The organism is Okeania hirsuta (assembly GCF_003838195.1).
GTDB classification, from domain to species: Bacteria; Cyanobacteriota; Cyanobacteriia; order Cyanobacteriales; family Microcoleaceae; genus Okeania; species Okeania hirsuta.
In genome coordinates this window covers 1-57671 of the sequence record NZ_RCBY01000011.1, presented here as the reverse complement: position 1 = coordinate 57671, position 57671 = coordinate 1, and the positions used below count along the sequence as shown (strand labels likewise).

Sequence of the window (57671 nt, the reverse complement as noted above, 5' to 3'; positions counted from 1 at the left end):
GATAAAATCACTCTGTTGCAAAGTTTCCAGCAAATTTATAATCTAAACTATCCATGAGTACCCGTGTTATCCTTGTGCGCCATGGCCAAAGCACCTACAATGTTGAACGTCGAATTCAAGGCCGTCTTGATGTCTCAATTCTCACAGACATAGGCATAAATGCTGCCCGTCAGGTAGGTGAAGCTCTCAAAGGTCTAAAGTTTGATGCTATTTACGCTAGTCCTCTCAAAAGGGCCAAACAAACAGCAGAAATTATCCATTCCTGTTTAAATTCTCCCCCCCCATTACAAAGCAAAGAAAACTTAAGGGAAGTAGATTTACCATTATGGGAAGGAATGTTGCGCCAAGAAGTCAAGGATAAATTTGGAGAAGATTATCGTATCTGGAGTCAACTTCCCCATGAATTTTATATGGAAGTCTCAACACCAGAGGGGCAAATCAAGCATTTTCCTGTTCTATCTTTGTTTGACCAAGCTAAACAATTTTGGCAAGAAACTTTAAGTCAAAATAACGATAAAACTATTTTGGTTGTGGCTCACAATGGTATTAATCGCTGTCTTATCGCTACAGCTTTAGAAATACAACCATCTTTTTATCAATCCATACAACAGTCTAATTGTGGTATTAGCATTCTCAACTTTACTCCTCCTTTCCCTTCTTTTTCTGGAGAAGATAAATCCGGAGGTTCTGTTCAGTTAGAATCAATGAATCTTACTACTCACATTGGTGAGAAATTCCCTAAACCTAGAGAGAAACATCAAGGTCCTCGATTGTTATTGGTGCGCCACGGTGAGACAAACTGGAACCGAGATGGTAAATTTCAGGGACAAATTGATGTACCACTTAATGATAATGGTCGCCTTCAAGGTGGCCAAGCTGCCGAGTTTCTCAAAGATGTACATCTAGATTTTGCTGTGAGTAGTTCTATGTCACGTCCCAAGGAAACGGCAGAGATTATTTTGCAGCACCATCCAGATGTGGAGTTACAGTTAGATGATGGTTTATGGGAAATTAGTCACGGTCTCTGGGAGGGAAAATTTGAATCGGAAATTGAATCTGGTTTTCCTGGTCTGTTGAAGCAGTGGAAAGAATTTCCAGAAACGGTACAAATGCCAGAAGGTGAAAATTTACAGCAGGTTTGGGAACGAGCAATGATTGCTTGGCAAAAAATTATTCGGTCAGTTTCTGGTGTTGGTATTGTCGTTGCCCATGATGCGATAAATAAGGCAATTCTTTGTCAATTATTTGGTCTGGAACCTAAACATTTCTGGAATTTTAAGCAGGGAAATGGGGCAGTTAGCGTAATTGATTATCCTCAAGGGCCAGATGGACAAGCTGTTTTGGAGGCCATGAATATTACTTCTCATTTATCTGGCGGTATTTTGGACAAGACTGCGGCCGGGGCGTTGTAAGGGAAGGCAGAAGGCAGAAGGCAGAAGGCAGAAGGTAATCATATTTTTTCATCGGACTTATCCTCAGACTGTATTTTTGAGATTTGGGGTAAATACTATAGCGCCATATTATTTCTCTCTATCTGAAGAAGACAAAAAAAGCTTTGTCTATCAGAAGGCAAATTTTCACGCTATGAAGAATTGATGGGGATAATTCAATATTTGTCCAATCAAAAAAGGCGATCGCCTTTTTTGATTGGACTTTCTCAAACTATATTTCTCAGATGTGGAACCAAAACTAGGTAGTCTTGCTCGCGTAATGGTATACAGGAAAAAGTAATATCTGGTACGGGAGCAAGATACTCCCACTGCCGTGCCTCGTAAAAAATAATGACAATGCACGACCAATGAAAATTCACCACCGCCAAAAACTATAGCGCCATATTATTTCTCTCTATCTGGAGAAGGTAAAAGAAAACTTTATTTATCCTCGGTAAATTTTCACCCTATGGAGGATAGATGAAAATAATTTAATATTTACCTGGCACTGGAAGACTATCGCCTTTTTTCATCGGACTTCCTCAGAGTAATTTCTCAGATGTGGAGCCAAAACTATAGCGCCATATTATTTCTCTCTATCTGGAGAAGGTAAAAGAAAACTTTATTTATCCTCGGTAAATTTTCACCCTATGGAGGATAGATGAAAATAATTTAATATTTGTCTGGCACTGGAGGGTAATAATTTTTTTTCATCGGACTTCCTCAGATGTGGAGCCAAAACTATAGCGCCATATTATTTCTCTCTATCTGGAGAAGGCAAAGTCAAGCTTTGTATATCAGAAGGCAAATTTTCACGCTATGGAATATTGATGGGAATAATTCAATCCCGACACTGGAAGGCGATCGCCTTTTTCATCGGACTTTCTCAGACTATATTTGTCAGATGTAGAGCCAAAACTATAGCGCCATACTATTTAGTCAAAGGAAAACCTCTTGTAGATTCTTTTAATCACTCTTATCATTCAAAAACATTCTTTTTTCACCCTTGGTACAGCACCTACCACCTTCCTCAGATGAACAGCAAATTATTTCAACAAATCCGAATATTAGACCCAGTTTCCAATACAGACAGAATTGCTGATGTATTAATCATCGATAGTAAAATCGCAGCAGTTGAGACACAAATTTCTGAATTTCCCACTAAAACAGAAATTCAAAATTCCCATGGACTAATTTTAGGCCCTGGTTTAGTAGACTTATATTCTCATAGTGGCGAACCAGGGTTTGAGGAACGAGAAACTATTGAGTCTTTAATTCAAGCTGCTACAGCAGGGGGTTTTACTAGATTAGCTATTTTGCCTGATACTTTTCCACCTGTAGATAATCCTGCTGGTTTGGCTAGGTTGCAAAATTTAGCCAAAAATTATGCTTCTACTCCCATCATTTATTATTGGGGTGCTATTACCCAAGGTTTACAAGGGGAGCAAATGACCGAGTTGGGAGAGTTGGCAACAACAGGAGTTGTGGGGTTTGCCGATGGTTTACCTCTACAAAATCTTGGTTTGTTACGACGAATCTTGGAATATCTCAAACCTCTGAATAAACCTCTAGCTTTATGTTGCAATAATTCTAGGTTGGCGGGTAAAGGGGTAATGCGAGAGGGGTATGATTCTATTCGCTTGGGTTTGCCTGGAGTTCCCACTATGGCTGAAACTTCTGCTTTAGCTGCTGTGTTGGAATTAGTAGATGCTATTGGTACTCCTGTCCATATTATGCGGGTTTCCACTGCTCGGAGTGTGGAATTGATTAGAGTAGCTAAAAATAGGGGTTTGCCTATTACTGCTAGTACAACTTGGATGCACTTGTTGTTGGATACTCAGGCAATGGAGGGTAAGTCTCCTTTTGAGACGGAGTTTTTTCCTTATGACACTAATTTACGTTTGGAACCTCCTTTAGGAAATTCTAGCGATCGCTTGGCTTTGGTTCAAGGTATTAAGGATGGGGTTTTGGATGCTATTGCTATTGAGCATGCTCCTTTTTGTTATGAGGAGAAAACGGTTACTTTTTATGAAGCACCCCCAGGAACTATAGGATTAGAAATAGCATTACCTTTATTATGGCAGAATTTTGTCCAAACAGGAAAGTTGTCGGCTTTAGATTTATGGAGGGTATTAAGTACGGCTCCTAGCAAATGTTTAGGATTAAGTCCTGGAGAGGTAAGACCTCAAAAGTCAGCAGAAGTTACCCTATTTGGGCCTCAAGAAACTTGGGTAGTAGAAAAGCAAACTTTGAAATCTCGTTCTATTAATACGCCTTGGTTGGGAAAACAAATTCAAGGTCGTGTTCTCGAAGTTTAGTTTTAAAGGATTTGACTTTTTCTGAAGTACCCATACTAAATGTAGAGTGATATTCCACGGGAGTTATCTAAGATATGAGTTCTAAAAACTACATAATACTTAGAACAATATTTATTACCATCACTTGAGCGAAAATCAGTCCTAATAATGGACAATGCACCAATTCACAGAAAAACGCTGATTAAGGAATTAGTCAATGGCCAAGGACATGAAGTTATATTTCTCCCTAAATACTCTCCAGGTTTAAATTATATAGAACACGACTTTGGCGCATTAAAGAAGAAAAGAATGTACGAAGGAAAAGATAAATCCATTGATGATATCATTCGAGATTATTGTGCCTCTTAGTGTCCCAGTCTTATTCGGAATGACTATAGCTGCCGCTAGGCTCCGCCAACGCTCATCAAGTCTTTCTCTAATTCCTAGAACTCATACCTGAATTATCAGGGAGTGTTGGCATATCCTAGTGGTGGCAACATTGCTCTCACCTGAACCCTTACATTATCATTTTCTTTGTGGGTTTAATACCCCACCGTCTACACGGTGTTCAAAATTACTTGGGGTGAGAATCCCCATGTAATTTTCCTCCTGTCTCCTGTCTCCTGTCTCCTGTCTCCTTCTTCAAATCATTTTTAGTTGCTTTTTTTAAGGCTTTTTTCTAACATTCAACACTTCTGGAAATAGCCCTGAACTCTATACATCTTTTGGTAAAACGTAAGGAAATTTATAGCTATGAGGATTTCTATAATATTGAACATATTTAATTGCGTTTAATATTATGCAAGGAATATCCAATAAAATATAGTAAATAGCTTTTATAAATAAATTTAGATTATGTCTGAATGTAAAAATTCTACTGTAAAAAATAATACTATTTTTATTTTTTGATACCATATAATGAAATCGTGGAAAATCAAGTTTTTTTAATTTAAAATGGAGGAAGTATTTTATCGGCAGCCAGAATCTATAAAGTGGGACGTTCTACAATATATCGGTGGCTAGCAAGAGTAGAATTAAAACCGACAAAAGTCACAATACGTCGGCGAAAACTAGATTTGCAGGCATTAGAACAAGATGTGAAAGAAAATCCAGATTTAAGATTGTGCGATCGCGCTCTTAAGTTTGGAGTTAATATTAGACTTGTCGCTTTATAAGGTAAAGTAAAGTTAATAGGGTGTTTGAGATGGGACAATGTTAGATCTGAATCGGGTGCTAAAAGAAGACCGCCTCAGTGCGGGCATTGACTGGACTAAACCGTAAGGCATTGGATGAATTATTACAAGCTTTTTGTGTCCAACTTGACTCGGAAGCGATACGGCGCTCCGCCACCCTCCGCGAACGCTCTTTTGCCAAAAACCTAGAGTTCGAGCTTTAGGAGGAGGGAGAAAAGCGCGGTTGTTAGAGGCCAAAGACAAGCTATTTTTTATCTTGTTCTACTTCAAGTGTTACCCTACCTTTGATGTGGCAGGAATATTGTTTGACTTACACCGCAGCCGAGCACACTATTGGATGTTAAGACTACAACCGTTGCCCTGAGAGTGCTTTAGGGAAAAAAATGGCCTTACCAGAACGTAAGTTACAAAGCATTGAAGAATTCATTGGCAGGTTTCCATCTGCCAAAGAAGTGATGATTGATGGTACGGAACGGCCAATCCAGCGTCCAAAAGACCAGCAAAAGCAGAAAAATCATGACTCAGGTAAAAAAAAGTGCCATAGGAGTCAACATCTGATCATGACAGACTCAGATAAAAGGGTCCTCGTCCTATCAAAAGCAAGAGAGGGCAAGGTTCATGGGCCTTCGGCAGTTGGACGCGCGAAAAATTGGTAGATTTTGTGCTTTTTGGAAGTGAAAATTCATGTAGATTTGGGTTTCCAGGGATTACAGAAGGAATTCGTCAACATCAAAATTCCCACGAAAAAACCTAAAGGAAAGGAATTAACTGAGGAACAAAAACTTTTCAATAGAGAGAAAAGTAGCGTTAGCGTCAAATGTGAACATACAATATCTGGCGTGAAGAGATATAATGCAGGGAGAGGATTGTATCGAAATCACATTAAAGATGCGCGACGATCGCTTCATGTTCACTGCGGCTGGACTCTGGAATTTCTACTTAATGGCAGGATAATTTAATCAGTGAAAACCAGAATTTTCCCATTTCACTTTAAGGTTTTATTTCGCGACAAGTCTATTAGTTCAATTGGTTATGCGCTGCATCAAATGAAAATCACACAAAAAAAAGAATTAAGGTATCGAGAAATAAATAGACTTGAAAGAATAAAATACTATAAATTACGAGGGAGAATTGATAAAAAAATATGGGATAGAAAGGCTTGTATATATTGATGAGAGTCGATTTGAGTCAGTCCAAGAATGTCTATTGTATTGATGGAAATAACTCTATTAATTTGCTTCGACTGAATAACTATAGTCCTAGAGTCTGAATTAGTTTTGAGTTTTCCTAGATATGACTTTTTCTGAAGCATTCATAATTACAGAAGTAAAAATAGCATTACCCTGACTATGAAATAATTTTGTAAAAATGAGGAGTTTGTCAGGTCTAGAGCTATTGAAATTTAATAACTTAACTCCTCCGACGGCAATTAAATGTTAATTTTAAATTCTAAAAATTTTTACCAAAAAATCAGCTCTCAACTCTCCTTTTTTAAGATGATGAAAAAATCAACTTCAGTATTTCAACAATAAGGCTTGAATGGTCAGCACTAATAAGTAAAATAACTTTCATTTGTACAATGGTAATTCATCTATTGTACCAAGACTATCGAGGGGCCAAAAGCGAAATATAGCTCGACCAATAATATTTTCATAAGGAACAAAACCCCAACATCGTCCATCATAACTATGATTACGATTATCCCCCATAACTAAATAAGAATTTGGAGGCACTGTCACAGGTTGAGAAAGAAACCTTTTATCAGGAGGACAAACATCTATTCTAGTTTGTTGATGATTAATTTTTCTTGCCTCAAGTTCTGCTGGATTCAAATCTGAAGCAACATAAGTTTCTTCTACTACCTGATCATTCAAATATACTCTTCCATCCTTCAATTCTACTCGATCTCCAGGCAATCCAACTATCCGTTTAATAAAAGCATCTTTGTACTGAGTTTTAAGTTCATTTGTTGGATTAAAAACCACAATATCTCCTCTTTCTGGATCTTTAAATTGATAACCCAATTTATCTATAATCAAACGGTCATTAATTTGTAAAGTTGGTAGCATCGAACCAGAAGGAATATAACGTGCTTCAGCAACAAATTGACGAATTCCTATAGCTAAAATCACGCTAAGTCCAATAGTTTTGATTGACTCAATCAAAGGATTTTCTTCATTGGAATTTTCTTTATGTTTTGATTTTTCTTCTTGATTCATCATTTATATCCATCGAATAATTAATTTTAAAATACTGGTTTTGTTTATGGGTTTTACAACTAGGTAATTAAGTTTTTTTGACTAGACTATCTTACATAAATATTAAAAAGATTCTAGAGTGTAAATCATCTAAGTTCACAATTATAAGACTACATTTTTAGGTTTTTGAGTTTATAGTCATTATTATAGCTATCCTATCAAACTGTAATATATTAGAATCAAAGTAACATTATAGCCTTTCTGCTCTATTTCCTGTTTCCATAATTACTACTCTGTACGGACGTTGTATGTAACTACCCCTTACTCCCTAAAACAATATAAATACAAAACCCAATCTTTAATCATGTCTACTATCTCTTCTTTGTTGATTCGTCGCGCCCGCATCCTTTTACCCAATGGGGAATTTTTGATTGGTGATGTGCAAACTCAAGGCCAAGAAATTATTCAAGTCGCTCCAGAAATCTCATTTTCTGAAGCTTCAGAAAAAATCATAGATGCTGAAGGCTTAACCCTATTACCTGGAGTCATCGACCCCCAGGTACATTTTCGGGAACCTGGATTGGAACATAAGGAAGATTTATTTACTGCTAGTCGAGCTTGTGTGAAAGGTGGTGTTACTTCTTTTCTGGAAATGCCTAATACTAAACCTTTGACTACGACTCAAACCGCATTGGATGATAAGTTACAACGGGCAGCTCAAAAATGTTTGGTTAATTTCGGTTTTTTTATTGGGGCAACGGCAGAAAATTTACCCGATTTATTAACTGCTAATCCTACTCCTGGGATTAAAATTTTTATGGGTTCTATGCACGGACCTTTATTAGTAGATACGGAGGAAAAGTTAGAGCCAATTTTTGCGAGGGGAAAAAGGTTAATAGCTGTTCATGCAGAAAATCAAGCTCGAATTGATGAAAGGAAAAAAGAGTTTGCTGGTATTTCTGACCCTGCTATTCATTCACAAATTCAGGATAATGAGACTGCTTTATTGGCAACTAAGATGGCTTTGAAGTTGTCGAAAAAATATCAGCGGAGGTTACATATTTTGCATACTTCGACTGGAGATGAAGCTGAATTATTGCGTCAGGATAAACCGAGTTGGGTGACTGCTGAAGTTACGCCTCAACATTTATTATTAAATACAAGTGCTTATGAAAAGATTGGTACTTTAGCTCAGATGAATCCTCCTTTAAAATCTGCTTGGGATAATGATATTTTATGGCAAGCTTTGTTAGATGGGGTAATTGATTTTATTGCCACAGATCATGCACCTCATACTTTGGAAGAAAAAGCAAAAGGTTATCCAAATACTCCTTCAGGAATGCCTGGGGTGGAAACTTCTTTACCTTTAATGTTAACTCAAGCTATTCAGGGAAAATGTTCTGTTGCTCAAGTTTCTAATTGGATGTCTACTGCCGTTGCTAAAGGTTATGGCATTCCGAAAAAGGGAGCGATCGCTCCTGGTTTTGATGCGGATTTAGTATTAGTTGATTTGGATAATTATCGCCCTGTTTTAAGAGAGGAATTAATGACAAAATGTGGGTGGAGTCCGTTTGAAGGATGGAGTTTAACTGGTTGGCCTGTTGTTACTATTGTTGGGGGAGAAATTGTGTTTAATCGTGGTGAATTTAATTCTAATGTTCGGGGTAAAGCTATAACATTTTCTGTAGCTACCTAATTAATTTTCATAACGACTTTTTTTGAAGTTTTGCTTGACTTTTAGTTGACTTGAAGGGCAAAAAAATTACTCCCCCACTCCCCTATTCCCCCGCTCCCCCACTCCTTAAAAAGACTTTTTCAGCAAACCATAACTAGCTCATTAATTTTTGAAGACGTTAATATCTATCTATCTGTCATCCAAACTATATTCTTAATCCCAAACCTTTATAAAGGAGTATTAGCTAATTTTAAGAGTCCCTGCAACTCAGAAAGTTTCGGGCTTTTTTTTGGCAGATATTCCTTAACTTTAGTATCATTTTGTAGTGGCTTAATTTCCTCAATGTATTTTTTCTCTAAACTATCTAATTCTGATAAAAGTACCTACCAGCTAAAACAGTAATTTAGTATATAATCATATGTAGAATTATCTTAGTAAGTTTTAGAACCTAAATTTTATCCAAATCCAAATCAAACTTACCAATAGAAATCAATTTAGCATGGCGTGCGCAGGGCGTTTGTTCACAAATATCTCCTACATTAGAAAAACTTAAATAAACTCGCAAAAAATTAGGAGGATAATAAACCAACTTCTCAGCCCATTCAATGGCGACAATACCCAAAGGTACTTCCAAAGCCTCCCAATAAATCTCCAAATTTAAAGCTTCAATCTCAGAACTTTCTAAACGATATAAATCAAAATGATAAAGAGGTATTCTGCCAGAAAAATACTCATTAATCAAAGTAAAAGTAGGGCTATCAATTGTTTCTTTGATTCCCAAACCAGCACCAAGACCTTGAACAAAAGTCGTCTTACCACTACCTAAATTTCCCTCCAATAAAATCACACTACCAGCAGGCAAAATTTTCCCTAAACTTTTACCAATATTGTGAGTTGCGACAGTATTTTGTAGTGAAAAAAAAACTTCTTTATTCATAACTATTTATTAAATTTAATACGCTCATACCACTCTAATAATACCTGCGCTAACATCATCGAATCGTGACGAACAAAACCAGTTTCTTCATCCTCATACATCACATTAGTCAAAAGAATTTTCCTTCCTAAATTTCTAACAGCTTCACGGTCAAGAAAAACAGGATGAGAATCTTCTTGAGCATAACGAACTAATGCTTGTGCTGAAGGACTTTTTCCCTGCACTAAAACAGTATCAAATAATCGTTTACCAGCAGCAACATCAATAGCACGAATATGGTCAGCCACAGTATATCCAGTAGTTTCTCCAGGCTGAGTCATAATATTACAAACATAAATACTAGGAATATTTCTAGAAGCGTTCGCGTTAGCGGTGCGGAGCATTATCGCCTCAGCAATTTCAGACACTAATAAATTAGGAATCACGCTAGTATATAAACTACCAGGGCCAATAATAATATAGTCAGCTTCTTCTATTGCCTGTAACACTTTGGGCAAAGCCAGAGGATGTTCAGGAGTACAGCCAATTTTGACAATTTTTCCCCTGGCCTCAGTAATATTAGACTCGCCTTCAATACGTCGCCCATCAGCTAATTCTGCCCACAAATTAACATCAGTAAGAGTAGCAGGTAAAACCTGACCCCTGATAGCCAAAACTTGAGAACTAGCAGCTACGGCCTGCTCCAAATCACCAGTCACTTCACTCATTGCCGTAAGAAAAAGATTGCCAAAACTATGTCCCACCAAACCATCACCAGCACGAAACCGATACTGAAACAACTCAGTTAATAACTTTTCCTCATTAGCCAAAGCTGCCAAACAATTACGAATATCCCCTGGTGGTAGTACCCCTATCTCTCGGCGCAACCTACCAGAAGACCCACCATCATCTGCCACCGTCACAACAGCAGTAATATTAGCACTGTAATCTTTGATACCCCTTAACAAAGTAGAAAGACCTGTACCCCCACCAATAGCAACTATCTTTGGACCTCGATTTAATCGTCGATGGGCAAGTAAGCGATCCACCAGTTTTTCCTCTCCCTCTGGTATTAACACCTGAGTAATGGAATTAATACTACGATTTTGACCCCAGAAGATAAAAAGTAATCCAGCAAAGATAATTATTGGCCCGGAAATATAACTAGGAACTATAGTCGTCACCCACCCCAAAAATTCTTTAAGTAGCCGTAGGGTGTAAAAAATTGGAGTCATTCCCGTCCATATTGATAGACCTAAGCTAGTCAGTAGTACGCCAGCAGCACTCAAGAGTAACCACCGCTTGATAAATAATCCTGGAGCTAGCCACTTAAACCATTGGCCAATTACCTGAGAGTTAGTCTGATCAGATTTTGCAATAAAAAAATTACTTTTGAGAAAGATGCGTAGGGTTTTCTTTACTAAACTAGTTGACATAGCAATATTAGCCTTAGCTTGATTAAGGACAAATTTGTACAAAAATACTATCTACAATAAAGAAGATTCTGGCAGTATTATGGCGCTTCAGAACTAAATTGTGTTGAGATGAAATGCCTTAAAGAAGTCAGAAGTCAGTAGGGGCGTTAGCGGAGCTATGCGTCAGCTAACGCCCGTACAGAAGTTGTTTTTGTAACGGGGATTTGAGCAACCCTCCAAAAACATTTCGCCTTAAAAGGCGGGGTTACGCGACCCAATGATTTTGTTAAGGAAGATAAACTAAGGAGATTTAATCAAATCAGTATATATATAGAACAGGCAACAGGCAATAGTGGAAAAAGTATTTCTCTGTCTTACTGTTCATTATCAGCATAAGTCAAACACCAGCTCGTTCCTTGCTATAACAGCAGCCACGATAAATATTTGCTACAAATAATAGAGCATCTTGGTATAGAATTACTCTATTTTTGTCAAAACTGATTTTTATTAGAGAGAGAAAATATATCATTAATTGTTAATTTTTTCTTACTTATTTCTTCTTCCCTCTGCTCTAGATAACTAATCACCTAGATAACTAAAACCTTCTTGCTTTTTCTTGACTTACAGTATTTGTAACATTATTTTTTGAAAATGGTATAACAGAAGGCAAAGTTTAGAAGAGAAAAGCTGACTAAATCTCAAAGTTTGAGACTTTTATTATGCCCCCTTGCTATACTGCCAACAAAATCTGTTATGGCGCTACGCATTAAGTTTAGGACATAAATAGAAGCTGAAACCCTTTTGTATTTCTCTGTTGCCTATTGCCTGTTGCCTGTTGCCTTGCGCGTAGCGCTATACTTGCTGCTTTTTTAAGACCAATACTTTATTGTGGACTGTTAAGTATAAACGATGAACCACGAACCTATAATCGAACTGAAAGGAGTTAGTAAATCATTCGGGTCTAATGTTGTTTTAGATCAAACAGACTTAACAATTTATCGCGGGGAAGCATTGGCAATCATTGGTCCATCTGGAACTGGTAAATCCACAGTTCTGAGAATTATTGCTGGTTTATTGACTCCTGATGCTGGAGAAGTTTATGTCCAGGGACAGCGACGAGTTAGATGGATGGATGATTTGAAAGATCCAATTACTATTGGTATGGTCTTTCAAAATGCTGCTCTGTTTGACTCCCTGACAGTAGAAGAAAATGTGGGTTTTCTTTTGTATCAACAGAGTAAGTTACCACATTCCCAGATTCAGGAGTTGGTGCAGCAGAAATTGGAAATGGTGGGGTTGGGTAATATTGGCGATCGCTATCCGGCAGAGTTATCTGGTGGAATGCGTAAACGAGTGAGTTTTGCTAGGGCAATTATGACTAATCCAGAAAATCCTCATGATGACCCAGAAATATTATTGTATGATGAACCAACTGCAGGTTTGGACCCCATCGCTTCTACTGTAATTGAAGATTTGGTACGTCACTTACAATCTGTAGATGGTGGTTGTAGCACCTATGTAATGGTTACTCATCAACATAGTACCATTCGTCGCACAGCAGACAGAATTGTATTTCTTTATCAGGGTAAGGTGCAGTGGATTGGTACTGTAAATGAAATTGATGTGGTGGACAATCCTTTGGTACAACAATTTTTTACAGGTAGTGTAGATGGGCCAATTCAGGTCTTGGATAGAGGTTTGACTAAGAGGCAAAAGCTACAAGTAGAAGATTAATGTCTGAAAAAGTAATGGATTAGATTATATCACTATTGGTTAATAGCTAAAATCTTTAAATCGTCACAGCTTATTGATAATTTTGGGGAAACTATGCGATCGCGAACAGCTAGAGAAGGTTCAGTTGGTTTATTAACTTTGCTAGGATTAGGTTTATTTGGTGTATTGGTGCTTTGGTTGAAGGGAGTAAACTTAGGCCAACGTAGTTATAAGGTCATAGTAGAATTTGAAAGTGCATCTGGTATGGAATTAGGCACATCAGTTAGATATCGAGGTATTAATGTAGGACAGGTAGTAGGAATTAAACCAGGGCCAAATGGAGTAGATATTAGTCTAGAAATTAAACCTGAAGATTTAATTATTCCTCGTGATGTGTTTATTCAAGCAAATACATCTTCATTTATTGGTACTGCAGTGATAGATATTACTCCTAGAGGTAGAATACCAGAATCAGAAATTTCTGCTGGTCCTTTATCCTCTAATTGTTCGGAAATAATTATCTGTAATAATGATCGTTTACAGGGGCAAGCAGGAGTAGAAATACAGCAATTATTAAGAGCAGGAATACGTTTAATCGATCTATACAGTGACCCAGAGTTATTTAGTAATGTTAAAATAATTGCTGAAAATACAGCTAATGCTTCTGAAGAGGCTTCTAAGTTAGCAAAACAACTGGCTGATTTATCAGAAACTATTAGAGGAGAAATGCAAGGTATAAGTCAATATTTAAGAGAAGATGTAGATGAAATAACAGGGATTCTTAGAGCAGAAGTGGGTGGTTTGACTCAAACCTTAGAGGGAGAAATAGGTGGTTTGACTAATACTTTGGAAGGGGAAATAGGTGGTTTGACTAATACTGTAGAGAGAGATTTGGATAGCCTGACTAAAACTGTAGAAAGAGAAGTAAATGAAATTTCCAATGGAATAGCAAATGTGACTAAAGCCATGGAAGAATCTACAGCAAAAGTTTCCGAGGCAGCGATAGCTTCAGCAAATTCTGTAGAGGAAGTAGCGAAGAAAGTTAGTTTAACAGCAGAGCAGGTTAATTCAATTGTTAATACAAATCGTTCTACTCTTATAGCAACTTTAGATAATATTGAAAAAACGACGGAAGAGTTAGCAGTGTTAATGGAAAGTTTAAGTCCGATAGTTAGCGATATAGAAAGAGGAGAATTGATTGGTAATTTAGAAATATTATCAGCAAATGCAGTAGAAACTTCTGCTAATCTACGAGATATTTCTACTGACTTAAATAGTTCTACAAATATAATTATGTTGCAACAAACATTAGATTCAGCTAGAGCAACATTTCAGAATGTGCAGAAAATGACATCAGATTTAGATGATTTAACTGGGGATGATAGATTTAGGAAAAGTCTTAAACAAATTATTAATGGATTAGGTGATTTATTCTCTTCAACAAAGCAGTTAGAGCAGCAAACTCGGATGGCAAAAAATATTGAAACTTTGTTAAAAGATAGTAGAAGTTCAGAGGTTAGTAAATTGACAGATTTGAGGGAATAGGGAATAGGGAATAGGGAACAGGGAATGAGAAACGCCGAAGTATAGCAGGCCATGGCATCCGCCCAGAAATTTCTTTCTGGGCTGCATAGCAGAAGTCATCTAAAGATGACTTAAAGATAGCTAATTTATTATGGCTAATTAGGGTTTGCTGATTAAATACCAAAGCATTGACTTATATTGGTTGTAGCATTTTTTTGTCTCAAAAAGTGTCATCTTTTCAGTGGCAAGAGCTGCAAAAAGCTAGTATTTTGGGATGATTATGGTAGAAAAATCAAGGGACAATTTTCCGACTACCTCTTCTACAATTCCCATTTCTCCTGTCTCCTGTCTCCTGTCTCCTGTCTCCTACCCTCATCCATAAGACTTTTTCAGCAAGCCCTAATTAATGAGACTTGATATAACTTCTGACTTCTGTGAAACGGTATAACCACCCTGATTTTTCGTTGCCTAGCTTTAGTTACAGCAGTCGAAGGAAAGGAGGCCGACATATCAAAAGCTTAAAACTCAGACAACGCCAGATTTTCCTTCTTCCTTCTTCCTTCTTCCTTCTGCTATAAATATCTATTCTTGCAAAGCAGCTAAAACTCGATCGTGAATTATCCCATTACTAACAACTACACCACGGTTATCAACCATCTTCGCTCCATCAGCAAAATTTAACGGTTTACCATAAAGATCGGAAACACGTCCTCCAGCTTCTTCCACAACGATCGCTCCGGCAGCATGATCCCAAATATTCTCCCGGTAGTTAGGAGACTTCGGTGAAGGCAAACGCAAATATAAAGCAGCTTGCCCAGATGCCACAATACCATACTTTGCTTGAGAGTCTACCCGTACAGAAGGCGCAGTAATACCCGCAGCTTTCGCTACTGCATTCTGACGGTCTTGGTCGCCGTGAGAAGTTTCCACACTTTCCACAAACCGGAGATTAGTAGTATCACCCGCTTTCACAACATGAATAGGAGTAAATTCACCTCCTGCTATTGGCATCATTGCTGCTCCTTCACCCCGAACCGCTACATACAACATCCCTGGTTGATTATTTTCTACTGGCATCGCTGGGCAAGCTAACACCCCTACCTTAACTTCTCCTGCTTCCACCAATGCCAACGCTACTGCATATTGGTCTTGACGTAAAAACCCTTTTGTGCCATCAATGGGGTCTAAAGTCCAATAACGAGGTCCGACTTTACCGTTACCTTGGTTAATCCATTGTACTATCTGTTCTGGAGTAGCATCTGCTATCTGTTCTTTTACATAATTTGTCACTTTTGTCAAATTTTCTGCCATCTCTGGAGTTTGTAATTCAGTGGCGTCTTCTTCTCCTACCACTGGATCGTCTGGAAAGGTCTCACCCAAGGCTTTGCAAATCAACGCTTGAGCGCCATAGTCAGCAACAGTTACCGGACTTTTATCACCTTTTTCCATTGCAGGTGGAATATTTCCACGAACCTGTTCGCAGAGTTTAGCTGCTGCTAGAGCAGCTTCAATTGCTATTTGTTTTTCGTGTTCGTAAGCCATGAGTAGTTTCAAATTAAGTACTATTTATAGCATATTTATAACATATATAGCGCTGTGCGCAGGCAACAGCTCATCTGGCAACAGGCAACAAGGGGAATAAAAAACCAATAATATAAGACTTTTAGCTATTGGACAGTTCCTGTAATTTGTAAATATCCCAGCGCACATTGCTATACCAGTGTTTGAATATTTAGAACTTGGTTTGGTGGTGGTGGATTGTAATTGTGGTCTATTGTCATTATTTTGGTCAAGGACAAAAACAGTGGGAGCAAGATGCTCCCATGAAGCGCCGTTGTTCATCCCCATCTACCATTACGCGAGCAGGACTACCCTTAGTTTTGGGCACTAAACTATATATCGCTATACATTAAGGTGTTTGACATGAATAGAAACTGAAACCCTTTTGTATTCCTGTGTTGCCTGTTGCCTGTTGCCTTACGCGTAGCGCGATAAGATTGACAAAAGTTTCTTGAACAAGTTCACTTAAATTATTAATGATAATTTATTTAACTATTAATGATGATGCACAATTTTATTCCACCAGAAAGATTTTTTCCCTATCTCACCTGGCAAGATATTGAAACAATGCCAAATAAAGAAAATGTAGTAATTATTCAACCAGTGGGTTCTATTGAACAACATGGCTTCCATTTACCTATAATTGTTGATTCGGCGATCGCTACTTTTATTACAGGTAAAGCTCTTGCTAAACTCGACTCCAATATTCCTGCATACGCCTTGCCTACTCAATATTACGGTAAATCTAACGAACATTGGCATTTTCCGGGTACTATTACTCTCACCGCCCAGACTTTGATGGCAGTATTAACAGAAATGGCTGAAAGTATCTATCGCTCTGGGTTCCGTAAATTGGTATTTTTGAATGCTCATGGCGGACAACCACAAGTTATCGAAATTGTGGCGCGAGACTTGCACCAGAAATATGAGGATTTTTTGCTATTTCCGCTTTTTGCTTGGCGCATACCTCACCCTAGCAAAGAATTGTTTACGCCAAAGGAAATGGAATTGGGAATTCATGCAGGAGATGGGGAAACCAGTATGATGTTGTCAATCTTGCCGGATATGGTAAAAATGGATAAGGCAGTAACAGAATATCCTCAAGATTTGCCAGAAGACAGTATGTTAAGTATGGAGGGGCAGTTGCCTTTTGCTTGGTTAACGCAGGAGTTAAGTTGTAGTGGGGTGTTGGGTGATGCCAAAGTGGCAACGAAAGAAAAAGGCGATCGCCTTATTGAGGCTTTTACGGATGGTTGGGTGCAGGTTATTCAGGACGTTTATAAATTTCGGCAACCAAAACAAATTGCTGAGGAGTCAGGAGGACTGAGTCAGGAGTCAGGAGAAAGAAAGGATTTGAATAGCATTAATTTTTAAATTCGTATTCAATAAAACACCTGTATTAAGATAAAGTAATTTTGTGATTACTGTCCGGATTTTATATGACAGCAGTTTTTGAGTTGATGAGGTACAAAGTTTTACGAGTTTAGGGAATAGGGAATAGTATTAAACTGTACCTCATGCTTTCTCAAAAGTGCTGTAATTATTAAGTGGAGACAAGCAAAACTTAGAAAGGGAGCAAGATGCTCCCACTGTCTATACCATTACAATGTACCACTACCAAAAAACGATAGTCTTCAAAAGCAATATGACGTAGATGGTGAAAAAGTATAGCTAATCTCCGAGAAGATTTAGTAATTATGTCAAAATTTCTTTCTTCCCTCTTCCCTGCTATATAGCACTACAAGAATTTGTTAGGACATTTGTCAATCCTAAAACCTTTTTACAATTTGCTATTCCCTGTTCCCTGTTCCCTGTTCCCTGTTCCCTATTCCCTAGCGCGTAGTGCTATAGCAACGATAACACAATTTCAGCCAACTTTTGTGCTGCTCCCGGTTGACCTCTAACACTTCTAAGGCGATCGCGCATTTCTGCTAATTTTTCTGGATGACTCAAAAAATCTAATACCAATTCTGCTACTGTTTCTGGTGTCAGTTTCCCTACTAACTCCGGCACAATTTCTTGTTTTGCCCAAATATTCGGCCAAGCAAACAGTTGTCCCTTGCGCAACACTAACCAATTAATTCCGGCAGCAAAAGCAGCTCCTACCCCCGGTAAATTTGCTAACAACCCAGGCAAACCATCCCAAGCTCTCATAATATCAAGTTGTTGGGTGGGTAATAATACAATCATCGGTATTGCCAACGAACCCAACTCAGCAGTATTAGCACCAACTGTGGTCAAGCAAAGACGGCATTGGGAAAGTAGATCGTAAGCAGGAGTGCGCGTTATTAATTCCACCTCTAGACCTGTAGGTGTCACCAATTTAGGATTTTCTGTCTCAGAGTTTGGAGGAATTAATAATTTTGCCTTAACACCACCCATTTTTTGAACTGCCGGATTTTTTCGAGAGTCGGCAAAACTGGCTAAAGTAGATAATTCCAGAGTAGGAGCAACTGGAATAATAAATCTCGTTTGCGGGCGTATTTTGTGAAGATGTTGAGCGATCGCTAAAGTTAAAGGTACGCCCAAAGATAACTTGGTAGGTTTCGACCCAGGCAATAACCCAATATACTCAACAATATTTTCCTCTGTTGTTGGTAAATCTATATTACTGGTTACCTCCGCCATCAAATCTCCCACTACTGTAAACTTATCGGCATATTTTGATGGTACTTCAGCAGCAACTTCTGGCTTCATTACGCCAAATTTATCTATCCAGCGCCACCATCTAGCATCCCACTCAGCATAAATAACAGTACGATAACCAAGGCGTTTTCCTACCGCAACAGTAAAAAATTGGTCGCCTCCTAAAAATAAAACTATTCCCTGGGGATGCCAATGCCAATTTTCCGCTGTTTTTCCCTGAAGCAAAAAACGCCAAAAATATTCTGCGGGTTGTACTCGGTCTATTTCTGGATAGGAAAGAGCTATCGCTGCTTCTTTCCCGGTAGCATGGGGACAAGGTGAGAGAATGACAGAAATTCTCATATCAGTATTTGCCTGTTGTCGTAACTGTTGTACAACAGGTCGCACCCAAGTAACTAATTCTCCCGGGCCATTTGAGAGGATGACAATATCAATTTTTTTCATAGGGGGGTATACTAAATCCGGTTTTAATAGTACAACAGGGCGGAAATACAGCTATGGACAATAATTCCTTTTAGTGCATTGGGATTTGGAAATATGATGCCACCATTTTTACGTCTATAATTCTCAATATTACAGCACATTCGATAATAGTGAGGTACTACTGGAATAGCTTTTATTCTGTGAAATCTATGGTATTATCATACCAGATGCAACATAGAATTCATTTGGGAGATTGAAGATATGCTGAGAAAAAATTACTTATCCCTGACATTTCTCGCTATTTTGACAACCCTGACTTTCTGGGTTCCTAAAGAAGCGCTTGCTATTTCTATAAAAGCTACTGCTACTGGGTCTTCTAACCCAACTCCTGTTATTGGAGGAGATCTACAGAATGGAGATTTTCTGATTCTACAGAATTCAGTTATCCCAAGTTTGCCTACAGGTGATGGAGTTGATGAAACAACAAACTGGTCATTTGATTTCTCAAATGACAGTAATCTAACACTTTTTCCAGTTTCTAGCCCTCTAGACTCGGCTCTCCTAACTTTGACTCTCTCTCCTATTAATTCTGGAGTTACAACAGATGTCACTGGAGTTGTTGGTGGAAAATCTATTAGTATACCTAGCATTCCTGGTATCCCTGCGGTGGGAACTACAGGTACAGTTTCTATAGATTTGCTAGACTTTGGGTTTACCTCTGCAGAGATTATCAATTCATTAGATTCTGTTACTAATACAATTCCCTGGTTTTATTATGATGATGCTGTCGTTTCTTTCGCGGAACTAGAGTTGACAGCAGAATCTGTCCCCGAACCCACAAATATTCTTGGTCTCTTGGTTACTGGTGCTATTGCTACAGGTATAGTACGGGAAAAAAACAAGAAAATTAATAGACTAACAGAGCGATCGCTGCTTCTTTTCCAGTAGCATGAGGACAAGGTGAGAGAATGACAGAAATTCTCATATCAATATTTGCCTGTTGTAGTAACTGTTGCACAACAGGTCGCACCCAGGTAGCTAATATACTTAGAGGTTGTCTGAGAAGTCTCATTTGCTACATAACGCGCCCCCGCGCATCCCCCATCCTTCAAAAGCGCAGCATCCTCTGGCTTCCCCCTTCCCAAGGGGGACGGGAGGGGGATTAATAAAGGGGGACTTTTAGCAGTTAATGGATTCTTGTTCCCCCCAGAATGGGGGGGGTAGGGGGGCAAAATTCAGTATTAAACAACTTTTCAGATATCCTCTTAACTTTAGATAAAACCAAATTATAGGAGAAAATCTAAGATGACAGAATTAATTGATGTGGTTAAAACTGGAGATATTTCTCAAGTCGAAACTTTGCTGAATGAAGGTACAGATATCGATGCTAAAGACTCGGAGGGTTCCACTCCTTTAATTGCTGCTGTGGAAGCTGGCCATATAGAAATAGTTAAAAAATTATTGGCTGCTGGCGCTGATGTCAACAATAATGATAATGATGGCTGGATGCCTTTGATGGGTGCTGCAGGTAGTGGCGATCGGAAAATTTTGCAAATTTTATTGGATGCTGGTGCTGATGTCAATGCTGCTACTAATTTTGGCTTGACTCCCTTGATGACAGCTGCTGGTAGTGGCCATATTAACGCCATTCAAATTTTGCTAGACCGGGGCGCAGATATCAAGGCTAAAGATAATAATAAATGGACTGCTTTGGTCTGGGCAAGTTCAGAAGGTCATCAAGAGGCAGTGGAATTGCTAAAGCAGGTACGCGATCGGGGAGTGTTGCGTTAGGTGGTAGGTATGGCAATAACCAGAGCGGTTAGGACTTATGCTGATGATGAATCTTAGACTAGGCAATGTTTTTTCCACTGTTGTCTGTTGCCTTTTCTCTGCTATATCTATATATAGAACCCCTGCTCTCCCTCCTTTCTCCATCTCTAAAAATTCTTTAAACTTTTCAACCGAATATGATATTATTGGTTACTCAACAACAAATCCTCAGCTAATGCCACTGCCCCCCACAAAGGTGCTTCATCACCCAATGCTGCTGGTAAAATCTCAAAATTGACTTCTGGTAAAGCAGTTTCTCTTGCTACTCGTTGTAAGGTTTCCCACAATAATTCACCTGCTTTCATCACCCCACCCCCTAAAATAAACCGTTCGGGGTTAACTAAATTAGCTACATTCCCAATACCTACTCCCAAACCCCAACCTGCTAATTCGATCGCCTTAATAGCAATTTTGTCTCCTTGCATAGCTGCTTGACTAACTTCCTGGGCAGTTATTGCTTCTAAATCATTATTTACCAAACTCCGCAAAATTTGCCCTTCTTGAGGTTGATATTGCAACTGTTCTCTTACCTGTTGGGCAATATAGGGACCTGATGCTAATCTTTCTACACAACCACGTTTACCACAAAGACAAATTGGACCTTCTGGATCGACTGTGACATGACCTATTTCTCCTGCCATACTCTGGACACCGCGCCATGGTTTGCCATTGAGAATCCAACCTCCACCTACACCTGTGCTTACAGTAATATAAAGTAAGTTGTCATATCCTTGACCAGCGCCAAAACGATGTTCTCCTAATGCTGCTACGTTGGCATCATTATCAACTATTGCGAGTGAGTTAAATTCGGTTTCTAAGATTTGCTTGAGGGGAATATTTTCCCAACCTTTTACATGATGGGATAGACGAACTGTACCTGTGGTTGCATCTACGGGACCGCCAAAACTGACTCCTATAGCAGCAGGTTTTTCGCCTTTGAGAAGGTTGTGAGAAATAGTTTGCATCATTTCAATATCTGTTTGAGCAGAAGCATGGGGAGGGGAAAAAGTTTTTTGATAGTCTTGCCAGTTTCTTTCGCCAGCATTTAATACTGCTGCTGCTAACTTTGTACCACCAAAATCAAGGGCTAAAATTTTATTTGTCATAAAATAAATCAGGTTTATTGAGGATATTTTTAAGTTCTTAAACTAGGGTTTGGAGAAAAGCTCCGGTTAAATTCATTTAATATCAAGTTTATATAATAAAGGTTTTATAGCAAAAATTCATCTACTTTGCCACAGTAAGTATTCAGCTAGCTCGCATTCAGCTTTTAGCTGTTTCATAAATAATGGATATACACTGCTCAGGTCAAGGTTAGTTGTTTTTTCAATACTTTGAATTCTCCTTAAACTTCTCAATACTAATTCCTGCTATAAAGGCAGTGAATTAATAGCTGATTGCTGAATGCTGACCGCTGAATGCTTACTTGCCACATTCTTCAGTCTTAAAATTATTTATTAAATATTTAAGTGAACTCGGTCTAAAATTTTAGTATTTTTAAAATATATGGGGTATAAGTTTCATCTTAATTTTTGTAGTTTACTCTGGGTTATTAAGTAATCTATAAATTTGTGGTTGATATAGCAGTGGAAGGAAAGGTCGCAGACAGATCGAGAGCTTAAAGCTAAGACAAAGCAATATTTTTCCGTCAGCTATCAGCTATCAGCTATCAGCTATCAGCTATCAGCTATTGCTTTTAATGAGTGATAAAAGCTTTATTGACTAAGAAACGAAAAATCTTACTATAACAGTCAGCTCTAAAGTCTATATTCATTTAAAACTCGTCCTTAAGCACAGGTTATTATTGCTGAGAGCTGACTGCTAATAGCTGAATGCTTACATTTTTCCTTCTTCCCTCTTCCCTCTTCCCTCTTCCCTCTTCCCTCTTCCTTTTTCCCTCTTTATTCTGCTATATTTTATTGTTGAAAATAAATAGCAACAAAAATTTAATAAAAAATTAATTACCCTCGTTTGTGTTTTTTTGTTATAGTTATTTTATAAGATTAATAATACTAATATCAGGAGATCATTAATATGGTAGAACAAACTAATCAAAATATACCAGAATCAGTGGTTCAAAATTTGCCTGTGGTAGCTAATCAAACCTGGCAACAAGCAACTCAAAATTTACCTCAACAAGTTAAACAAACTGTTATTCAAAATCGAGTTCCGATTGCAGTAGGTGTGGGTGCTATTGTATTAACTCCGATTATTTTACCTTTGTTAAAACCTGTAGCTAAAGCAACTATTAAAACTGGTGTTTCTTTCTTGGAAAAAACTAAAGGTGCTCTAGCAGAAACAGTAGAAATATTCGGGGATATTGTGGCGGAAGCTAAGGCAGAAGTAGCGGCAGAAGCACAACATAAATCTAACTTAAAAGCAGGTATATATTCTCAACAAGAATTGAATGCAAATAAGTCAGCAACTCCTTGAAGAAGGAGTCAGGAGACAGAAGACAGGAGACAGAATCAATTGCATAGGGATAGGAGGGCGATTAGCATTAAAGGCTCACTAGGGCAGAAAAATTAAGGGACTATTCTTCCTACTAACTCCTCCATAACTCCTATTTCTCCTGACTCCTGAACTCCTACCCTTACCAAAATACTTTTTCAGCAAACCCTATTTAAAGATTTTTGATAAAATTTGTCAGTTCTTTAAAGGCTTCGTTATCCCAGTTAATATAACCTGCTTGAACCGCTGCACCTAGACGTTTATCGGGATGTTCTTGAGTAGATAACCAGGCGTATATTTTAGCTTTAGAAATTTTATTAGATTTTCTTCCTGTACTTTTCTCCATGCACTGAAAGAAACTTTCAATACAGCTAATTTCATCAGTATCTATTGATTCTAAACATAAGTCTTCTAGCATTCCTTCAGAACTGTTGTTTGGAAGGATAAACTTTTCTATTTTTAAGTTCTCTATTTCTTTTAATTTATATTTTATGAGAGAATATTCAATACTTTTAGAGGCATAATCGAATGAATCATCAGCATCTCTAGTAATTCCTAAAGAACGCAAATTAGAAAATCCTGGTATTAAATGCAAAGTTTTTAAGTAATTATTAAGGTTATCTTTCCCTCCATAAGAATCAACTTGGATATCATTAATTTCTAAATATTCAATTAATTTAGAGAAAAACATTTCATCCTCTTTTCCTTCACCAATAATCAACTTTGACTTTTTGATTGTTTTTTGAATTTGACTCATTAACGCATCTCCAAGTTAAGCTCTAAAGAAGTCTCAATATTATCTTTGTCATAAGTTAAACTCTTGATAACATTAGTCTCTTTTTCTCTCTCTAGTCTGAAATAACGAAAGTCATATAATTCGGAGTTGGAAAATGCTTGATGAGCAGCATTAATACATTCATAACTATGAGTAGTAGCAAAAAGTTGAGTGTTAGATTTTCTAGTTGCTACAGCTATAGACTGCCAAACTTTTTCCATAACTGAGTGATGTATACCATTTTCAATTTCATCAATTAATACTGTTCCTTCTTTTGCATTCATAATCGATAAAATAATAGATAATAATCTTCCCATTCCTTCTCCCATTAATGAAACAGGAATTAAATAATCTGCTCCAATATCTCCATGAATCATCGGAATTCCTCCGGTTACCAAAACTGCTAAACGTTTTAATCTTGGTTCTATTATTTTTAAGATTTCTATAATTTCATTTTGTTTATTTATAGCTTCAAATTGACTGAATATTTCTGCATCATTTGTTGGCGATACTCTTAAACGACTACTGAGAAAAGCGCTAGGAGGAAAAACTTCTATTTCTTTAGCTTCTTGTTCTTCGTCTTGCTGAATTGCTATCTTTATTTCTGTTTGTTCTTCTCGATCTGGTGTTAAAAATATTGTAAAACCAAAGATTTGTTGACCATTTTTTTTAAATCCTAGTTTTAAATCCTTGAGAGTTTTTCTACTATTTGACCTTAAATTTAAAGGGAACAATCTTGGGCTTGATGCTTTATCTAAACTCAATTTTAGTTCGTTCTCTTCACCATTTTCGTTTACTATTTTAATTTTAATGGCTTTACTGACTTGTTTTTTGTAGAATAACCATTCACAAATTTCTTCTACATCAAAAGTTTGTTGCTGGACTACTCCTCTATTAAAGTTTAATTGAAACGGAATTTCTAGAGCATTTAAACTTTTTAACAAGAAAATTGCTTCTAGCAGAGCTGTTTTGCCAACATTATTGATACCTCCAATTAAATTAACTCGTTCGATATTATCAATACTAATTTCTTCAAAACATCTAAAATTTTTAACTGTAATACATTTAAACATAATTAATTTAACGCTTTCTTTTTTAACTGTTATAAAAGCTGTTTGGTATTTTTGTCAAAGTGGATAGTTTAGTCAAATTAGTCAAACATAATAGTTGGGAGATAATTTGGTTTTAAGTTGAATAAAAAGTCATGAATAGGTGCAAACCACTCCCAATAATAGAATTGTACCACACTTATTTTGGGAATGCAAGGCAGAAAAATTTGGCTTTGGCGATTTTTTTGAGCTTCACAGAATGATGATTTGAACTAAAATAATAATTTTCTCTATTTCTGAGTTGAGGGTAGACTTTTATATAAGAAAGTTGGATTCTATAGAGGTGAATTTGACTAATTATCAAAATCATAAGGGTCGTGTAACCCCGTCTTTTAAAGCGAAATATTTTTGGCTCGAAGCTCAAATACCCGTTACAAAAATAACTTCTGACTTGGTTAATCAACTCACCCCTAACTTAATAATTTTAATCTCAACGATTAGTTTGAGATTCTGCCAAATTATCGGCAAACTCTTCACTAATTCCGGCAAAAGTCTCCTGACTCTGTTCATACATAGAAAGACCACTTTTAATTGCACCCTTAACTACTTTTCTTGCAACTTTTGTGACAGTAGGAGCAACTAATGGACCAATCAAAAACGCACCTAGTCCTAATAATGCAAGGCGATCGTTTGTTTGACCATCTTCAACCATTTCTCGGAGGTGAAGAGTGACTACAGATTTTTTTAAGTGAACAAGTGACATAATTAATATAAGGAACAAGATAAGATGGGTTTTTTGTAGGGGCTGATTTAGTAAATAAAGTCTTGGAATTAACCAAAATATATATACAAATATCTACAAAAACTATTTCCCTACCATTCTATCAGAGAATCTTGAAAGAGGACTCCCGCTATAATTTCTAATTTAGCGGTGAAATGAATTTCAACAAATCTATTAATTGAGCGAAGCGCGAATCAATCCAGTATCAGTTATAATATAGTTATTAACATTTTATTTTTCAACCTTTGATTACTTTAACTTACCAGTACAAGCTCAACCAAACTCAGCAACAAGAAATAGAGATTAATCATATTCTTGATGTTTGTAAGAGTGTGTACAATTATGCTTTGAGAGAGCGAAAAGACTGGTCAAGTGCGAGAAAATCACCAATTAATAGCTGTTCAATTGTTTCCGAATATATTATTCCTGCTGATGCGCCTTATCCTAATTACAATCATCAAGCCAAAAATCTCACAATAGCTAAAAAAATTCATCCTAAATTAAAGTCAGTTAATGCTCAAGTTTTACAACAAACTTTAAAAATTTTGGATAGAGCTTTTTCTGACATGAAATCTCAAGGAAAAGGTTATCCAAGGTTTAAGAAAAAACTGAGAAGTTTTGTTTTTCCTGCAATGCTGAAAAATTGCTTAGGCAATAATAGAGTTAAACTACCTCAACTAGGTTGGATTAAAATCAGACAAAGTAGACCATATCCAGATGGTTTTCAAGCTAAACAAGCTAGGATAGTCAAAAAAGCTAGTGGCTATTATTTGATGATTATTTTTACTTCATCTGAGTTATTGCCAGATAATCCAGTAGGTAAAAAGTCATTAGGAATAGATGCAGGTATAGAAAGTTTTGTAGCTACTTCAACTGGAAAATTAATCAAATCTCCTAAGTTTTTATTCAGCCAACTACGCGAGCTTAAATTGCTGCAAAGAAGACTTAATAAAAAAAAGAAGGGGTCAAATAATTGGTTAAAACTTCAGAAAAAGATAGCTAAAATACATGAGAAAATAGCCAATACTAGACGGGACTGGCATTTCAAATTAGCTCATGAACTTTGTGATAATACAGACAATATTTTCGTTGAAGATATTAACTTTAATTCTTGGTCTAGAGGTATTGTCAGAAAACAATCTAATGACAGTGGCATCGGTCAATTTATCAATGAAATACTTCCTTATATCTGCTGGAAAAGAGGCAAATATTATGGAAAAGTTGACAAGAATTATACTTCTCAAGAATGCCCTAAATGTGGGCAGATTGAAAAGAAAAAACTCTCTGATAGAAAACATAATTGCAGCAACTGTGGTTATGAAATAAATCGTGATATAGCTGCTGCAAAAGTAATCAGAAATAGAGGTTTAATAGCCGTGGGGCACGCGGTTAAAGAAAAAGCTTGTGGAGATGGTCTGACGGGGGTACAACTCAGTTTATTTGATTTGTTGCCTAGTTAAGAATCTGCGAGACAAGAATCTCCCGTTATAATCACCAGATTTAACGGTGAGAGTGTCAATATGTACCACTTTCTAACTGATGCTGCACCAGGGGACGCAAACTATTTAAACCAGCAGCGATCGCACTGCCATTGTGGACAACCGTAGCAATGAGAGGATGTAGTCCCACTGTCGAGGCCAACCCTAAAGCCACCAAATTTGGCCCTACTACCATAACAGTATTTTGTTCGATGAGATGCTTAGTCTGCTTGGCAATAGCGATCGCCTCCAACAAACTAGATAAATTATTATTCATCAACACCACATCTGCTGTTTCCCTCGCTACATCCGAACCATTTTCAAAAGAAACAGACACATCTGCATAAGCTAAAGCCACAGAATCATTTAACCCATCTCCCACAAAAGCCACAGTTTTTCCGGTGCGACGCAATTCTCGAACAATAGCAGCTTTTTGGTCAGGAAAAGCCTCAGCATGAACTTGAGACTCTGGGATTTTCAACTCTGTGGCCACCATCTTCGCCCTAACTTCGTTGTCCCCAGTCAGTAAATGTACTTCCATACCATACTCTTGTTGCAATCTCATAATCAGAGGCATACTTTCCGGACGCACTGGGTCTTTATATTGAATTGCCCCCTGAAACTCGCCATTGCAGGCCACATAAATCAAAGATAACCACTCAGAAACTGGGCATTCTTGGTCGGGATGGGCGCAACTTTCCTGAAAACAAGGATGATTTTCATAGAAGCAGTCCAAATCTACTCCTGCTTGAGTCAAAAATTTAGCACTGCCGACCAAAACATCCTGACCATTAATATCTACCTGAATACCCAGTCCTACTTTATAGTCCCACTCACCCCGTGGATAAATATTCACACCTTGTTCCTGAGCGTAACGGGCGATCGCCTCTGCCACTGGATGAGTAATACGTTGTTCCGCAGAAGCTGCTAAAGCCAAAACTTCTGTAGCACTCATTCGTCCTGATACTGTTTCTACTCCCACCACAGCAATATTACCTTGAGTCAAAGTACCAGTTTTGTCAAAAACAATAGTATCAATTTCCGCTAACATTTCCAGAGTACGACCACTCCTAACCAAAATACCGTGTCTGGTAGTATGGTTTAGCGCTCCCAAAAATGCGGTGGGGACTGATACTCGAATTCCTGTGACAAAGTCTAGGGTGAGAATAGATGCAGCTCTACTGGGGTCGCGAGTTGTGGCTAAGACAATGCCAGCTAATATCAACGACGGCAAAATTAATTTGTCTGCCATTTGAGAGGCATAGTTTGCCATTCTGGTGTCATGTACTGGAGCTTTTTGTAATAGTTCGATACTAGCAGCAGCGCGAGTTTGTTTGCCGACTCTTTCTGCTCGAATATAAATTTGACCGGAACGTACTAAAGTCGAAGCATAGACTAATATACCTGATTTTCCTACTACTGGCATTGACTCCCCGGTGAGTTGCTGTTGGTCAATGACTGCTTCACCTTGCAAGACTTCTCCATCTACTGGTATTTGTTCTCCTGGGTAAACTATGACTGTATCGCCTCGTTTGACTTGGTCGCTTGGTATTTGTTGTTCTTCTCCATCTCTTTCTACCCAGGCAAAACGTCCGATGGTGTCTAATAGGTCTGAAGTTTGGTGTTCGGTGGATCTGGCTGTTTGTTCGCGTATCACATCCCCCAATTCGTGGAGAGTTAATACTAATGCGGGGGTTAATACTTTGCCTTGGATGGCACCGAGGGTTAGGGAGAGGAAGTCGAGACAGTCTATATTCAGGCAATGTTCGATTAATAAGCTCTGGAACGCTCGTTTGACAACTGGGAAGGCGGCAATGGCCAAGGCGCTAAAACTCAGTTGTGGGGAAATTGGTAATTTTAATGGTCCGCCGAGGAAAGCTAAGAGGGTTGCTAGACCTGGTATTACTAAACTTGACCATTCTCCTTCATTTTCGTCTTCTGTTTCTGGTGGTGTTTGGGAGTTAACTTTTTTTTTGACAACTGTTACGGTAGAGCGATTGACGTTTTCTATTAGAGATATAAGATGGTCTAGTATTTCTGCTTCTGATTTGCCTTTGGTCTGATAATTAATGGCGATCGAACTTGCTGCTTGGTTAATGCGAGTTTGTTTGACGTGGATATCTGATTCTAATAATGTTTGTACATTGTCAGTATAGTTTTTGTCTAGACTCAAGCGCATGACGCGAAGTCTGACTCTTCCGGGAATGCCATGAACTAATGATATTGTGGGAGTTTTGACTGTTACTGTTGATTTTGACCCTGATTGTTGTGATTTGATAGTTTGCATGGTTTTAGTTGATTTCTCTTGGTTCCGGGTGAGAATGTGGCTTCATTAATTGATCATTGATAATGGATAATTGATAATTACCTCTGGTTAAAACCGCTACGGAATTGAATATAAGGAATATTTTCTTTTTTTTCCCCTTAAAAGGGGAGTATTTTTACCAGAATTATTTAATTATTAATTATTCGGTAATATTATTGGTATAGCTGAAGGAAGAAGGAAAAACTTAAGTTGGAAAAATCTGGCGTTGTCTTAGTGATATGTTTGCACCCTTTGCTTCGACTGCTATAAGAGTTGTTCCAGCTAACGATACTTTGGCAAAAAATATGTTCAGAACAGCATCAAACCCTTATATAGTCTATATTTTACATTTTATCAACCTTTTTCCTGATATATCTAGGTTTAAGCCATTTTTAGCCTATTGATGTATTTCCCTTATCCCTAATAGCTTTGAAGGCATTTTCATTGTAAAAAATATCAAAGTACCGCTAAGTATCAACCTATGATTTTAAAGATTTAACCTACTGGGGAATTAGAGGGGGGATGACATCAAGGTCGAAGTTGGAAGTCAGTGTCAAATTGTCTTTTTCCAAAACCTTAAATGTACTTAATCAGTTTCTTATGGCGTTTCTGGGGACTCTGAATTTGCTTCTGGTTGGGGTATTTCCTCTTCATCAGGTTCAGCTTCTTGAATGATATTCATCAATAGCATTCCTAGTTCCCATTCTGACATTCCATCAGCTTGATACTGGATGGCAACTGAAGCTGCTGCTGTATTTATCCGCACTCCTAATACATGGGAGTCTGCTGTTAAAAGTTGTTCTAAACGTCTGACATAATTTGGGTCAGATGCTACTTTTGGTATTCGCAGTCGGATGCGACCGGGTACTGAATGCACGATGGTGTATGTTTGTGAATCATCACTAGCAACGGTTGTCACTGGTTGAGGAATAGTTGTTTGCTCAGTATCAATTACAGGTATAGTTACTGTTTGTTCTTTTAGTTGTTCAATTATTTGGCGCACAAAACCTGCAACTGTAAGGTTGACTATAAGTGCAGTAGCACCCCGTAGTTTAAATCTATTGGTAATTATGATTCCAACTAAGGGTGGTAGAATGTATTCGATTTCATTATGTGCTTGTAAAAATGCACCTAACTGGGGGAAAGTTGTTTCAGTTGGGTTGATCGTGTTTGTATAGCTTGAGGTTGTTGTCATGGTGAATATTCCTTTGGTGAAAGGGAACAGGGAGTGAGGGAGTGGATCACACTGATTATGGCACGGATACACGGATACGGAAGGGAGTGGGGGAGTATTTGGCGTTGGTGATTTGAGCTATGATATCGTGTCCGGGTAAGAGCGCGAACAAAAAACTTTCTCCTTCTACTACTCTTTCTTTCTCCTGACTCCTGACTCCTGACTCCTGACTCCTGACTCCTGACTCCTGACTTATTATTTATAACTATTCAACTGGACATGGTATTACTTGTTTTTAGTTGGTTCCATTTTGTCCGAATAGTTTCGACTCGTTCGCGGTTAACACCTAAATCTGATTCTCCTAGACGGGAAGCTGAACGTAGTTGAATAGCATTAGCTTCTTCATCTACATAAAATTCTACATCATCTACAAATCCCATTATCTTACTTGTAAACTCAGCATACAAGTAATTTTTATCCTCCTTAACAATATTTGTCCGAGACATAGATGCAATTATTTGTTTGAGGTTAGCGATCGCTGTTTCTGGATTATTAGAGTCATAGCTAAGAGAGACTATACCATGTTCTGCATCTTGACTGTAACTACTGACACAGTTTGGACTATTGGGACAAGGTGCTAGTCGTCCAGAATATACGCCTAGATTATTGGGTCTGGTGCCAGCAAATAAATTTAGTTTGTCAGAGGTGGCATTAACTCCGACAACAATGGCAACTGTTACTAACAAAAAGAGGGTAATGTATAACATTTTCAAAAATATATTAGGAGATTTTTTTTCTGTTGTTTCCATGGTCTATCGGAGAATAATTTGATTGAACTGGTTAATATGATTCTATCGTTAGATAATAACAATTATTCTATATCTAAACTAAAAATTTTATGACTGACGAAAAGCAAGCAATATTAACAGCAAATCAAGCCTTTTATCGAGCTTTTGAAAAACGGGACATCGAAACTATCAGTTCTATTTTGTCCAAGGGTATTGACACAGTTTGTATTCATCCAGGTCGTAATGCCATTCGTGGTTTTGAAAATATTCGGAATTCCTGGGATTTAATATTTAAAAATACTAATTATATGGAAATAGATCTTGATATTGTGACAATAGAAATTAATGGAGATATTGGTTATGTTATTTTGATTGAAAATTTGATGCAAGTGATTGGAGGTAGGAAAAGTAAAGCTCAGTGTATAGCAACAAATATTTTTGAGCGGATGGGTGGAAATTGGTATCTGATTCATCATCATGGTAGTCCATTGATGAGCTAGAGTATTTCTTAGGAGTCAGGAGTCAGGAGGGAAGAAAGAAGCAAGAAGGAAGAGGTGGGAAAGGAGAAAGTTTTTTTGATCGTTAATTGTCTGGACATGATATAATTCCAGATCATAAAAAACAGAAAAAAAGTTGAATTTTTAGAATTTATGGAATTCCGCTTAATTCAGTTTAATTCAGTAGAAAAAAATGTTTCATCTGAGCGTCATTTCCAAATCTTTCTAAATTCTCTTCCTTCCTCTAAGGGCAAACGCCGTTAGCTTCGCATAACTATCGTTAACGCCCCTACTACTCCTCACAATATTGAGGTCTCTGTTGTAATTGAATATCCAATAAATCAGCCACATCACACTTTAATCTACCTGCTGTTTGTTTATCTGGTTCTATATAGCCAAAACCACTACTAAAAAACTTTTGCTGATAAGAATAAATTGCTTCTATCCATTGTTTTTGTGCTTCTAAATATTTCTCTGGTTCTCCTAAAAGTTCATCTTCTATTGCCCCTGCATACTGAAGTTTTATATCCATTTCTAGAATTTGCTTAATTGCTTGAATAATTTTTAAGCGTGCATCTTCTGCTATAAATACTGTTGAGTTTTGAGATAATATTTCTGTCTCTAGTTCCTGGACTATTTCTCGAATTACACTGCTAGTAGTGGGAAATTTTTCTAGTGCTTTTTCCATTTTTACTGAGGAAATTGCACTAACATTTTTTGTTGAACTATCAGTTAATTGTTCTTCTGAAAAAGTAGAAGGTTCATTTTTTTTCGGTTCAGCAATAGTACCATTATTAAACTTACTTGCCTGATATCCTAAAACAAAAGATAGAGCATGAGAAAGCAGTAATAAAAATGTTACTGCTACTTGTACGCCATACTTTTTGATAGAAATAATTATTCGGTCAGAAACAGTTAATTCTTGCCGAACATTTAACCCAAAAACTCTAATTTCATAAATTGACTTTAACCTCGGAAATGCTGATGTAAATATTAATTTTGGGACTTTTCCATTACTGAGTTGATGAAAATAAGCTGCTAACTCATAATCAGGTAGTTGAGAGAATAACTCGGCAAAAGGTTGATAATAATTGCAGCGATCGCGACGATATTTTAAGTGGGAAATGAGTTTTTTCCAAATAGTATTTCCATAAATTAGTTGCTCTATTTCTTGGTCAATATTTGTGTTTAATAAATTGTTCCCCAAAGATTCTAAATATTCTAAATCGTGGCGAACTTGTTGTTTGATTATAGTAGAATAGGTTGACCATAAACTATTTTTAGTTTTTAATAGCCAACAGAAAGCAGGAACAGATATTTTTCCTCCTAATATTTGATAGAAGGCGTAATTCATTCCTAGTACAATTAATGGATCTAATGATTTTTGATAATTTTTCAGTTGAGATTGTAATTTTAGAGATATTTTTTGTTTCTCATCTTCTTTTTTTTCATCTCCAGTAATATTTAACCAATTCAGATATTCTGGTAAAGTTTCGGGAATAAAAATTGCTCTTAAAGTTAATAACCTAACCATTTGAGCATTTGCATTTTCTTGTTTTACAGCATTACTCGCCCCCAGATTATCAAACAGGTTGTTTAAATATTTTGATGTAACTTGACCATTCTGTAATTTTAAAATTAAATTTTCTACCCATTCTTGTTTTATTTGAGAACCACTAATTAATCCTTTAATTGCTGTTTCTATAGCTGCTTCATCTATATTTGTTGAGATATTTTTCCTGGGATTTTTCATCATCTTTGTCTGTATTTGTAACAGATTTGCTTCTACTTCAGTATTAGCAGGATGAATAATAATAAATTGTTCTGGTCGTTCAATTGCTTCAACATTATAAGCCCATGATATAGGTAGATTGTTGGCTTTAATTTCAGCCATTTTATTAATAATTTGTAAGTCAGATAATTCAGTAGGAATTATTACAGGTATAACTTGACTACTCAGCCAATTTTGCCATTCTGTGGGTAAATTTATTTCTGATTTTGTAGTAACTGTATGTTGATTTGGTTTACCAACTTCTTTAGTTTCAGATGGATTAAATACCGGATTAACACCTTGTTGTTGTTGAGTACTTATCCAGTCTAATATTTGCCAAATATTATCTTTACCAGTGCAGAGAAAATAACGATAAAAAGAAGTCGAACGTCCATACTCATCTTGTCCAGTAGTGACTACAGCAACTACTGAATAATCTGGTTCTTCATCATTCATACTCAGCACAACTCGCCCAACAAAAGTAGGTTCTTTACTATGACGATCTTTGCTAACTTCAAAGCCTTTATTAGCAATGGCTCTTCCTACAGAATGGGGAACTTGGGGCAAGGTTAAGTTCATATATTCCCCTACTTTAAATCCCCGAGAAATCCATTTACCATCTGGTAATATTTCGGGAATTATACCTGTGCTGAACTCGTGAATTTCAATAGTTTCCATTTGCTGATTTTAGGAAGGTGTTAATAGGAAGATTTTAGGTTTTAATAGGAAGGTTTTATATGATGTCCGGATAATTAGTGAAAAAAAACTTTCTCCTTTTACCGAAAAATTGTGGTTGAAAGCCTCCTCTTTTAAAAGGATAAAAAGAAAAATTTTTCTTTAAGTTAATCCTCTTCTTTTAAAGGAGAGGTAATTCTCAATTCTTAATTCTAAATTCTTAATTCTTGAACTATTCCCTATCTTCCTAATCTAATTGTGAATTACGTTTACCCGTACAAATCCAATATATAGGAGAAACTAAGCCAAAAGGTCGCCATTTTTTCGAGTCTTCTAATACTGATGCTACCCCACCACGACCCCGATAAATTTGCTGAGAATTTGGCTTATAATACTTATTTCCTGTCACCCCAAAAGCAGAAGTTGTAAAATATTCCACATTACCCATTCCCAAATTTTGCCAAGATTCTAATCTTTTAAAAATAGTAGGAAACCGCGCCTCTGCTAAAAACTTCGGTCTATTTCTATTTACCCATAAATCAGCTAATTCACACTTAGTTAAAACCAAAGCAATACGCCGTTTTTCATTAAACAAATCTCGACCTGCTAATGCTACTAAAAGTTGATCGACTCCCCTGGCATATTCTAGGTCTTTACGATGAGTTGTACCGTCAATCATTAACATAATTCCCGTAGCTGGAAAACAATCATTTAAGTAGTCTCGAAGTAATTGAGAATCTGTTTGCTGAAGTACATCGCTGAAAAATTCTCCAGAATAATCTTTGCAACTAATATCTAGATTCAAAACAGTATTTGATCGCCTCAAATTATCTTCTGCTTTGAGAGTAATTCTTAAACTATAATCCTTAATTTCTAGCACATCATTAGCTAGACGAGTTTGTTCAATTTGTAACCCTGACTCTATCAAATTTTGTGCCTGCTGAATCAAATATTCTCCATCTTTATTTGCTGGAGTAACTAACTCAACAGGACTAGAAAAATCAGCATTTGGCCACCTAGCTAAAGCTGCCATATAAGTTGTTTTACCAGCAGCACGATCGCCTATTACTCGTAAAATGCCAGAACAATTTTCCTCTTTTAAATTCTCATTAATTCTGTTCTTTAATAGGGACTTAAACATTATTTTTACCGAAAAATTGTGGTTTGAAATAGCAGTCAGCACCTCAGCGGTCAGCTATCAGCTTCTCAAGGTGTATAATAGGGGTTTCAATCCCCCATAAAAGGGGATAATAAATAAAAATTTTCATTATCAGTCAATCCTCTTATTTTCAAGAAGAGGTAATTATTCATTATTAATTGTTGAAATCCTCTTACCGAAAAGTTGTGGTTTAAAGCCTCCCCTTTTAAGGGGATAATAAAGAAAAATTTTCATTATTAGTCAATCCTGTTCTTTTCAAGGAGAGGTAATTATTCATTATTCATTATTCATTATTCATTGTTGAACTTGACTTAACCAATACAGGGGTGAAACTATGCCATAAGGTTTCCATTTCAAAGGTTCCCGTAAAATTGAGTGGGGACTTCCTAATTCATCAGTACGATTTGGGCGGGGGTCATTTCGTTGTAGAACGCCAAAAGTAGATATAGCATAAAACCGTAAATTTTGTTGAGGAATACGTTTTTGTAAAATACTGGTTGTTCTTGGTAAATGCACTTTAAATATGTCTAATTCTGGGTCAAGACGACCAGGCCAAATTTCTCCTCTTTCACATTTACTCATTGCTATAGCTAGACGTAAATCTTGGGAGCGGTCGCGCTCATCAATTAAATTAATAAATTTCTCCATCACATTACTATAAAATATGTCGCTTCCTGGCTCCCATTTATGGAGTAAAATTAGACAACCGACATTATCTTTGATTAGACATTCATCGAGAAATTCTTGATGTAAAGGATTAAAAATACCTGTTTGTAATTCATTAAAAATTTCTCCTGGATAATCTCGTACTACTAGATTAATTTCTTCTGGTTTTTGTTGCCACCAACGCTTGATTTCTATGTGAAAAGAATACAAAGGTAAATCATAGAAACTTTTGATTTTTATTCCATCAATAATAGTGGGTTCTAAAGAAGCACCATTGAGAATAATTGTTTCAGCTTTATTAGCTAAATTTTGAGCATCATTAGTAATGGCTGTAATTTGAAAATTTGGGTGAGTTTTTTCCGGCCAATAAGCTAATCCTGCTAGATAAGTAGTCTTTCCCGCACCCGTAGGTCCAATAATACAAATATTCCCCATTTTTTTGATTAAATCTGTGTTTACTATGTAAGCATTTCCTGCGGAATGCTGCGCAAACAGCTCTCAGTAGTCAGCACTTCCCTACGGGATGCTACGCAAACAGCAAATAATGAATAATTCCTTCTAAGGTTGAAGGAGCGTACCTTGGCAGTAATATCAAGTCTCATTAATTAGCCATAATAAATTAGCTATCTTTAGTCATCTTTAGATGACTTCTGCTTTGATCCTAGAAATTTATTTCTTGGCGGATAACATGGCTCGCTAACCTCGCCAAGGATTTCAATCCTTGGCTAATAGTTTAAGTCATCTTAAGATGACTCTTGAGGAGTATGCCATCTTTTTATATTGTGGTTAATCAGTGCAACTTGATATAACTTTTAATTCTCTCTCAATTTTTCAATTGCTTTTACCGATAAATTGTGGTCTAAAGCCTCTCCTTTAAAGGAGAAACAAGAAAAATTTTTCATGATTAGTCAATCCTCTTCTTTCCAAAGAGAGGTAATTGTTAATTATTAATTATTAGACTTGTCGCTTTATAACTTAAAAAAAACCAAAAACCTTGTTCTGTAAGAATTGTAGCTATTGAAAGGCAAAAATGCTTAGAATTATTGCTCTGTCTAGGTTAGAGTGATTTTTTCCCTTTATTTAGCGACAACTCTATTAATTATTAATTGTTGAATTCCTCCTCTCATCAATAGCTAATAGCTGATGGCTGTTTGCGCAGCATTCCGCAGGAAATACTTACTTTACTATTGATTAATTTAACTTGCTTGTTTGACAAAAGGAAATATCTAACTCAATGACAAAACTTTCACTCTTACCTTCTTGCTTTTTCCTTCTTCCTTATTTTTAGAACGGGAGTAAGATGCTCCCACTAGCTATACCATTATAATTCACAACTACCCTTGTTGCCTTCTTCCCTCTTCCCTCTTCCTTATTGCTTCTTTTAAACTAAATAACTAGCTAAATAAATCCAAGGTAATTCTAATAAACTACGGTGATAAATACTGGTAATAAAACACCGAACAGATAAACCATAACGACTGCTATTTATTTGTTCTAACTGTTGTTTTAGTGGTAAAAAATAACTATTAACTACATAATTATGCCGTTGCAGCCAATTCATAGTATAACCATGAGGTAAATAAGCCAATTTAGAAATTTCTTGCTCAAGATTACAATCAATTAAATCAGCTTTATTCATGCATATTACAATACGTCGAGCTTGAGGACAATCATAAATAAAAAAGTCTGTCCAACGATTAAATCTATTACACCATTGTTGCTGAGTAATATAATTTTCCTGGTTAATATGAGGCTGTAAAATTTCTCTATAGGGAGGAACAATTAAAAAAATTCCTTCACTTTTACCCATTGTTTCTTTAAAATCTTGCCATTCATTAATATGCTCAGATTGCCATGACCTACGAAATAATTCCCCAGGAGAATCTATCCAATCTACAGAAATTTTGCTTATACCAGTAGAAAGTCTAACTTTCACATCCAAAGAACGCTTTTCAATACTTTGAGTAGGTTTAGAAGTGCCATCTAAATTAAGTAAATTTGCCTGGAGATTTTGATAATTTTGATTGACCAAAGAAACCTGGACATAATTTCCTTGGGGATTGGCCAATTCTAATGCTAAGTGAGTTTTCCCGACGGCGCGATCGCCTATATAAACTACTCCCATTTTAGAGTTAATACCAATTTGATAAATATTTGCTACAAATAACTAGGTTATTTCTTAGAAGTCAGGAGTCAGGGGTCAGAATGAATAGCTTTGATACTATTTGTTAGGTCATAATTTATCTTTTTAGTCTAAGGGACATTGCCTGTATATGTCTTTTAACTGCCCTGATTATTCAAACACATTCTTTTTCCAAAGGTGTTAATCTCTTCTGCTTACAAATAAAATATATTAGTAGCAAATATTTCCAACAATTTGGGATTAATTTATAAAGATTTAAGTTGCTATTCTGAAGCCGAAGAATATCTGATTAAATCCATAGCGATCGCTACCCCCATCTTACCGAAGACTTCCACAAACTCCGCGACTTGGGCGAACAAATAATCCACCTCGCCTTTTCCACCACTCAAATCCAAGATTTCACCACTTACCAACAACAATTAGCACAATTGCAAACCGAACATAACAAAAGGAGTCCTATTTGCTCAGGACGTAGCCGGACTTGACCTCTGGGCAAATGAAATTACTGTCCTGCTTCGTTGGCAAAGAGCGCAGTAATAATGTTTGTATCTAGAAGGTATTTACCACTCATTTTGTTCACAACCTTGTTTAATTGCTTCGTCCATAGTTTGAAGGTCTTCAGGAGAAATTGAGCCAGCAAAAGGTAATAATTGTGTTCCTGAAATACCTCTAACTTGAGTTTTTAGCAATTTCCGAGCCAATTCAAGCACTTGCAATACTAAGTACTGTGGCATAACTTTGTACTGTGGCATAACTTTTAATTGTTCGACTACCTCATCAATGACAGACAAACTCATTAGACTTCTCCTTTGCTGAGTAGAGATTAAAATATAGTAATCAAGGAAACGCCAATTAATTTGACTTTATGATAAAAATACTGCACTTCAAACAATATTGCATAAATTATAATTTACTGATGATGTGATTATTTATTTGCATTAAATCCTACTACTTATAAAAACAATGTCAAGAGAAAATATAGCAACTGTTGTAAAAATTTTAGAGTCTCTTTCTGATGAGCAGCAGGAAAGAATTTTTGAGCATTTACGAGAATATATTGCAGATTTTCAAATTGGTATTAAAGTAGGATAAATCTTTTGAAAAAACCCAAAGCAAGTTAGTAGTAGCAGCGAGACAGGCGAAACAGTAAATTGCTGAAGGAAAAGGGCAAACAATTGACTATGATAAGTTATGAAGTCTGTTACCTTACCATCTTTTTGGGAGGAATATCATGGTCTTTCCCTACTTGTTGCTTTATTCACAAAAGTGTCTCTCAAGTGATACAAGAAAGTCTCTAACTTCAACAAGAATGTTCTTCAGCACATGAGAACGGTTACTGTCTTTCAATCCGAAAGCTTTGGCAATCTTTTTGTAATTGTCGCCCTTACGATGAGTCACGCTAGCTGAACGAAGTTCTTGCAAATTTCTCAAGAATTTTATCTGCTGCTCATAGTTTGGATATTGATGAGCTTTGAGGAACTGCTGGAATTTAGATATTCCCTTTATTTCGGTATTACCTACTGGTGTTGCCTTAACAATTTCCCTCTCATTTAGAGAATCAATCAAAATCTTTGTCAGAGCAAGAACCTGTGAATCAAATTCTGCCTGACTATTTGTCAGGGGAATGCGCAAAGTTTCAAAAAGATACTGGTCTGATTCAGCTAATTCCCGAAAAAGACTCCATCCCATAGATTCTTTCCAATTCTTAGAAAACCTAACAAAACGATCCTTAAACATAAGGTCAATTTGTTCTGGAGGAGCAGGTGTTAGTTGAAAGCTACGATCAAAATTAACTTTACTAATCTTTCCTTCAGGTAGAATATTGTAACTACGCCAATATATTTGTTCATCTGATGGCAAAGATGCTAAGTCTCCAAGGAAGACAGTTATGTATTCAGGATGATTATTATCAAGTTTCAATCCCCATAATCCTTGACATCTTAGAAATCCATCCTCAACCGAGTATTGTTCTGGATGAGCATAATATTTTGTAAGAACTTCGCGCCGAAAGAAAACAGGTGTGAGATAGTTAGGAGCATCTGGATTAGCACCAAAGTAGTTTGCAAGCTCATCTGGATTACAAGAATATTTGACTGAATCTCCATTTTCATCCACTCCAATAATGAAATCAATGTAGTTTTCCTTGTCCTTATCATTGAATGGCCACATTCCACAGCGATTGAGTGGAAATGGAGGAATCAGTTTTTTTCCACACAAGTATGAGAAGGATTTGTAGTTGGCTATATGAAAATTTTCTGCCGAACTTGCGCAAAGTCTATAGTAAGTTAAATCCTGTTTATTTTTATGCTCTAATTCCTGTGGAAATTCATCAAGTATTAATTCAGAATATCGTTTAAAGTCAAAATAAATTGCTAAGTACATCTCTTTTACAGCAAGAAATTGACGCACTTCTTTGAGACGAACTTCAACTTTATCCATTTCAAGTTTTGCTACTACAGTTTCATCTCCTCTATCATCAAATTTGATAAGTTGATTTTTTTCAAAATCGTGGTACAAACGATGAAAGTGTCGAAACTCTTCAATCATTTCGTTATATGAGTCACGAATGCCATGAAAATCCCGATGAATTATAAACGGTTCTACATCATCTAAGTTTCCAAACCGCAAATAGTTAAGATTTTTATTGAAACATAGATGCCCATCTTCAAGATGGAAATCCCAAGAAATCTTGCTTAGAGAAGTTTCAACATCAGCATTTGGAATCAAGGCTGAAAATATACCAAGATTCTCGTTTTCAGTAACTTTATCAAAATAAACAGTTATCCATGGCTCTCTACCTAAACTAGGAATAAATTTCTCTCGCGATTCAGATTGAAGTAGCCATTTCAAAGTTAGATCGACGTTTTTAGTCGCCATAATAGTGATTTGATATAAACATAATTAGGGCTTGCTGATTAATTCTAAAAGTATTGACTGATATTGGTTTTAGCGTTTTATAGTTGAAAAAAGTAGCAGCTTTTCGGTGGAAAAAGATCATGCATGCTAGTATTTTGGGATGATTATGGCAGAAAAATTGAGAGACAATTCTTACTCCTACCTCCTCGCTCATTCCCATTTCTCCTGTCTCCTGTCTCCTACCCCAGCAAAAAGACTTTATTCAGCAAACCCTAATTAATTGTAGTTTGACTTACATAATATTGACGGGAGCGCGATCGCACTCCCACTAACTAAAAGCCTATTTCATTTTAATAAGCACCTATGCAGAGCAAATAACTTATCTCCAAAATACACGAAAATTTCTTGACAAGCAACCACCCTACATCTCTTACATATCAATACTTATAACAAATGGCATACGAGAACGCGATCGCACCCAAATTCCCCCCATTTTTCCTCCTAAATAGCTCATTTGAACTTTTTTTGCCAAATTCAGTTTAAATTCCAAATATACTTAGCAATAATTTATAAGCTTAATTTATATCTACCTTTCATTAAACCCTAAAAACTTTACAGGTAAAGACTTTCAGTCAAACCAATACCAGCAAAAATTAAATATCAACCTTCTTCTTTCTTCCTTCTGACTTCTTCCTTATAAAATAAAGCTATCTAAAATATTTATTCTAAAATCTAAAAAAAATGTCATTTGTTGGCCTACATATTCATAGCGATTATAGCCTATTAGACGGGGCATCCCAATTACCACAATTAATAGATAGAGCAGTAGAACTAGGAATGCCAGCCATTGCTCTGACAGACCATGGAGTAATGTATGGGGCGATTCAATTAATTAAACTGTGTAGAAATAAAGGAATTAAACCCATAATTGGCAATGAAATGTATGTGATAAATGGAGAAATTGAGAAACAACAAAGAGGCAAAAAATTTCACCAAGTCGTATTAGCAAAAAATACTCAAGGCTATAAAAATTTAGTCAAACTAACAACTCTTTCTCATCTACATGGTTTTCAAGGAAAAGGCATATTTGCTCGACCTTGTATTAATAAAGAATTACTAGAAAAATATCACGAAGGTCTGATAGTAACTAGCGGGTGTTTGGCAGGAGAAGTACCGCAAAATATTATGCAGGGAAAATTAGATGAAGCGAAGACAGTAGCTAAGTGGTACAAAGATTTATTTGGAGAAGATTACTATTTAGAAATACAAGACCATGGTTTCCCAGAAGATAGAGTAGTAAATACTGGAATTGTCAAAATTGCCAATAAATTAAAGATAAAAATAGTAGCCACAAACGATTCTCATTTTATTTCTTGTCGAGACGTAGAAGCACACGATGCTTTGTTGTGTATTAATACTCAAAAATTAATCTCTGAAGTAAAACGGATGCGGTATAGCGGTACCGAATATTTAAAGTCTGCTGAAGAGATGAAGCAACTATTTAAAGACCACCTAGAAAATGAAATTATAGAAGAAGCGATCGCCAATACATTAGAAGTGGCAGATAAAGTTGAAAAATATCAAGGAATTTTAGGAGAACCAAGAATTCCTGATTATCCCATTCCGCCAGAACATAATGCCGATACTTATCTGGAAGAACTTGCTTGGGAAGGATTATTGGAAAGGCTGAAACTTAAACAAAGAAGTGAAATTTCCGCAGTATATAAAGAGCGGATGGAAACTGAATTGAAAGTTCTTCAGGATAAAGGTTTCTCTACATATTTTTTGGTGGTTTGGGATTACATAAAATATGCCAGAGATGAAAATATTCCTGTCGGACCTGGTAGGGGAAGTGCTGCTGGTTCATTAGTTGCTTATTCTCTGCGGATTACTAATATAGATCCGGTACATCATGGCTTATTATTTGAAAGATTTTTGAATCCCGAACGGAAATCAATGCCAGATATTGATACAGATTTTTGTATTGAAAACCGAGATGCAATGATTGATTATGTGACTGAACGGTATGGAGAAGAGAGAGTTGCCCAAATTATTACTTTTAACCGGATGACATCTAAGGCAGTATTAAAAGATGTGGGGAGAGTGTTGGGAGTTTCGTTTGGGGAAGCGAATAAAATGGCAAAGTTAATTCCTGTTGCACGGGGTAAACCAGCTAAGTTAAAAGTGATGATTTCTGATGAGACTTCTTCTCCTGAATTTAAGGAAGCTTATGAAAATAATGAAATTCAAATAGAAGATAATCAAGCCGGAAAAGTTAGTAAAATTTCTGTTCGTCAATGGATAGATATGGCAATCAGAATTGAGGGTACTAATAAGACTTTTGGAGTACACGCAGCAGGGGTAGTAATTTCTAAGGAACGCCTAGATGAAATTGTGCCTTTACAAAGGAATAATGATGGAGCTGTGATTACTCAGTATCACATGGAAGATATAGAATCCCTTGGTTTGTTGAAAATGGATTTTTTGGGATTGAAAAATTTAACTATTATTCAGAATACTGCCGATTTGATTGAGCAAAATCATCATCTTCCTTTAGTTCCAGATGAGTTACCAGCTAATGAAAGAAAGGCAATGGAAATTTTGGCGAGAGGCAATATTAAGAAAATGCCAGAGGATGTGAAAAAGACCTACGAATTGATAAAGTCTGGAGACTTGGAAGGAGTATTTCAGTTGGAATCTTCTGGCATGGTGGATGTGGTGAAAAAATTGAAGCCTACTTCTATTGAAGATATTTCTTCTATATTGGCTTTGTATCGCCCCGGACCTTTAGATGCGGGTTTAATTCCTAAATTTATTGACCGGAAACATGGGCGGGAGAAAATTGAATACCAACATCCAAAGTTAGAACCAATTTTGCAAGAAACTTATGGAGTTTTGTGTCTGCCAAAGGGAACTTTAATCGATCAACCAGATGGTTCGAGAGAGGCGATCGAAAATATTAAGAGTGGGGAGATAATTTTAACTTCGGATGGTAGGAAAGTTTGGCAGGCAAAAGTTGCTAAACAGTGGCGGAGTGGTGTTAGGGAAATATTGAAAATTACTTTGTCTAGCGGAACGGTAATTTATGCGGGAAAAAACCATCGCTTTTTAACGCCGGAAGGAGATAAGTTTGCCTGGGAATTAGAATCAGGAGTTAAAAACGGTAATATTTATGGTTCTGCTGTTTATGAAAAATGGCAGGTTTCTAGTAATAACAAAAGACTAGGTAAAAATGAAGCTTATTGTTCAAATATACCTCAGCCAGAAAATGGGGAAAAATCTAGAGAAAGCCATCTACAAATTTCCTCTTTATCTTTGACAACTTCTTCGGAAAATTATATTTCTCACACCAATACTTCGAGTCGGAAAAATCAGGAGTTTTCTCTGGAAAAATGTACTTTATTTAAAGAGACAAATTTCTTAGATAGACTCAAGGCAGAAAATGAGGAAAATTTGAGAGAAAACTATCTACAGATTTCCTATTTCCCTTTGGCAACTCCTTCAGAAAATTATATTTCTCACACCAATACTTCGAGTCGGAAAAATCAGGAGTTTTCTCTGGAAAAATGTACTTTATTTAAAGAGACAAATTTCTTAGATAGACTCAAGGCAGAAAATGAGGAAAATTTGAGAGAAAACTATCTACAGATTTCCTATTTCCCTTTGGCAACTCCTTCAGAAAATTATATTTCTCACACCAATACTTCGAGTCGGAAAAATCAGGAGTTTTCTCTGGAAAAAGGTATTTTCTTTAAACAGACAAATTTATCAGATATAAGGAACCTGGAAAAAGATACTTTATTTAAACCGACTAATTTATTAGACAGAGGGAAGCTGAAAAATTGGGAAAATTTGAGAGAAAGCTATCTACAGATTTCCTATTTTACTTTGACAACTTCTTCAGAAAATTCCATTTATCAGACAGATGCTTCGAGTCGGAAAAATCTAGAGTCTTTCCTCGAAAAAGGTACTTTATTTAGACAGACAAATTTCTTAGATAGAAAAAATTGGGGAAATGAGGAAAATTTCCGAGAAAACTATCTAGAGATTTTCCCTTTCTCTTTGACAACTCCTTCAGAAGATTCTATTTCTCAGATAGATACTTCGAGTCGTAAAAATCTGGATTCTTCCCGGGAAAAAGCTACTTTATTTAAACAGACAAATTTCTTAGATAAGCCTCAGCAAGAAAATCAGGAAAATTTTAGAAAAAACCATCTACAGATTTTCTATTTTCCTTTGACAACTACTTCAGAAGATTCTATTTCTCAGATAGATACTTTCAGTCGCAAAAATCAGAAGTTTTCCCGGGAAAAAGCTACTTTATTTAGACAGACAAATTTCTTAGATAGAGGGAAGTGGGGAAATGGGGAAAAATCTGGAGAAAGACATCTACAGATTTCCTATTTTCCTTTGACAACTCTTTCAGAAGATTCTATTTCTCAGACAGATACTTTGAGTCGGAAAAATCAGAAGTTTTCCCGTGAAAAAGCTACTTTATTTAGACAGACAAATTTCTTAGATAGACAGAAACTAGAAATTAGGGAAAATTTGAGAGAAAACTATCTACAGATTTCCTATTTTCCTTTGACAACTCTTTCAGAAAATTCTATTTCTCAGACAGATACTTTCAGTCGGAAAAATCAGAAGTTGGCTCAGGAAAAACCTACCTTAAATTTTTTAGATAAACCTCAGCCAAAAAATCGGAAAAACTCTGATATAAAGATATACGAAAAAAATCATTTACAGGATATCAGACTTGTTTATGTTGTCTCGGTGGAAGAAGCAGGAAAAGCAGAATGTTTTGATTTGGAAATGGAAGACCAAGCTTCTCCTTATTTTCTAGCTGAAGGAGTAGTTGTTCATAATTGTTACCAAGAACAAATTATGAAAATGGCTCAAGATTTAGCAGGATATTCTTTGGGAGAAGCAGATTTATTACGTCGTTGTTTGAGTGGTTCAACAAAAGTAATAGATGCAGCAACAGGCAACTTAGTTACTCTCAAAGAAATAGCTGCTAAACCTGAGTATTGGTTAAGTCGAAAAGTATTTTCTTTAGACACCAAAACTCAACAAATTGTGCAAAAACCAATAACAGAAATTCATCCTAATGGTGTGCGAGATGTTTGGGAAATTACCACTCGTACAAACCGGAAAATTAAGGCTACAAACGACCACCTTTTTTATACAGTTTTAGGATGGAAACCTTTAAAAGATTTTTCTGTAGGCGATCGCTTAGGTTTACCAAAGAAAATTCCGATTAATCATGGCAGTCAAATATCTGATGCTCAAATTAAATTTACTGCTTATTTAATACGTGACGGGTATCTATCTACTAAGAGTCCGTCTTGTGGTTATTTCTGTAATAGTGATCCGGAATTAATTGCTGATTTTAATTGTTGTGCAGAAGAATTATTTGGTTCTTTAGCACCTATCGATCAACAACTACATCAAGGCAAAAAATCAGTTAGTTATGTTCGTATAGGTTTTCTTTCAGCTTTTAATAATTGGGTAGATAATCATCTCAAATTTGCTAATTCACGGGATAAAGAAATTCCTGATTGGGTATTTTCTTTGTCTAAGAGTCAGTTACAACTTTTCTTAGGAATTTTATGGTCAACAGATGGTACGGACGTTGCATACAACATCCGTACAAACAAAACAATTGGGTATACAGAATATAACTCTACCTCAGAAGTTTTAGTCAGACAAATCCAACATTTACTTCTACGTTTAGGTATAGTTTCTCTGTTCAATATTAAGAAGATAAAATATCAAGGTAAACCTTATCTTTCTTATCGAGTTCAAATTACAGGACGTGAGGATATGCTCAAGTTTTGTGAATTGATAGAACCATATTTAAGTAGTTACAAAAAGCAACTTTGTGAAAGTTGTTATTTAGTTATTCAAGATATAGAATTTCTCAGACTTATAAGGTGTGGTTCTTTTTCTTCTTTCCTATTTTCTGGAACCAGAATTACTAATTCCTACTCCCTACTCTCTACTCCCTACTCCCTAAGAGAAAAAAATCAATCTAAACATTGTCTACCTCCAGAAATTATTACCCTAATTGCAGAAGCTAAAAAAGCTAGTGGAATGACTTGGACAGAAATAGATAAAGCTGTCGGAGTATGTCGTGGCACTATGTCGTCAGGTTTAAATTTTCAAAATACTCCAACTAGGAATTTATCCCGTCATAAAGTTAATAGATTTGCGACAGCTTTTGCAGATGAAAAATTAAAATCCATTGCTAATTCTGAGGTTTTTTGGGATGAGATTACTTCTATAGAATATATTGGCAAAGAAGAAGTTTTTGATTTGACAATTTCCGAAACTCATAACTTTATTGCCAATGATTTTATAGTTCACAATTGCATGGGTAAAAAGAAAGTTTCAGAAATGGAAAAGCATCGAGAAATATTTATTGATGGTGCGACTCAAAGAGGTGTTCATTCTGCAGTGGCAGAAGATTTGTTTGAACAAATGATTAAATTCGCTGAATATTGTTTGGCTTATGAGACAGAAATTATGACTGTAGAATATGGCGCTATTCCTATTGGTAAAATTGTAGAAGAACAGATTGAATGTACTGTCTATACGGTAGATAAAAATGGATATATTTATACACAACCAATCGCTCAATGGCATAATCGAGGTATGCAGGAAGTTTATGAATATAGTCTGGAAGATGGAACAGTAATTCGGGCAACACCAGAACATAAGTTTATGACTGAAGATGGTCAAATGCTGCCTATTGATGAAATTTTTGAGCGTAATTTAGATTTGAAATGTTTAAGGAGTCTAGCAGAATGGGAATTTCCTATCGTCAGTTAAAACCTCAATTGAAGCAACAGATTATTTAGGCATTTCATTACCCCCTGAAATGCCAAGAAATTCTAGATTTTCTCTGGGATTACAAAAAAGCAAAAATAGAACAGATTTTAAGGAGTTATCGTCGTGGTTAAAATTGTTTCTCGCAAGCTGGCAAAAACAGAAAATGTTTATGATATTGGAGTAGCTAAAGACCATAATTTTGTCTTAGCAAATGGGTTAGTTGCCTCTAACTGTTTTAACAAATCTCATTCCACAGCTTATGCTTATGTAGCTTATCAAACTGCTTATTTAAAAGCTAATTATCCAGTCGAATATATGGCAGCTTTACTAACTGCTAATAGTGGCGATCAAGATAAAGTACAAAAATATATTGCTAATTGTCATAAATTTAATATCGAAGTCGAACCGCCGAATATTAATAAGTCAGAAGTAGATTTTACTCCCTTGCCAAAAGTAGCGACAGGAGAAACAAAAGATAAAATTTTATTTGGATTATCCGCAGTAAAAAATGTAGGTGAAGGAGCAATAGAAGCAATTTTAGAAGCAAGAAAAGAAGGGGAAGAATTTAAGTCTTTAGCCGATCTATGTGACAGAGTTAATCTTAATGCTCTGAATAGTCGTACTTTAGAATCTTTAATTAAATGTGGAGCTTTCGATAAAATTCAATCAAACCGTCACCAATTAATCAAAGATTTAGAAGGTGTAATGAAATGGGCGCAAGATAGAAATAAAGACCGGGATATAGGGCAATTAAGTTTATTTGATGTGGCAGAAAAAACAATGCCTGCTTTTGATTCTGCTCCTAAATCTTCCACTGTTTCAGATTTTCCAGCTAAAGAAAAATTGCAGTATGAAAAAGAAATTATAGGATTTTATGTATCCGACCATCCTCTCAAATATGCACAGGAGCAAAATAAAATTTCGGATGCTATTTCTATTGCTGAAATGAAGGAAAAAAAATCTAAGTCAGTTATAAAATTATTGGTAATGTTAGCTGGAATTAAACCTCATATTACAAAAAAAGGCGATCGCATGGCATTTCTGCAAGTAGAAGATATGACTGGGCAGGTAGATGCAGTAGTTTTTCCGAAAATATATGAAGAAATTAAAAATTTACTAATAGAAAGTTCTCTTTTAGTCTTGACTGGAAAAGTTGATAAGAAGGATGATGAAAATCAGTTATTAGTAGATGGTGCAGACAAATTAGAAAAGGTAATGGCAGATGCAGTAGAACAACATGAAAAACCAGTGACAGAATTAGATAATTATCAAAATGAATCGAGAAATGAAGAGATAGAAATTAACCAACCTATTGTAGAAGTAGAAAAACCAATAGAGCAATTAGAAAGTCAAAAAAATCCTCCGAAAAAAGACCCTGAATTATTAATAACTGAAAATGGTTCTGCGAAACAAAGACAAATAATTATCTTACAAATACCAGTAAATATTATTCCTGAAAATGATTCTTTATTTGAACAAATTAAAGCCATTCTTGAAGAACAATCTTCTGGTGATCTGGAAAAAGCAAAGGTAGCAATAGGAGCATTAATATCTGATGGAAAACAACAACATTTAGTACAGTTTGGTCGGCAATTTTGGGTTGAAGATGAAGAGACAACTATTCGTCGTTTTCATGATGTAGGGTTTAAAGTTCAGATATCTAGTTGGGAAGCTTTTGCTTCTAAATAATAGTAACTAGGGCTTGCTGATTAAATTTCAAAGCATTGAATGGTATTAGTTTTAGCCTTTTTGGAGCGAAAAAAGTGAGCTTGTTTTTGGCATAAAAACTTCAAAAAGTTAGTATTGAGGGCAAAAAAAGCAGAACAATCTGCGGACAACTCTTCTTCCTACCTCCTCTATAATTCCCATTCCTCCTGTCTCCTGTCTCCTGTCTCCTACCCCTACTAAAAGACTTTTGATCACAAACCCTAAATATAGTTATAACAAACCTGGTTTATAAAGTTTATCAAAGAGATTTATAATTTTTCCGATTCTCTATAATAGTAATTTGGAAAAAGAATGTTATTAATAATAAGGACAGTTAAAAGACACGTCCAGGAGATTTTCCTTGGACTGAAAATGTAAATTAAGACCTAATAATATCATGTCCGTTAGTATCATTTGTGTAAAAGCTAGGGAAATATCTAACCTCATGTTAAAATTTACCGAATAATTAAGGTTTAAAGCCTCTCCTTTAAAGGATAAAAAAGAAAAAATTATTCTTTTAGTCAATCCTCTTCTTTTCAAGGAGAGGTAATTATTCATTATTCATTATTCATTATTCATTATTCATTATTCATTGTTGAACCTCTTCCTTCTTACTTCTGCTATCAATAACCAACCACCTTAATAATCCTCTCCTTTGCCCCCAACTTCACCAACCGATTCCCCCTATCATCCTGTCCATAAACTTTAACAGAATCCACCATCATTCCACATACTTTTCCTTCAGTTGTTAACATCTGAGCTACTACATCCGACCTACTAACAACAATTCCTGCCAAAACATCAGTTTGTCTCGTAAACTGAAAAGCATTCTGACCAATACCACCACGATTAGCAACTCGCAACGAACCAATAGCAATACGCTTTCCATAACCCTGTTCAGAAACTAAAAATAAATTGCTTTCTCCATCCAAAGTCACACAACCTACCAACTCCTCTTGCTTTCTTAATCTTGTTGCTTGAGACCCCTGTGCAGTACGTCCCATTAAAGGTAACTGTTCCTCATCTATTTCTAATCTTAATAATCTCCCCCCAGAAGTTGCCAAAACTACTTGTTCCCCTACCTGAGCTAAATTAGCATAACGTAATTCATCCTCTTCCTTTAGTTTAATTACTGTTATACCGCGATTTGTAATATCACTTAAATCAGACAAAGGTAAACGCTTAATTTTACCATTTTGAGTCAACATGATTAAATCCTTATTTTCTTCAGCTTCCTGTAAAACAAATTGAGCAATAATAAACTCCTGACGAGCATCCGTCATTTCTTTAGTTGCTGACAGTGATAATAATGTTACTAAAGGTACACCCTTATATTCATGTCGTGTTGTCGAACGATTAGAACCAGAAGGAATATCATTTACTTTCAGAGGATAAGCTTTACCACTACGAGTCAATACCACTAAAGTTTGGTCTGTAGTTGCCTCAATAATATTAATAGTAAAATCATCATTATTTTCAATAATAATATTAGATTTTTTATCAATTTGATGCTTCTCAAATTCTTTAGCAAGTAATCGTCTTACATATCCTCGGTGAGTAAATTCTATAACAACCTCTTCAGTCGGTGGTGGAGCAGCTTCCAAAGTCAAAAATTGTGATTCAACAGCTGTACCTTTTGATTTTCTACCTCTACCTTTAGCTTCCTTATTTGTTTCTTGACTACCAATTTCTACATTACTTTTCTGTTGAGAAACAGAAGCATTTGATTCCGCTTGAACAATAATTCTAGTACGTCTAGGATCGCCATACTTGCGTTTTAGAGTCCGTAATTCTTTTTTCAGCGATCTTAGAAGTAAACGGCGATCGCTCAATAAACCCTGTAACTCTTGTATTTTCCCCCTAAGTTGCTCATATTCCTCCTCCAATTTTTGTCTTTCCAAACCAGTCAGTCTGCGCATTGGCATTGCCAGAATAGCATCAGCTTGATTTTCGCTTAAACCCAAACTTTCTTGAAAACTAACCTTAGCACTACTACCATCAGGAGCATTTCTGAGAATATCAATCGTAGTATCCAAATCTGTTAAAGCTTTGAGCAAACCCTCAACTATATGACACCTACCTTGAGCTATTTCCAAATCATTGCTGTAGCGACGAGTTAAAGTTTGTTCCCTAAAACTAATAAACTCCTGTAAAAAATCTCGTAGAGATAACTGTCGTGGTTGCGCATCAACCAAAGCCAACATAATAGCACCAAACTTTGAAAGTAAATCAGTATGCTGATAGAGGTGGTGAAGTACAACACTAGGATCAGCTTCACGTTTTAGCTCAATTACAACCCTAATACCAGAGCGATCGCTTTCATCTCGCAAATCAGAAATACCCTCTATTTTACCCGCATTAACCAAATCTGCAGTTTTTTCAATCCAACCCGCCTTATTAACCTGGTAAGGCAACTCTGTCACCACAATAGCCCTTTTTGTGCGACGCCCACGAGCTGTAGGAACTTCCTCAATAGTGGCCACTCCCCTGATAGGAATACTACCTCTACCTTTAGTATAAGCATCAATAATTCCGTCAGTACTAACAATTTCCCCACCAGTAGGAAAATCAGGCCCAGGAATCAATCGAAATAACTTTTCATCAGAAAGATTAGGATTATCAATTAAAGCAATAAGGCCATCTACTACTTCTCCCAAATTATGTGGCGGAACATTAGTCGCCATTCCCACTGCAATACCAGAAGAGCCATTAAGTAATAAAAAAGGTAATTGTGCCGGTAATACAGTAGGTTCTTGCTGAGAACCATCAAAGTTGTTGGTATAGTCAACTATAGCTTCACCAATTTGGGTAAGTAAACCTTCATTACTAATAGATGCCAAACGACTTTCTGTATAGCGCATAGCAGCAGCAGGGTCATTATCGATAGAGCCAAAGTTACCATGTCCATCTATTAATGGATAACGACTGGAAAAGTCTTGAATCATCCGTACCATGGCATCATAAACAGCTTGGTCGCCGTGAGGATGATATTTTCCCAGAACATCTCCGACTACCCTGGCACATTTACGAAATGGTCTGTCTGGGGCGAGACCAAGTTCATGCATAGCATATAGAATTCGACGATGCACTGGCTTTTGTCCATCTCTGACATCTGGCAAAGCTCTACCAATAATCACACTCATGGCGTATTCAAGATATGATTGCTGCATTTCGATGTGCAGCGCTGCAGTAACGACTTGTCCGGAGAGTAGATTTAATTGTTTGGCCATGAGTTGCTATTTAGATTACTATTTATAAAAAATGACAAAGCACAATTGAGAGGCTAAGTCCAAATATTATGACAATTTAAGATTTTCAGCATGAAATACCTAAATTTTCTCAAAAGTAACAAGTGTTACCCAATTTAATATGCGCATCAGTTTACTAATTGGAGTGTATTGAAGAATGTTTTGTTCTAATTAAGGCAAAGTAAATTTAATATTTTTACAGATCCTGACAGTAGTAACTTTTTTCTCTATTTTTTTTAATGTACACAAGATTTTTTGGAGATCGTAGCTAACACACCTCAAATCTTTTGACCATAGTTGATGATAGGAATAATTATTTATATTTGATTGAGCACAAACTTAGGTTAAAGCTTAAAATATTACCTACTTAGCCAACTAATACTTTGAAAGCTATGCAGATCGAAAATATCTGCTATGTCACTTTAGGTAGTCGTACAACTACATGAGGGTAAAGTATGTTAACCTCTATTATGCTGAAGGAATTGAAATCTTACCTCGATAAGTATGTATGATTATTGATGTTTTAGATTCCTGCATTGGAGCTGCTAAAAGTAGTATTTCTAGATTACTTTCGTGATCATCATAGCAGTCAGAAGAAAATAAGCTCTTAATCTTTATACAAATAAGATTGGACTATTAAGCTTCTTCCTGGTTAGGTAGACGTCCAAAAACTCATAGATAACCATTAGAAAAATTTAAAACAATAGCTATTTAGTTAGTTTAGTAAGTGATTATGGAATTTTTAATTGATTAAACTGAAACTAGTTAAACTAAGTTGGCTTTCCCTATCTATAAAAAAATTTAGTCTAAACTTTATAATGGGGTTTTTACATTTACGAGTATTTAGTGGGAGGCCTATATGAAAACTGTTTTGATTGTAGAAGACGATCAAGTTAATGCTAGAGTTTTTTCCAAGATTTTGACCAAAAGAGGTGGTTTAGCTGTTAAGCACACAGAAGATGTGGAAGAAGTAGTAAAAATGGCTAACTCAGGAGAAGCAGACTTGATTTTGATGGATGTTTCTCTAGCTCGTAGTGTTTACCAGGGTAAATCTGTTGATGGGATTAAAATTACTCAAATTCTTAAAGCTGACCCTAAAACGGATAAAATACCAATCATATTAGTGACAGCTCATGCTATGGCAGGTGATCGAGAATCTTTTTTGAAGCAAAGTGGTGCGGATAGTTATATTTCTAAACCAGTAGTGGATCATCAAGAATTTGTCAGTCAGATTAAGTCATTATTACCCCCTGATTAATTATTAAAAAATGACCACAAACTTTTCTAGAATATAACTTTAAAGATCAGAAAAGATCAGAATCCTGCTCCAATTTTTACACTTTTGGAGCGGGATATATTAATTTATCTACATTACCGCTCCTGATTTATTGACTTCTATGCCTAAAATATTATCTAATGAGAACTAGCGATCGCTGAGAACTTCGCCATAAGAAAAACCTGGTGCTGCTAGAACAAATACTGTACTAGGAAGATTAGACGTTTTGGACTGTAAATCCTCATAATACTTAGTAAAATTCTCCCCAGGAGTCCGAATTCCCAGAAAAATCAAGTCAGCATTTTGAGAAGACTCATGCAAAATATCATAGAAAGGACGACCATTAGAAACCAAAATTTGAGATTTGGCGCTAATTCGTAAATCTCGAATCACACGATCAACATTTGCCTGAGTCGGTTGAATAGCTGCTTGCTCCGGTACTACCAATTTCAAATAAATTTCCGCATTCCGCCAATCCATATCTGTGCGCAGCAAATATGCTAGAAGTAACATTAAGCCACCATTATTTTGTAAACCACCCCACCACACATCAATTCGACGATGTTGACCAAAACCACGATCGCTGTCTTCTCGAAAAATCACTACATTTTTCTTAGCTTTATGAACATGACCAATTAACTGACAGTAGCGATCGCGTCTGGAAGGTTCCTGACTATCTCCAAGTACAACAGTATTTGGCGTTAGTGGCCCAATGCCATAAGTTTCCACTAAGAGTTTAGCACCATCAAAAAAATCTGTAGCAGTAACTACCCGCACCAGAGCTTGTACCCCTCGCTTGTCCAAATACTCACGTATTGTATCTTGCATATCACTTTGCTGAGAGACATCGCGAGACGCACTAGGCAAAACACTACAGACCGTAATCATACCTCGATTATGAGTTAAGTCATCTGCAAATTTAATCAACAACCAACGTTTTTTTGGTATCCCAGACAAAACTAAAATATGTGGCCGCCAATTTTTAGTATCCTCCTCACCTATTTGAAGAATTCCTTCCCGCACCAAGGCCATCCATATTCCGCGTCTGGCATCTCCCCAAGTTGTCTCTAACTCCCGTCGCTGTAGCCAGATAAATATTGCCAGCACTATCAAAGCAGCAATAACTGTAGCCACAGCATTAATCAAAAACATCACTGCCAAACAACCAAGGGCTCCCAACATTGATAATGACCAATGGACTTTAAATGTAGGACGGAAAGAGGGGCTTTGCAAAAAGCCTTCTATACCTGCTGAAACATTTAAAACCATGTAGGTTGTCAAAAAGAACATTGTCAGCACTGGGGCAATAATATTCAGGTCACCAATACAAACCGTGGCAGTAGCGACACCTAAAGTTACCGCTGTACCAATCCTGGGTTCATCATTTGGCCCATTACCATTACCTAGAAAAGATAACCAACTAGGTAAAACTCCATCTCTTGCTAAAGCTTGTAAAACCCTTGGTGCTCCCAGAATACTACCAATCGCACTTGAAAGAGTGGCCCCCCAAACTCCCAACAAAATTGCTGGCCCCCAAAGAGCCATTTCTTTCATCACCAGAGGTTGTTCGATTAAAGTAGTAGCATCCGCCCGCATAGCCAGGACAACTGGTAGTACCATATAAACTATATACCCAGTACCAACGGCTGCCAAAGTACCTACAGGAATTGAACGGCTAGGTTCTCGCAAGTCTCCAGACATACTCACCCCTGCCATAATACCTGTTACGGCTGGAAAGAAGACCGCAAAAACTGTCCAAAATGATTCTGATACTCTCTCTGAAGCTCCCAAAATTTCTATGTTTGTTGTTTCTAGTGGATGTCCGAATGCAAATGAAAGTAGAGATAGAATTATCGCGACCATAATAAAATACTGGGCCTTAATAGCAATCTCTGCCGAAGTTATGGCTAAGACTGCCACTGCTATAGTTGTAGCTAGAGCTACATATAGTTGGTTAAGACCACCAAAGGCATCTACTAGGCTTTCTGCAAAACCAATAGTATAAAGAGCTACTGATAGAGCTTGGGCAAAGTATAGTGGTATTCCCACTGCACCGCCTGTTTCAATACCTAAAGACCGACTAATCATATAGTAGGCACCTCCTCCTTTGACTATTCTGTCTGTAGCGATCGCGCTGACTGACAAAGAAGTTAGAAAGGTAATTGCTGTGGACAAAGTGACAATAAGCAAAGTCCCCAATAAACCAACATTACCTACTACCCACCCAAAACGGAGGTACATAATTACACCCAAAATTGTCAAAATTGAGGGAGTATAGACACCACCAAATGTTCCTAAACCTATTTCATTAGTATTGTCAGAAGCAGTTTTTGGAGTTGATTGTGTTTCTTCTGATGGTTTTTTAAATAGCTTCATACATACAAAATTTTAATATTTAAATTTCTCATTGAAGTTATCTATCATTTAATTAAATATCTATCATTGCTTTATGTCTTAGCTTTCAAGTCTTAGATTTTAGATAGTGTTTCAACTCAAACATTTTGGATACCAATAAATAATAGGGATTTTTAAAGCTGATGTTCTTTTTTCTTGATTAATTTAATTTCTAAAGTCAAAAAAACTCCCGACCATTACCTTGTAAAGCAAAGATGTTTTATACCAACTTTATAAATCTTTGCTACAAATAGCTAGGTTATTTCTTAGGAGTCAGGAGTCAGAATGAATAACTTCAATACCATTTATTAGTTCGTAAGTTATCTTTTTAGTCAAAGGGACATTTCCTGTAAAGTCTTTTGATTGCCCTGATTATTTGTAACATTATTTTTTGAAAATGGTATTAGATATAACAACCATATTGCTTAGAACATAGACTGATTATGAATCGAATAAAGTCCACTTTTTTTCCCACTACTAGCTATTGCCTGCTATATGACCAAAAAAATCAGGTCTCAAGTCTCCAGTGTGAAACTATCCCTAATTATTCGGTAATGGATAGCCTATTATATAGAATCCGGTTATTTATATAGTATATGTTTATAACTATACTTCAAGCCTTCAATCTTCTCCTACTCCTCTACTGCCCTACTGCCCTACTCCCCCCAAATATATAATAAGTGTTCAACTGGATTTGATATTAAAGGGGATAAAAAGGAAAATTCTGCATATTCAAAGTTTCCCTATTTCAGGAGGTATTGATAACTCTTGAAGAAGGAGACAGGAGACAGGAGACAGGAGACAGGAGGAAAATTACATGGGGATTC

41 protein-coding genes and 4 pseudogenes are annotated in these 57671 nt (G+C 36.4%); 22 read left to right on the top strand and 23 right to left on the bottom strand.

Annotation, left to right across the window (positions count from 1 at the left end; translation table 11 throughout):
* Window positions 1-53 precede the first annotated feature (53 nt).
* The 8 genes and pseudogenes from D5R40_RS03485 to D5R40_RS39045 form a co-directional block, all read left to right on the top strand.
* A complete protein-coding gene (locus D5R40_RS03485; RefSeq protein ID WP_124143213.1) occupies window positions 54-1412 on the top strand; it encodes a histidine phosphatase family protein in 1359 nt (452 codons plus the stop codon).
* A 1052-nt stretch (window positions 1413-2464) separates the two neighbouring features.
* Window positions 2465-3748, top strand: a complete 1284-nt coding sequence (locus D5R40_RS03480; protein WP_124143229.1) for a dihydroorotase — start codon at window positions 2465-2467, stop codon at window positions 3746-3748.
* A 96-nt stretch (window positions 3749-3844) separates the two neighbouring features.
* Window positions 3845-4096 (top strand): annotated as a pseudogene (locus tag D5R40_RS03475) (transposase); the annotation flags it as partial.
* Window positions 4097-4692: 596 nt separating this feature from the next.
* Window positions 4693-4878: pseudogene (locus D5R40_RS03470) on the top strand (IS630 transposase-related protein); the annotation flags it as partial.
* Window positions 4879-4988: 110 nt separating this feature from the next.
* Entirely contained in the window at window positions 4989-5123 is a 135-nt protein-coding gene (locus D5R40_RS40710) for a hypothetical protein (RefSeq protein WP_275670276.1), read from the top strand.
* Window positions 5124-5143: 20 nt separating this feature from the next.
* Window positions 5144-5284 carry a helix-turn-helix domain-containing protein gene (locus D5R40_RS42375; protein ID WP_375339363.1) on the top strand — a complete coding sequence of 47 codons (141 nt, stop codon included), beginning with the start codon at window positions 5144-5146 and terminating at the stop codon, window positions 5282-5284.
* A 19-nt stretch (window positions 5285-5303) separates the two neighbouring features.
* Window positions 5304-5879: pseudogene (locus tag D5R40_RS39050) on the top strand (transposase family protein).
* 60 nt (window positions 5880-5939) lie between these two features.
* A pseudogene (locus D5R40_RS39045) lies at window positions 5940-6123 on the top strand (IS630 family transposase); the annotation flags it as partial.
* 365 nt (window positions 6124-6488) lie between these two features.
* On the opposite strand, the gene lepB reads toward D5R40_RS39045, so the two are convergent.
* Window positions 6489-7139, bottom strand: coding sequence for a signal peptidase I (gene lepB / locus D5R40_RS03455; protein ID WP_124143228.1), 651 nt, complete (start codon window positions 7137-7139; stop codon window positions 6489-6491).
* 343 nt (window positions 7140-7482) lie between these two features.
* On the opposite strand from lepB, the gene D5R40_RS03450 reads away from it, so the two are divergent.
* A complete protein-coding gene (locus tag D5R40_RS03450; protein ID WP_124143210.1) occupies window positions 7483-8814 on the top strand; it encodes a dihydroorotase in 1332 nt (443 codons plus the stop codon).
* A 427-nt stretch (window positions 8815-9241) separates the two neighbouring features.
* Here D5R40_RS03450 and tsaE read toward each other — a convergent pair whose 3' ends face one another.
* Together tsaE and D5R40_RS03440 are read right to left on the bottom strand one after the other, a co-directional pair.
* Complete coding sequence (gene tsaE, locus D5R40_RS03445) at window positions 9242-9730, bottom strand: tRNA (adenosine(37)-N6)-threonylcarbamoyltransferase complex ATPase subunit type 1 TsaE (RefSeq protein WP_124143209.1); 489 nt, start codon at window positions 9728-9730, stop codon at window positions 9242-9244.
* Between the two features lie 2 nt (window positions 9731-9732).
* On the bottom strand, window positions 9733-11145 hold the full coding sequence (locus tag D5R40_RS03440; RefSeq protein ID WP_124143208.1) for a gluconeogenesis factor YvcK family protein: 1413 nt from the start codon (window positions 11143-11145) through the stop codon (window positions 9733-9735).
* A gap of 888 nt (window positions 11146-12033) precedes the next feature.
* Between D5R40_RS03440 and D5R40_RS03435 the strand changes: the two genes are divergently transcribed.
* Both D5R40_RS03435 and D5R40_RS03430 read left to right on the top strand, forming a co-directional pair.
* On the top strand, window positions 12034-12858 hold the full coding sequence (locus tag D5R40_RS03435) for an ABC transporter ATP-binding protein (RefSeq protein ID WP_124143207.1): 825 nt from the start codon (window positions 12034-12036) through the stop codon (window positions 12856-12858).
* A gap of 93 nt (window positions 12859-12951) precedes the next feature.
* Window positions 12952-14382, top strand: a complete 1431-nt coding sequence (locus D5R40_RS03430; RefSeq protein ID WP_124143206.1) for an MlaD family protein — start codon at window positions 12952-12954, stop codon at window positions 14380-14382.
* Window positions 14383-14943: 561 nt separating this feature from the next.
* Here D5R40_RS03430 and D5R40_RS03425 read toward each other — a convergent pair.
* Complete coding sequence (locus D5R40_RS03425) at window positions 14944-15903, bottom strand: 3'(2'),5'-bisphosphate nucleotidase (protein ID WP_124143205.1); 960 nt, start codon at window positions 15901-15903, stop codon at window positions 14944-14946.
* 224 nt (window positions 15904-16127) lie between these two features.
* On the opposite strand from D5R40_RS03425, the gene D5R40_RS34500 reads away from it, so the two are divergent.
* Entirely contained in the window at window positions 16128-16274 is a 147-nt protein-coding gene (locus tag D5R40_RS34500; RefSeq protein WP_161564322.1) for a hypothetical protein, read from the top strand.
* A gap of 151 nt (window positions 16275-16425) precedes the next feature.
* Entirely contained in the window at window positions 16426-17295 is an 870-nt protein-coding gene (locus D5R40_RS03420; RefSeq protein ID WP_205127222.1) for a creatininase family protein, read from the top strand.
* Between the two features lie 471 nt (window positions 17296-17766).
* Here D5R40_RS03420 and D5R40_RS03415 read toward each other — a convergent pair whose 3' ends face one another.
* Window positions 17767-19011 (bottom strand): glycosyltransferase family protein, encoded by a 1245-nt coding sequence (locus D5R40_RS03415; RefSeq protein WP_124143204.1) that lies wholly within the window; start codon window positions 19009-19011, stop codon window positions 17767-17769.
* Window positions 19012-19251: 240 nt separating this feature from the next.
* Between D5R40_RS03415 and D5R40_RS03410 the strand changes: the two genes are divergently transcribed.
* A complete protein-coding gene (locus D5R40_RS03410) occupies window positions 19252-19938 on the top strand; it encodes a PEP-CTERM sorting domain-containing protein (protein ID WP_124143203.1) in 687 nt (228 codons plus the stop codon).
* On the opposite strand, the gene D5R40_RS34495 is transcribed toward D5R40_RS03410, so the two are convergent.
* On the bottom strand, window positions 19898-20062 hold the full coding sequence (locus D5R40_RS34495; RefSeq protein ID WP_161564321.1) for a hypothetical protein: 165 nt from the start codon (window positions 20060-20062) through the stop codon (window positions 19898-19900). The genes D5R40_RS03410 and D5R40_RS34495 overlap by 41 nt on opposite strands.
* A gap of 233 nt (window positions 20063-20295) precedes the next feature.
* Here D5R40_RS34495 and D5R40_RS03405 point away from each other — a divergent pair, with 233 nt between their 5' ends.
* Complete coding sequence (locus D5R40_RS03405) at window positions 20296-20781, top strand: ankyrin repeat domain-containing protein (RefSeq protein ID WP_124143202.1); 486 nt, start codon at window positions 20296-20298, stop codon at window positions 20779-20781.
* 182 nt (window positions 20782-20963) lie between these two features.
* Here the strand turns inward: D5R40_RS03405 and D5R40_RS03400 are convergent, their stop codons facing one another.
* Complete coding sequence (locus D5R40_RS03400; RefSeq protein ID WP_124143201.1) at window positions 20964-21926, bottom strand: ROK family protein; 963 nt, start codon at window positions 21924-21926, stop codon at window positions 20964-20966.
* Between the two features lie 928 nt (window positions 21927-22854).
* On the opposite strand from D5R40_RS03400, the gene D5R40_RS03395 reads away from it, so the two are divergent.
* Window positions 22855-23253 carry a DUF5132 domain-containing protein gene (locus D5R40_RS03395; RefSeq protein WP_124143200.1) on the top strand — a complete coding sequence of 133 codons (399 nt, stop codon included), beginning with the start codon at window positions 22855-22857 and terminating at the stop codon, window positions 23251-23253.
* 190 nt (window positions 23254-23443) lie between these two features.
* Here D5R40_RS03395 and D5R40_RS03390 read toward each other — a convergent pair whose 3' ends face one another.
* From D5R40_RS03390 to D5R40_RS03380, 3 genes are all read right to left on the bottom strand, one after another.
* On the bottom strand, window positions 23444-24028 hold the full coding sequence (locus D5R40_RS03390) for a DUF3226 domain-containing protein (protein ID WP_124143199.1): 585 nt from the start codon (window positions 24026-24028) through the stop codon (window positions 23444-23446).
* Entirely contained in the window at window positions 24028-25119 is a 1092-nt protein-coding gene (locus D5R40_RS03385; protein WP_124143198.1) for an AAA family ATPase, read from the bottom strand. The genes D5R40_RS03390 and D5R40_RS03385 overlap by 1 nt, the downstream gene beginning before the upstream one ends.
* 466 nt (window positions 25120-25585) lie before the next feature.
* Window positions 25586-25858, bottom strand: coding sequence for a hypothetical protein (locus tag D5R40_RS03380; RefSeq protein WP_192901036.1), 273 nt, complete (start codon window positions 25856-25858; stop codon window positions 25586-25588).
* Window positions 25859-26121: 263 nt separating this feature from the next.
* On the opposite strand from D5R40_RS03380, the gene D5R40_RS03375 reads away from it, so the two are divergent.
* Window positions 26122-27336 (top strand): RNA-guided endonuclease InsQ/TnpB family protein, encoded by a 1215-nt coding sequence (locus D5R40_RS03375; RefSeq protein ID WP_124143197.1) that lies wholly within the window; start codon window positions 26122-26124, stop codon window positions 27334-27336.
* A gap of 55 nt (window positions 27337-27391) precedes the next feature.
* Here the strand turns inward: D5R40_RS03375 and D5R40_RS03370 are convergent, their stop codons facing one another.
* The 3 genes from D5R40_RS03370 to D5R40_RS03360 form a co-directional block, all read right to left on the bottom strand.
* Entirely contained in the window at window positions 27392-29641 is a 2250-nt protein-coding gene (locus tag D5R40_RS03370; RefSeq protein WP_124143196.1) for a heavy metal translocating P-type ATPase, read from the bottom strand.
* A gap of 616 nt (window positions 29642-30257) precedes the next feature.
* Entirely contained in the window at window positions 30258-30854 is a 597-nt protein-coding gene (locus tag D5R40_RS03365) for an HMA2 domain-containing protein (RefSeq protein WP_124143195.1), read from the bottom strand.
* A 248-nt stretch (window positions 30855-31102) separates the two neighbouring features.
* A complete protein-coding gene (locus tag D5R40_RS03360) occupies window positions 31103-31642 on the bottom strand; it encodes a DUF1499 domain-containing protein (protein ID WP_124143194.1) in 540 nt (179 codons plus the stop codon).
* 89 nt (window positions 31643-31731) lie between these two features.
* On the opposite strand from D5R40_RS03360, the gene D5R40_RS03355 reads away from it, so the two are divergent.
* Window positions 31732-32121, top strand: a complete 390-nt coding sequence (locus tag D5R40_RS03355) for a nuclear transport factor 2 family protein (protein WP_124143193.1) — start codon at window positions 31732-31734, stop codon at window positions 32119-32121.
* Between the two features lie 289 nt (window positions 32122-32410).
* On the opposite strand, the gene D5R40_RS03350 is transcribed toward D5R40_RS03355, so the two are convergent.
* The 6 genes from D5R40_RS03350 to D5R40_RS03330 all read right to left on the bottom strand — a co-directional run bounded on the left by D5R40_RS03350 (window position 32411) and on the right by D5R40_RS03330 (window position 39329).
* The gene (locus D5R40_RS03350; protein ID WP_124143192.1) at window positions 32411-34567 is read right to left on the bottom strand and encodes a hypothetical protein; all 2157 of its coding nucleotides are present in this window, start codon (window positions 34565-34567) and stop codon (window positions 32411-32413) included.
* Window positions 34568-34811: 244 nt separating this feature from the next.
* Window positions 34812-35705, bottom strand: coding sequence for a hypothetical protein (locus D5R40_RS03345; protein WP_124143191.1), 894 nt, complete (start codon window positions 35703-35705; stop codon window positions 34812-34814).
* Window positions 35706-36017: 312 nt separating this feature from the next.
* Window positions 36018-36824: a hypothetical protein gene (locus D5R40_RS03340; protein WP_124143190.1), complete on the bottom strand. Its 807-nt coding sequence runs from the start codon at window positions 36822-36824 to the stop codon at window positions 36018-36020.
* Between the two features lie 946 nt (window positions 36825-37770).
* Entirely contained in the window at window positions 37771-38514 is a 744-nt protein-coding gene (locus D5R40_RS03335) for a hypothetical protein (RefSeq protein ID WP_124143189.1), read from the bottom strand.
* 281 nt (window positions 38515-38795) lie between these two features.
* Window positions 38796-38945, bottom strand: coding sequence for a hypothetical protein (locus D5R40_RS34490; RefSeq protein ID WP_161564320.1), 150 nt, complete (start codon window positions 38943-38945; stop codon window positions 38796-38798).
* A gap of 147 nt (window positions 38946-39092) precedes the next feature.
* Complete coding sequence (locus tag D5R40_RS03330) at window positions 39093-39329, bottom strand: hypothetical protein (protein WP_124143188.1); 237 nt, start codon at window positions 39327-39329, stop codon at window positions 39093-39095.
* 166 nt (window positions 39330-39495) lie between these two features.
* Here D5R40_RS03330 and D5R40_RS40705 point away from each other — a divergent pair, with 166 nt between their 5' ends.
* The gene (locus D5R40_RS40705; RefSeq protein ID WP_275670271.1) at window positions 39496-39624 is read left to right on the top strand and encodes a hypothetical protein; all 129 of its coding nucleotides are present in this window, start codon (window positions 39496-39498) and stop codon (window positions 39622-39624) included.
* Between the two features lie 162 nt (window positions 39625-39786).
* Here D5R40_RS40705 and D5R40_RS03320 read toward each other — a convergent pair whose 3' ends face one another.
* Entirely contained in the window at window positions 39787-41409 is a 1623-nt protein-coding gene (locus D5R40_RS03320; protein ID WP_124143187.1) for a hypothetical protein, read from the bottom strand.
* A gap of 720 nt (window positions 41410-42129) precedes the next feature.
* Between D5R40_RS03320 and dnaE the strand changes: the two genes are divergently transcribed.
* Complete coding sequence (gene dnaE / locus D5R40_RS39040; protein ID WP_124154234.1) at window positions 42130-48219, top strand: DNA polymerase III subunit alpha; 6090 nt, start codon at window positions 42130-42132, stop codon at window positions 48217-48219.
* A 123-nt stretch (window positions 48220-48342) separates the two neighbouring features.
* A complete protein-coding gene (locus D5R40_RS03310) occupies window positions 48343-49908 on the top strand; it encodes a helix-hairpin-helix domain-containing protein (RefSeq protein WP_124145044.1) in 1566 nt (521 codons plus the stop codon).
* A gap of 108 nt (window positions 49909-50016) precedes the next feature.
* Here D5R40_RS03310 and D5R40_RS40700 read toward each other — a convergent pair whose 3' ends face one another.
* On the bottom strand, window positions 50017-50142 hold the full coding sequence (locus tag D5R40_RS40700) for a hypothetical protein (RefSeq protein ID WP_275670377.1): 126 nt from the start codon (window positions 50140-50142) through the stop codon (window positions 50017-50019).
* Between the two features lie 407 nt (window positions 50143-50549).
* A complete protein-coding gene (locus D5R40_RS03305) occupies window positions 50550-53156 on the bottom strand; it encodes a DNA gyrase/topoisomerase IV subunit A (RefSeq protein WP_124145043.1) in 2607 nt (868 codons plus the stop codon).
* Between the two features lie 877 nt (window positions 53157-54033).
* Between D5R40_RS03305 and D5R40_RS03300 the strand changes: the two genes are divergently transcribed.
* Complete coding sequence (locus D5R40_RS03300; protein WP_124145042.1) at window positions 54034-54432, top strand: response regulator; 399 nt, start codon at window positions 54034-54036, stop codon at window positions 54430-54432.
* Window positions 54433-54597: 165 nt separating this feature from the next.
* Here the strand turns inward: D5R40_RS03300 and D5R40_RS03295 are convergent, their stop codons facing one another.
* Window positions 54598-56826 carry an amino acid permease gene (locus tag D5R40_RS03295; RefSeq protein ID WP_124145041.1) on the bottom strand — a complete coding sequence of 743 codons (2229 nt, stop codon included), beginning with the start codon at window positions 56824-56826 and terminating at the stop codon, window positions 54598-54600.
* Between the last annotated feature and the right edge of the window lie 845 nt (window positions 56827-57671).

Bases quoted from the DNA above. Each gene is read 5' to 3' on its own strand.
- D5R40_RS03485 (WP_124143213.1), top strand. From the start codon at position 54: ATGAGTACCCGTGTTATCCTTGTGCGCCATGGCCAAAGCACCTACAAT.
- D5R40_RS03480 (WP_124143229.1), top strand. From the start codon at position 2,465: ATGAACAGCAAATTATTTCAACAAATCCGAATATTAGACCCAGTTTCC.
- lepB (WP_124143228.1), bottom strand. From the start codon at position 7,139: ATGAATCAAGAAGAAAAATCAAAACATAAAGAAAATTCCAATGAAGAA.
- D5R40_RS03450 (WP_124143210.1), top strand. From the start codon at position 7,483: ATGTCTACTATCTCTTCTTTGTTGATTCGTCGCGCCCGCATCCTTTTA.
- tsaE (WP_124143209.1), bottom strand. From the start codon at position 9,730: ATGAATAAAGAAGTTTTTTTTTCACTACAAAATACTGTCGCAACTCAC.
- D5R40_RS03440 (WP_124143208.1), bottom strand. From the start codon at position 11,145: ATGTCAACTAGTTTAGTAAAGAAAACCCTACGCATCTTTCTCAAAAGT.
- D5R40_RS03435 (WP_124143207.1), top strand. From the start codon at position 12,034: ATGAACCACGAACCTATAATCGAACTGAAAGGAGTTAGTAAATCATTC.
- D5R40_RS03430 (WP_124143206.1), top strand. From the start codon at position 12,952: ATGCGATCGCGAACAGCTAGAGAAGGTTCAGTTGGTTTATTAACTTTG.
- D5R40_RS03425 (WP_124143205.1), bottom strand. From the start codon at position 15,903: ATGGCTTACGAACACGAAAAACAAATAGCAATTGAAGCTGCTCTAGCA.
- D5R40_RS03420 (WP_205127222.1), top strand. From the start codon at position 16,426: ATGCACAATTTTATTCCACCAGAAAGATTTTTTCCCTATCTCACCTGG.
- D5R40_RS03415 (WP_124143204.1), bottom strand. From the start codon at position 19,011: ATGAAAAAAATTGATATTGTCATCCTCTCAAATGGCCCGGGAGAATTA.
- D5R40_RS03410 (WP_124143203.1), top strand. From the start codon at position 19,252: ATGCTGAGAAAAAATTACTTATCCCTGACATTTCTCGCTATTTTGACA.
- D5R40_RS34495 (WP_161564321.1), bottom strand. From the start codon at position 20,062: ATGAGACTTCTCAGACAACCTCTAAGTATATTAGCTACCTGGGTGCGA.
- D5R40_RS03405 (WP_124143202.1), top strand. From the start codon at position 20,296: ATGACAGAATTAATTGATGTGGTTAAAACTGGAGATATTTCTCAAGTC.
- D5R40_RS03400 (WP_124143201.1), bottom strand. From the start codon at position 21,926: ATGACAAATAAAATTTTAGCCCTTGATTTTGGTGGTACAAAGTTAGCA.
- D5R40_RS03395 (WP_124143200.1), top strand. From the start codon at position 22,855: ATGGTAGAACAAACTAATCAAAATATACCAGAATCAGTGGTTCAAAAT.
- D5R40_RS03390 (WP_124143199.1), bottom strand. From the start codon at position 24,028: ATGAGTCAAATTCAAAAAACAATCAAAAAGTCAAAGTTGATTATTGGT.
- D5R40_RS03385 (WP_124143198.1), bottom strand. From the start codon at position 25,119: ATGTTTAAATGTATTACAGTTAAAAATTTTAGATGTTTTGAAGAAATT.
- D5R40_RS03380 (WP_192901036.1), bottom strand. From the start codon at position 25,858: ATGTCACTTGTTCACTTAAAAAAATCTGTAGTCACTCTTCACCTCCGA.
- D5R40_RS03370 (WP_124143196.1), bottom strand. From the start codon at position 29,641: ATGCAAACTATCAAATCACAACAATCAGGGTCAAAATCAACAGTAACA.
- D5R40_RS03365 (WP_124143195.1), bottom strand. From the start codon at position 30,854: ATGACAACAACCTCAAGCTATACAAACACGATCAACCCAACTGAAACA.
- D5R40_RS03360 (WP_124143194.1), bottom strand. From the start codon at position 31,642: ATGGAAACAACAGAAAAAAAATCTCCTAATATATTTTTGAAAATGTTA.
- D5R40_RS03355 (WP_124143193.1), top strand. From the start codon at position 31,732: ATGACTGACGAAAAGCAAGCAATATTAACAGCAAATCAAGCCTTTTAT.
- D5R40_RS03350 (WP_124143192.1), bottom strand. From the start codon at position 34,567: ATGGAAACTATTGAAATTCACGAGTTCAGCACAGGTATAATTCCCGAA.
- D5R40_RS03345 (WP_124143191.1), bottom strand. From the start codon at position 35,705: ATGTTTAAGTCCCTATTAAAGAACAGAATTAATGAGAATTTAAAAGAG.
- D5R40_RS03340 (WP_124143190.1), bottom strand. From the start codon at position 36,824: ATGGGGAATATTTGTATTATTGGACCTACGGGTGCGGGAAAGACTACT.
- D5R40_RS03335 (WP_124143189.1), bottom strand. From the start codon at position 38,514: ATGGGAGTAGTTTATATAGGCGATCGCGCCGTCGGGAAAACTCACTTA.
- D5R40_RS03330 (WP_124143188.1), bottom strand. From the start codon at position 39,329: ATGAGTTTGTCTGTCATTGATGAGGTAGTCGAACAATTAAAAGTTATG.
- D5R40_RS40705 (WP_275670271.1), top strand. From the start codon at position 39,496: ATGTCAAGAGAAAATATAGCAACTGTTGTAAAAATTTTAGAGTCTCTT.
- D5R40_RS03320 (WP_124143187.1), bottom strand. From the start codon at position 41,409: ATGGCGACTAAAAACGTCGATCTAACTTTGAAATGGCTACTTCAATCT.
- dnaE (WP_124154234.1), top strand. From the start codon at position 42,130: ATGTCATTTGTTGGCCTACATATTCATAGCGATTATAGCCTATTAGAC.
- D5R40_RS03305 (WP_124145043.1), bottom strand. From the start codon at position 53,156: ATGGCCAAACAATTAAATCTACTCTCCGGACAAGTCGTTACTGCAGCG.
- D5R40_RS03300 (WP_124145042.1), top strand. From the start codon at position 54,034: ATGAAAACTGTTTTGATTGTAGAAGACGATCAAGTTAATGCTAGAGTT.
- D5R40_RS03295 (WP_124145041.1), bottom strand. From the start codon at position 56,826: ATGAAGCTATTTAAAAAACCATCAGAAGAAACACAATCAACTCCAAAA.